Annotated in this window: 44 protein-coding genes, 6 tRNA genes, 2 rRNA genes and 2 pseudogenes (1 of these 54 cut by a window edge); 14 read left to right on the top strand and 40 right to left on the bottom strand. The window is 44.3% G+C overall.

Annotated features, from left to right (window positions below; translation table 11 throughout):
- Nucleotides 1-160: 160 nt before the first annotated feature.
- The 18 genes from EHV08_RS09070 to EHV08_RS08985 all read right to left on the bottom strand — a co-directional run bounded on the left by EHV08_RS09070 (nucleotide 161) and on the right by EHV08_RS08985 (nucleotide 16,241).
- Entirely contained in the window at nucleotides 161-481 is a 321-nt protein-coding gene (locus tag EHV08_RS09070; RefSeq protein WP_126678984.1) for a DUF3467 domain-containing protein, read from the bottom strand.
- Between the two features lie 58 nt (nucleotides 482-539).
- Nucleotides 540-1,628 (bottom strand): tryptophan--tRNA ligase, encoded by a 1,089-nt coding sequence (gene trpS / locus EHV08_RS09065; RefSeq protein WP_126678983.1) that lies wholly within the window; start codon nucleotides 1,626-1,628, stop codon nucleotides 540-542.
- Nucleotides 1,629-1,767: 139 nt separating this feature from the next.
- A complete protein-coding gene (rpoC, locus tag EHV08_RS09060) occupies nucleotides 1,768-6,096 on the bottom strand; it encodes a DNA-directed RNA polymerase subunit beta' (RefSeq protein WP_126678982.1) in 4,329 nt (1,442 codons plus the stop codon).
- A 44-nt stretch (nucleotides 6,097-6,140) separates the two neighbouring features.
- A complete protein-coding gene (gene rpoB / locus EHV08_RS09055; protein WP_126678981.1) occupies nucleotides 6,141-9,953 on the bottom strand; it encodes a DNA-directed RNA polymerase subunit beta in 3,813 nt (1,270 codons plus the stop codon).
- Nucleotides 9,954-10,118: 165 nt separating this feature from the next.
- A complete protein-coding gene (rplL, locus tag EHV08_RS09050) occupies nucleotides 10,119-10,496 on the bottom strand; it encodes a 50S ribosomal protein L7/L12 (protein ID WP_125234282.1) in 378 nt (125 codons plus the stop codon).
- 54 nt (nucleotides 10,497-10,550) lie between these two features.
- Nucleotides 10,551-11,066 carry a 50S ribosomal protein L10 gene (gene rplJ, locus EHV08_RS09045; protein WP_126678980.1) on the bottom strand — a complete coding sequence of 172 codons (516 nt, stop codon included), beginning with the start codon at nucleotides 11,064-11,066 and terminating at the stop codon, nucleotides 10,551-10,553.
- Between the two features lie 20 nt (nucleotides 11,067-11,086).
- Complete coding sequence (gene rplA / locus EHV08_RS09040) at nucleotides 11,087-11,779, bottom strand: 50S ribosomal protein L1 (protein ID WP_126678979.1); 693 nt, start codon at nucleotides 11,777-11,779, stop codon at nucleotides 11,087-11,089.
- A 27-nt stretch (nucleotides 11,780-11,806) separates the two neighbouring features.
- Nucleotides 11,807-12,244 carry a 50S ribosomal protein L11 gene (gene rplK, locus EHV08_RS09035; protein WP_126678978.1) on the bottom strand — a complete coding sequence of 146 codons (438 nt, stop codon included), beginning with the start codon at nucleotides 12,242-12,244 and terminating at the stop codon, nucleotides 11,807-11,809.
- A 62-nt stretch (nucleotides 12,245-12,306) separates the two neighbouring features.
- A complete protein-coding gene (nusG, locus tag EHV08_RS09030) occupies nucleotides 12,307-12,849 on the bottom strand; it encodes a transcription termination/antitermination protein NusG (protein ID WP_126678977.1) in 543 nt (180 codons plus the stop codon).
- A 14-nt stretch (nucleotides 12,850-12,863) separates the two neighbouring features.
- Nucleotides 12,864-13,055 (bottom strand): preprotein translocase subunit SecE, encoded by a 192-nt coding sequence (gene secE / locus EHV08_RS09025; protein WP_126678976.1) that lies wholly within the window; start codon nucleotides 13,053-13,055, stop codon nucleotides 12,864-12,866.
- 18 nt (nucleotides 13,056-13,073) lie between these two features.
- Nucleotides 13,074-13,146, bottom strand: a tRNA-Trp gene (locus EHV08_RS09020).
- Between the two features lie 88 nt (nucleotides 13,147-13,234).
- Nucleotides 13,235-14,419 (bottom strand): elongation factor Tu, encoded by a 1,185-nt coding sequence (tuf, locus tag EHV08_RS09015; RefSeq protein ID WP_126678975.1) that lies wholly within the window; start codon nucleotides 14,417-14,419, stop codon nucleotides 13,235-13,237.
- A 69-nt stretch (nucleotides 14,420-14,488) separates the two neighbouring features.
- A tRNA-Thr gene (locus tag EHV08_RS09010) sits at nucleotides 14,489-14,560 on the bottom strand.
- Between the two features lie 5 nt (nucleotides 14,561-14,565).
- Nucleotides 14,566-14,638 (bottom strand) — tRNA-Gly (locus EHV08_RS09005).
- Nucleotides 14,639-14,726: 88 nt separating this feature from the next.
- A tRNA-Tyr gene (locus EHV08_RS09000) sits at nucleotides 14,727-14,809 on the bottom strand.
- Nucleotides 14,810-14,848: 39 nt separating this feature from the next.
- Nucleotides 14,849-14,922: transfer RNA gene (locus EHV08_RS08995), tRNA-Thr, on the bottom strand.
- Nucleotides 14,923-15,022: 100 nt separating this feature from the next.
- Nucleotides 15,023-15,322 carry a ribosome hibernation-promoting factor, HPF/YfiA family gene (gene hpf / locus EHV08_RS08990; protein ID WP_126678974.1) on the bottom strand — a complete coding sequence of 100 codons (300 nt, stop codon included), beginning with the start codon at nucleotides 15,320-15,322 and terminating at the stop codon, nucleotides 15,023-15,025.
- 31 nt (nucleotides 15,323-15,353) lie between these two features.
- The gene (locus EHV08_RS08985; protein WP_126678973.1) at nucleotides 15,354-16,241 is read right to left on the bottom strand and encodes a tyrosine-type recombinase/integrase; all 888 of its coding nucleotides are present in this window, start codon (nucleotides 16,239-16,241) and stop codon (nucleotides 15,354-15,356) included.
- 541 nt (nucleotides 16,242-16,782) lie between these two features.
- Here EHV08_RS08985 and EHV08_RS08980 point away from each other — a divergent pair.
- Entirely contained in the window at nucleotides 16,783-17,307 is a 525-nt protein-coding gene (locus EHV08_RS08980) for a transposase (RefSeq protein ID WP_126677679.1), read from the top strand.
- Nucleotides 17,268-18,140, top strand: a complete 873-nt coding sequence (locus EHV08_RS08975) for an IS3 family transposase (protein ID WP_126678972.1) — start codon at nucleotides 17,268-17,270, stop codon at nucleotides 18,138-18,140. Before EHV08_RS08980 ends, EHV08_RS08975 begins: the two co-directional genes overlap by 40 nt.
- A 76-nt stretch (nucleotides 18,141-18,216) precedes the next feature.
- Here the strand turns inward: EHV08_RS08975 and EHV08_RS08970 are convergent, their stop codons facing one another.
- The 6 genes and pseudogenes from EHV08_RS08970 to EHV08_RS08940 form a co-directional block, all read right to left on the bottom strand.
- Nucleotides 18,217-19,176 carry an agmatine deiminase family protein gene (locus EHV08_RS08970; RefSeq protein ID WP_126678971.1) on the bottom strand — a complete coding sequence of 320 codons (960 nt, stop codon included), beginning with the start codon at nucleotides 19,174-19,176 and terminating at the stop codon, nucleotides 18,217-18,219.
- Nucleotides 19,177-19,392: 216 nt separating this feature from the next.
- A complete protein-coding gene (locus tag EHV08_RS08960) occupies nucleotides 19,393-20,319 on the bottom strand; it encodes an IS982 family transposase (RefSeq protein WP_126678969.1) in 927 nt (308 codons plus the stop codon).
- A 100-nt stretch (nucleotides 20,320-20,419) separates the two neighbouring features.
- A pseudogene (locus EHV08_RS08955) lies at nucleotides 20,420-21,610 on the bottom strand (IS5 family transposase); the annotation flags it as partial.
- A 318-nt stretch (nucleotides 21,611-21,928) separates the two neighbouring features.
- Nucleotides 21,929-22,120, bottom strand: a complete 192-nt coding sequence (gene rpsU, locus EHV08_RS08950; protein WP_125234289.1) for a 30S ribosomal protein S21 — start codon at nucleotides 22,118-22,120, stop codon at nucleotides 21,929-21,931.
- Nucleotides 22,121-22,536: 416 nt separating this feature from the next.
- Nucleotides 22,537-22,743 carry a hypothetical protein gene (locus EHV08_RS08945; RefSeq protein WP_126678968.1) on the bottom strand — a complete coding sequence of 69 codons (207 nt, stop codon included), beginning with the start codon at nucleotides 22,741-22,743 and terminating at the stop codon, nucleotides 22,537-22,539.
- Between the two features lie 149 nt (nucleotides 22,744-22,892).
- The gene (locus EHV08_RS08940) at nucleotides 22,893-24,722 is read right to left on the bottom strand and encodes an aminopeptidase P family protein (RefSeq protein ID WP_126678967.1); all 1,830 of its coding nucleotides are present in this window, start codon (nucleotides 24,720-24,722) and stop codon (nucleotides 22,893-22,895) included.
- 326 nt (nucleotides 24,723-25,048) lie between these two features.
- On the opposite strand from EHV08_RS08940, the gene EHV08_RS08935 reads away from it, so the two are divergent.
- The 3 genes and pseudogenes from EHV08_RS08935 (at nucleotide 25,049) to EHV08_RS08925 (ending at nucleotide 31,126) form a co-directional block, all read left to right on the top strand.
- Entirely contained in the window at nucleotides 25,049-26,836 is a 1,788-nt protein-coding gene (locus EHV08_RS08935; RefSeq protein ID WP_126678966.1) for a leucine-rich repeat domain-containing protein, read from the top strand.
- 77 nt (nucleotides 26,837-26,913) lie between these two features.
- Nucleotides 26,914-28,806 carry a leucine-rich repeat domain-containing protein gene (locus tag EHV08_RS08930; RefSeq protein WP_158676073.1) on the top strand — a complete coding sequence of 631 codons (1,893 nt, stop codon included), beginning with the start codon at nucleotides 26,914-26,916 and terminating at the stop codon, nucleotides 28,804-28,806.
- 634 nt (nucleotides 28,807-29,440) lie between these two features.
- Nucleotides 29,441-31,126 (top strand): annotated as a pseudogene (locus tag EHV08_RS08925) (SulP family inorganic anion transporter).
- Nucleotides 31,127-31,582: 456 nt separating this feature from the next.
- Here EHV08_RS08925 and EHV08_RS08920 read toward each other — a convergent pair.
- On the bottom strand, nucleotides 31,583-32,887 hold the full coding sequence (locus tag EHV08_RS08920) for a Fic family protein (RefSeq protein WP_126678964.1): 1,305 nt from the start codon (nucleotides 32,885-32,887) through the stop codon (nucleotides 31,583-31,585).
- 388 nt (nucleotides 32,888-33,275) lie between these two features.
- Here EHV08_RS08920 and EHV08_RS08915 point away from each other — a divergent pair, with 388 nt between their 5' ends.
- On the top strand, nucleotides 33,276-34,268 hold the full coding sequence (locus EHV08_RS08915; RefSeq protein WP_126678963.1) for a malate dehydrogenase: 993 nt from the start codon (nucleotides 33,276-33,278) through the stop codon (nucleotides 34,266-34,268).
- Nucleotides 34,269-34,403: 135 nt separating this feature from the next.
- Nucleotides 34,404-34,913, top strand: coding sequence for an RNA polymerase sigma-70 factor (locus EHV08_RS08910; RefSeq protein ID WP_126678962.1), 510 nt, complete (start codon nucleotides 34,404-34,406; stop codon nucleotides 34,911-34,913).
- Here EHV08_RS08910 and EHV08_RS08905 read toward each other — a convergent pair.
- Complete coding sequence (locus tag EHV08_RS08905) at nucleotides 34,901-35,314, bottom strand: hypothetical protein (RefSeq protein WP_126678961.1); 414 nt, start codon at nucleotides 35,312-35,314, stop codon at nucleotides 34,901-34,903. The two genes, EHV08_RS08910 and EHV08_RS08905, sit on opposite strands and share 13 nt — an antisense overlap.
- Before the next feature lie 194 nt (nucleotides 35,315-35,508).
- Between EHV08_RS08905 and EHV08_RS08900 the strand changes: the two genes are divergently transcribed.
- The 3 genes from EHV08_RS08900 to EHV08_RS08890 are packed head-to-tail and all read left to right on the top strand — an operon-like array spanning nucleotide 35,509 to nucleotide 39,907.
- Nucleotides 35,509-38,046, top strand: a complete 2,538-nt coding sequence (locus EHV08_RS08900; protein ID WP_126678960.1) for a TonB-dependent receptor plug domain-containing protein — start codon at nucleotides 35,509-35,511, stop codon at nucleotides 38,044-38,046.
- A 6-nt stretch (nucleotides 38,047-38,052) separates the two neighbouring features.
- The gene (locus EHV08_RS08895; RefSeq protein ID WP_126678959.1) at nucleotides 38,053-39,078 is read left to right on the top strand and encodes a DUF4249 domain-containing protein; all 1,026 of its coding nucleotides are present in this window, start codon (nucleotides 38,053-38,055) and stop codon (nucleotides 39,076-39,078) included.
- Nucleotides 39,071-39,907, top strand: coding sequence for a FecR family protein (locus EHV08_RS08890; RefSeq protein WP_126678958.1), 837 nt, complete (start codon nucleotides 39,071-39,073; stop codon nucleotides 39,905-39,907). Before EHV08_RS08895 ends, EHV08_RS08890 begins: the two co-directional genes overlap by 8 nt.
- A gap of 133 nt (nucleotides 39,908-40,040) precedes the next feature.
- Here the strand turns inward: EHV08_RS08890 and EHV08_RS08885 are convergent, their stop codons facing one another.
- The 3 genes from EHV08_RS08885 to greA form a co-directional block, all read right to left on the bottom strand.
- Nucleotides 40,041-41,453 (bottom strand): SO_0444 family Cu/Zn efflux transporter, encoded by a 1,413-nt coding sequence (locus EHV08_RS08885; RefSeq protein WP_126678957.1) that lies wholly within the window; start codon nucleotides 41,451-41,453, stop codon nucleotides 40,041-40,043.
- Nucleotides 41,454-41,685: 232 nt separating this feature from the next.
- Nucleotides 41,686-42,084 (bottom strand): HIT family protein, encoded by a 399-nt coding sequence (locus EHV08_RS08880; RefSeq protein ID WP_126678956.1) that lies wholly within the window; start codon nucleotides 42,082-42,084, stop codon nucleotides 41,686-41,688.
- A 72-nt stretch (nucleotides 42,085-42,156) separates the two neighbouring features.
- Nucleotides 42,157-42,621, bottom strand: coding sequence for a transcription elongation factor GreA (gene greA, locus EHV08_RS08875; protein WP_126678955.1), 465 nt, complete (start codon nucleotides 42,619-42,621; stop codon nucleotides 42,157-42,159).
- Nucleotides 42,622-42,964: 343 nt separating this feature from the next.
- Between greA and EHV08_RS08870 the strand changes: the two genes are divergently transcribed.
- Nucleotides 42,965-43,038 (top strand) — tRNA-Ala (locus EHV08_RS08870).
- A gap of 95 nt (nucleotides 43,039-43,133) precedes the next feature.
- On the opposite strand, the gene EHV08_RS08865 is transcribed toward EHV08_RS08870, so the two are convergent.
- Entirely contained in the window at nucleotides 43,134-43,859 is a 726-nt protein-coding gene (locus tag EHV08_RS08865; RefSeq protein ID WP_126678954.1) for a hypothetical protein, read from the bottom strand.
- A 486-nt stretch (nucleotides 43,860-44,345) separates the two neighbouring features.
- On the opposite strand from EHV08_RS08865, the gene EHV08_RS08860 reads away from it, so the two are divergent.
- Together EHV08_RS08860 and cbiB are read left to right on the top strand one after the other, a co-directional pair.
- On the top strand, nucleotides 44,346-45,350 hold the full coding sequence (locus EHV08_RS08860) for an aminotransferase class I/II-fold pyridoxal phosphate-dependent enzyme (protein ID WP_126678953.1): 1,005 nt from the start codon (nucleotides 44,346-44,348) through the stop codon (nucleotides 45,348-45,350).
- Nucleotides 45,335-46,276, top strand: a complete 942-nt coding sequence (cbiB, locus tag EHV08_RS08855; protein ID WP_126678952.1) for an adenosylcobinamide-phosphate synthase CbiB — start codon at nucleotides 45,335-45,337, stop codon at nucleotides 46,274-46,276. Before EHV08_RS08860 ends, cbiB begins: the two co-directional genes overlap by 16 nt.
- Nucleotides 46,277-46,587: 311 nt before the next feature.
- On the opposite strand, the gene EHV08_RS08850 is transcribed toward cbiB, so the two are convergent.
- From EHV08_RS08850 to EHV08_RS08830, 5 genes are all read right to left on the bottom strand, one after another.
- Nucleotides 46,588-47,160 (bottom strand): hypothetical protein, encoded by a 573-nt coding sequence (locus EHV08_RS08850; protein WP_126678951.1) that lies wholly within the window; start codon nucleotides 47,158-47,160, stop codon nucleotides 46,588-46,590.
- Nucleotides 47,141-49,228, bottom strand: coding sequence for a TonB-dependent receptor (locus EHV08_RS08845; protein ID WP_126678950.1), 2,088 nt, complete (start codon nucleotides 49,226-49,228; stop codon nucleotides 47,141-47,143). The genes EHV08_RS08850 and EHV08_RS08845 overlap by 20 nt, the downstream gene beginning before the upstream one ends.
- Nucleotides 49,229-49,340: 112 nt before the next feature.
- Nucleotides 49,341-50,165, bottom strand: a complete 825-nt coding sequence (locus EHV08_RS08840; RefSeq protein WP_158676072.1) for a LytR/AlgR family response regulator transcription factor — start codon at nucleotides 50,163-50,165, stop codon at nucleotides 49,341-49,343.
- A gap of 483 nt (nucleotides 50,166-50,648) precedes the next feature.
- On the bottom strand, nucleotides 50,649-51,344 hold the full coding sequence (locus EHV08_RS08835; RefSeq protein WP_126679474.1) for a response regulator transcription factor: 696 nt from the start codon (nucleotides 51,342-51,344) through the stop codon (nucleotides 50,649-50,651).
- Nucleotides 51,337-52,893, bottom strand: a complete 1,557-nt coding sequence (locus tag EHV08_RS08830; RefSeq protein ID WP_238988053.1) for a sensor histidine kinase — start codon at nucleotides 52,891-52,893, stop codon at nucleotides 51,337-51,339. Before EHV08_RS08830 ends, EHV08_RS08835 begins: the two co-directional genes overlap by 8 nt.
- A 153-nt stretch (nucleotides 52,894-53,046) precedes the next feature.
- Here EHV08_RS08830 and EHV08_RS08825 point away from each other — a divergent pair, with 153 nt between their 5' ends.
- Nucleotides 53,047-55,116 (top strand): outer membrane beta-barrel family protein, encoded by a 2,070-nt coding sequence (locus tag EHV08_RS08825; RefSeq protein WP_126678947.1) that lies wholly within the window; start codon nucleotides 53,047-53,049, stop codon nucleotides 55,114-55,116.
- 214 nt (nucleotides 55,117-55,330) lie between these two features.
- Here EHV08_RS08825 and EHV08_RS08820 read toward each other — a convergent pair whose 3' ends face one another.
- From EHV08_RS08820 to EHV08_RS08800, 5 genes are all read right to left on the bottom strand, one after another.
- Nucleotides 55,331-55,552, bottom strand: coding sequence for a DUF2795 domain-containing protein (locus EHV08_RS08820; RefSeq protein WP_125234900.1), 222 nt, complete (start codon nucleotides 55,550-55,552; stop codon nucleotides 55,331-55,333).
- Between the two features lie 192 nt (nucleotides 55,553-55,744).
- Nucleotides 55,745-56,299, bottom strand: coding sequence for a cob(I)yrinic acid a,c-diamide adenosyltransferase (locus EHV08_RS08815; RefSeq protein WP_126678946.1), 555 nt, complete (start codon nucleotides 56,297-56,299; stop codon nucleotides 55,745-55,747).
- A gap of 12 nt (nucleotides 56,300-56,311) precedes the next feature.
- Nucleotides 56,312-56,917, bottom strand: a complete 606-nt coding sequence (locus EHV08_RS08810; RefSeq protein ID WP_126678945.1) for a hypothetical protein — start codon at nucleotides 56,915-56,917, stop codon at nucleotides 56,312-56,314.
- 162 nt (nucleotides 56,918-57,079) lie between these two features.
- Nucleotides 57,080-57,192, bottom strand: a 5S ribosomal RNA gene (gene rrf, locus EHV08_RS08805).
- Nucleotides 57,193-57,419: 227 nt separating this feature from the next.
- Nucleotides 57,420-57,671: ribosomal RNA gene (locus EHV08_RS08800) — 23S ribosomal RNA — on the bottom strand (it continues 2,654 nt past the right edge of the window).

The raw sequence follows: 57,671 nt of genomic DNA, 5'->3' as shown, positions 1-57,671 counted from the left end.
GTCTAAGGACTGATTGGGGTTTAAGAGTGGCAAATCGCAGGCAAAAAATAAAGTCCCATTCGCAAGGATTCGCGTTAAAGAACTTGGTATGCGAATTGGTGCGAATGGGACATAAATTATTCGTAAATATGCCTTTAGGCATAATGGACATTTCGTAGATTCATGCCTCCGGCTTACCGTTACCGAATGGGGCGATGGTGCGCGGTTGTTGGTTGGGAATCTGTATTTTTCCGAACTGTGCTTCGTAGCGCATGACATTCTCCTGCAAAGCCTGTAGCAGACGTTTGGCATGCTCGGGGGCAAGAATCACTCGGCTCTTGATTTGTGCCTTGGGAACACCCGGAAGTATTCGGGCAAAGTCGAGCACGAAATCGCTACTCGAGTGTGTTATTATTGCGAAATTGGCATACTGTCCCTGTGCCACGTCCTGTGGCAGTTCCATTTGCAGACCGCCTTGCTGATTGTTGTTATTTTCTTCCATACTTATATTTTTTTATTATTCTTCAAGTATTAAACTTTCTATTATCAATTACCACGAATCAAGCATTAAGGTATTTTTCGGCTTGTGCTTTTATCAGTTCTGCATCATCGAAATAATTGATGCGCATAGCCTCACGAACCTCATGCAATGTCTTTGCCGCCACTTCGCGTGCCTCCTCTGAGCCTTTCTTCAATATGGCATACACCTCAGGAATGTCCTTTTCGAACTCACGGCGACGCAGACGTATCGGCTCAAGACGTTTGTTGAGCACATTGATAAGGAACTTCTTACACTTCATGTCGCCCAATCCGCCGCGGCAGTAATGCTCTTTAACCTCTTCAAGGTTCTTGTAGTCGGGCCAGAACTCTACGAAGTCTTCGTCTGTGGCAAAGGCATCGAGATAGGTCAACACGACGTTGCCCTCTACATGTCCCGGGTCTTCCACTCTCAAGTGCAAGGGGTCGGTATAAGCCATTTTCACTTTCTGCTCCACCTCTTTTGCCGTATCAGAAAGGTAGATACAGTTGCCGAGACTCTTTGACATCTTCGCACTACCATCAAGACCGGGCAGACGGAGGCACACCTTATTGGTTGGCAACATTATCTGCGGTTCAACGAGCACATCGCCATAGATGGTATTGAAACGCCTCACTATCTCACGACACTGTTCCAACATCGGCTCTTGGTCTTCTCCGGCCGGAACTGTGGTGGCCTTACAGAAAGCAATGTCGGCAGCCTGTGATATGGGATAGGTGAAGAAGCCCACCGGCACACCCTGTCCGAAGTTTCGCATTGCAAGTTCGGTCTTCACCGTAGGATTGCGCTGCAGGCGCGCCACCGACACGAGATTCATGAAATACATCGTGAGTTCGGAAAGTTCGGGAATCATGGACTGGATGAAGAGTGTCACTTTCGAGGGGTCGAGTCCCACACTGAGATAGTCGAGAGCCACCTCAATGATGTTCTGCCTCACCTTATCAGGATTGTCGGCATTGTCGGTCAGAGCCTGTATGTCGGCAATGAATACAAACATCTTGTCATAGTCTCCCTCGTTCTGCAACTCCACACGGCGGCGCAACGAACCAACGTAATGACCTAAATGCAGTCGTCCGGTGGGGCGGTCGCCCGTCAATATAATCTTTCCCATAATATTCCTTATCGTTTTATTCTGACTGCAAAGGTAACATTTTTTTCCGCACATGCAAAAAAAAACAGATGAATGGCAAAAAAATCCCGAAGCAGCATGATGCACTTCGGGATTTTCTTATCAATAAATACTTCTTTTATCAGTCTTCACTTTCTTTTACTGAGAAGTCGATAACATTCTTCTTGTTGGCCTGTATGCGTTCATAATCTTCACGCGAGCCAACCACGAGTTTGTCGAACTCGCGAAGTCCGGTACCGGCCGGTATCAGGTGACCGCAGATTACGTTCTCCTTCATTCCATCGAGAGAATCCACCTTTCCGCGGATTGCCGCCTCGTTGAGCACCTTTGTGGTCTCCTGGAACGATGCAGCAGACATGAAACTCTTGGTCTGCAATGCTGCACGTGTAATACCTTGGAGAATCTGAGTAGATGTTGCAGGCACGGCATCGCGAACCTGAACCAAACGCAAGTCGCGGCGTTTCAGACTGGAGTTCTCGTCGCGCAACTTGCGTGCCGATATTATCTGTCCTCTCTGCAACGTCTCGCTGTCGCCCGGATCTTCTACATATTTCTTACCCCAGATGCGGTCGTTCTCGTCAATGAAGTCAAGTTTATCAACCACTTCCTGCTCAAGGAACGTCGTATCGCCCGGCTCGTTTATCTGTACCTTACGCATCATCTGGCGCACGATAATCTCAAAGTGCTTGTCATTGATTTTCACACCTTGCAGACGATAAACGTCCTGTACTTCGTTTACGATGTATTCCTGAACAGCGGTAGGACCCTTTATGGCAAGGATGTCGTTAGGAGTAATCACACCATCGGAAAGTGGTGTACCGGCACGAACGGCATCGTGCTCCTGAACCAATATCTGCTTTGAAAGCGAAACAAGATACTTGCTCTGCTCTCCGGTCTTTGAAGTGACGATGATTTCGCGATTACCGCGCTTTACCTTACCCATTGTCACCTCACCATCGATTTCGGAAACGACGGCAGGATTGCTCGGATTGCGTGCCTCGAAGAGTTCGGTAACACGCGGCAGACCTCCGGTGATGTCACCACCCATATTCACCGTGCGTGGAATCTTAACGAGAGTGGTACCGGTTTTGACAACCTGTCCATCCTCAACGATAACGTGTCCTCCCACAGGGAAACTGTAAGTGCCGACAACCACGCCCTCAGAATTGAGGACATCGCAAGTAGGAACGTGTGTATGGTCTTTCGACTCGATGATGATTTTCTCGGTGAGACCTGTTGTTTCGTCGGTCTCAGCCTTATATGTTGTTCCCTCTACAACGTTTTGGAAACGCAGTGTACCTGCATATTCGGTAACGATGACAGCATTGAACGGGTCCCATTTAGCAACCAGTTCGCCTTTCTTGACTTCCGCCTTATTTGCGAAATAGAGTGAAGAACCGTAAGGTACAGGGACTGTAGAGAGTACGATGCCGGTATTTACATCAACGAAACGAGCCTCTGCCAGTCGGCTGACAACCATTTGACAGTTCACTTCACCGTGTTCGCCTTGTTCTACAAAAGGCACGGCACGTATTTCCTCGAACTCTATGCGGCTATCGCTCTTTGCCACGATAGTTGCATTGGCTGCTGCGCTACCGGCCACACCACCGGCGTGGAACGTACGGAGCGTAAGCTGAGTACCCGGTTCTCCAATAGCTTGTGCCGCAATTACACCGACTGCTTCACCCTTATGAACCATGCGCTGGGTGGCAAGGTTGCGTCCGTAACACTTCATGCAGACACCTTTCTTGCTCTCGCAAGTGAGCACCGAGCGGATTTCAACCATTTCGATAGGCGAATCTTCAATGGCACGCGCTACTTTCTCGTTGATTTCCTCGCCGGCAGACACGAGCAGTTCGCCGGTAGAAGGATGTGTGATATCATGCACCGACACACGTCCGAGAATGCGTTCATAGAGAGTAGAGATTACTTCCTCGCCATTCTTCAGTGCCGTACACTCAAGACCGCGCAATGTTCCGCAATCCTCCTCGTTGATTATCACATCATGGCTGACATCGACAAGACGCCTTGTAAGGTAACCGGCATCGGCCGTCTTCATGGCGGTGTCGGCAAGACCCTTACGGGCACCGTGGGTAGAGATAAAGTACTCAAGCACCGACATTCCCTCCTTGAAGTTAGAGAGAATCGGGTTTTCAATCGTACCACGTCCCTCAGCACCTGCTTTCTGCGGTTTTGCCATAAGACCACGCATACCGGCAAGTTGTTTGATCTGATCCTTAGAACCACGAGCACCGGAGTCAAGCATCATATAAACGGCATTGAATCCCTGGTCGGCCTCGGTCATCTGCTTGAGAAGGATGTCACCGAGACGGTTGTTAACGTGTGTCCATGTGTCGATAACCTGATTGTAACGCTCGTTGTCGGTGATGAATCCCATGTTGTAGTTGCCCTTAATGGCCTGCACCTCATCGTTACCTTTCTGCACCAACTCTTCCTTTTCCTTAGGAATGATGATGTCGTCAAGGTTGAACGAAAGTCCTGCAAGATATGCCATGCGGTATCCAAGGTTCTTTATTCCGTCAAGGAATTCGCACGCCTCTGCAAAACCTACCTTGTTGATAACATCGGCAATAATGTCGCGAAGAGATTTCTTTGATATAATCTGATTTACGAACCCGACTTCTTCCGGGATTATTCCATTTACTATTACACGGCCAACAGAGGTTTCCACCATGCGATCTACGAGATTGCCTTTCTCGTCAATGTCTTTGACAACTACCTTTACTTGTGAGTGGAGGTCGCACTTGCCTTCATTGAAAGCAATAATTGCCTCTTCCGGGCCGTAGAACGTAAGTCCTTCTCCTTTTGCTCCCGGACGTATCTTGGTGATGTAATAAAGTCCGAGCACCATATCCTGTGACGGCACGGTGATAGGAGCACCATTGGCAGGATTGAGAATGTTGTGACTCTGTAGCATCAACAACTGTGCCTCAAGTATCGCCTCGTTGCTAAGCGGGAGGTGAACAGCCATCTGGTCTCCGTCGAAGTCGGCATTGAACGCCGTACATGCCAATGGGTGCAACTGTATTGCCTTACCTTCGATAAGTTTGGGCTGGAAAGCCTGAATACCGAGACGGTGAAGTGTAGGAGCACGGTTGAGCAATACCGGATGACCTTTCATCACATTCTCAAGGATGTCCCAGATTACCGGTTCGCGGCGATCCACAATTTTCTTTGCAGACTTCACGGTCTTTACGATACCGCGCTCGATGAGTTTGCGTATGATAAATGGTTTGTAAAGTTCGGCCGCCATGAGTTTCGGCAAACCGCACTCGCCCATCTTCAGTTCTGGACCTACAACGATAACCGAACGAGCGGAATAGTCAACACGCTTACCGAGAAGATTCTGGCGGAAACGTCCTTGCTTCCCTTTTAGCGAGTCAGAGAGAGATTTCAACGGTCTGTTGCTCTCGCTCTTCACTGACGAAGACTTGCGTGAGTTATCGAACAAAGAATCTACAGCCTCCTGCAACATACGTTTCTCGTTGCGTAGAATAACCTCAGGAGCCTTAATCTCCATAAGTCTCTTCAAACGGTTGTTACGTATGATTACACGGCGATAGAGGTCATTGAGGTCGGATGTCGCGAAACGACCGCCATCAAGTGGTACGAGCGGACGGAGTTCCGGAGGAGTAACCGGCACAATCTTCAATATCATCCATTCCGGCTTGTTTATATCCTTGCTCTGTCGGAATGCCTCTACAACCTGCAGGCGTTTGAGAGCCTCAGTCTTACGCTGTTGTGAAGAGTCTGTATTGGCAAGGTTGCGCAGTTCGAATGACAGAGAATCGAGTTCGAGCCCTTGCAACAAATCATAGATTGCCTCTGCGCCCATCTTGGCAACGAACTTGTTGGGATCGCTATTTTCAAGATACTCATTGTCGCTTGGGAGACTATCCATTATTGCGATGTACTCGTCTTCTGAAAGGAGGTCGAATTTATGTGAACCGTTCACCTCTACATCTTCCGCATTTTTACGTCCTTCCATGATACCGGGCTGTATCACTATGTACTTCTCGTAGTAAATTACTGCATCGAGTTTCTTTGTGGGGATACCGAGCAGATAGCCTATTTTATTTGGAAGACTGCGGAAATACCAGATGTGGGCAACAGGAACTACGAGTTCGATGTGTCCGGTACGCTCGCGGCGCACTTTCTTCTCCGTTACCTCAACACCGCATCGGTCGCAGACGATTCCTTTATAGCGAATGCGCTTATACTTTCCGCAGGCACACTCATAGTCCTTGGTAGGACCGAATATGCGCTCACAGAAAAGTCCGTCACGTTCGGGTTTATATGTACGATAGTTTATTGTCTCTGGCTTGGTAACCTCGCCAAAACTGCTTTCGAGGATTTCCTCCGGCGAAGCAAGACCGATGGTAATCTTCGTGAAATTATTCTTTATCTTTGAATCCTTCTTGAATGCCATATTTCAATTCTTAATTCTTAAGTTCTTGATACCTAAATTGAATTTTAGTCGAGTGTTACGCTGAGACCAAGACCGCGCAGTTCGTGGAGCAACACGTTGAGCGACTCCGGAATACCCGGAGTTGGCATTGCCTCGCCCTTAACGATTGCCTCGTAGGCTTTCGAGCGTCCTACGACATCGTCAGACTTGATTGTCAGGATTTCCTGAAGCACATGGCTGGCACCGAATGCCTCGAGTGCCCAAACCTCCATCTCTCCGAAACGCTGTCCACCGAACTGTGCTTTACCACCGAGCGGCTGCTGCGTGATGAGAGAGTACGGACCAATAGAACGTGCGTGCATCTTGTCTTCAACCATGTGGCCAAGTTTAAGGAAGTAGGTGATACCTACGGTTGCCGGCTGGTCGAACTGTTCGCCTGTCTCACCATCATAGAGGTGGGTTGAACAGAGACGCGGCAGACCGGCCTTATCAGTCCACTCTTGAAGGTCTTCAAGTTTTGCACCATCGAAAATCGGTGTGGCGAACTTAATTCCAAGACGCTTACCGGCAGCACCGAGGATAGCCTCGAAAATCTGGCCGAGGTTCATACGAGAAGGCACACCAAGCGGGTTGAGCACCAAATCTACGGGACGACCGTCCTCAAGGAACGGCATGTCTTCCTGACGAACGACCTTGGAAACGATACCCTTATTACCATGACGACCGGCAAGTTTGTCTCCGACACCAATCTTACGTTTCTTTGCAACGTATATCTTGGCCATCTGTAGAATGCCTGAAGGCAGTTCGTCTCCGATAGAAATTGCAAACTTGCGACGCTTGTTTTCTGCATCAAGAAGTTTGTATTTCTTGATATAATTCATTATCAGAGTCTGAATGAGATGGTTCTTATGATCATCGTCTGTCCAATTATTGCTCTGTATTCCGTCATATTCAAGATTTTTCAGAACGGCAATAGAGAACTTGCTGCCCTTGGTTATAATCTCGGCTCCGGTATAGTCTGTCACGCCCTGAGATACTTTGTCCTCGGTAAGAGACATCAGTTTGTCAACGAGGATGTCTTTCAGGTCGTCTATCTTTGCTTCATATTCTTCATCTATCTTAGCAAGGATAATCTTATCCTGTTGCTTCGACTGACGTGTCTTTATGGCACGCGAGAATAGTTTCTTGTCTATTATGACACCGCTGAGCGACGGATTTGCCTTCAACGAAGAGTCTTTTACATCGCCGGCCTTATCGCCGAAGATGGCACGAAGCAGTTTTTCCTCCGGTGATGGGTCACTCTCTCCCTTAGGAGAAATCTTACCAATAAGTATGTCACCGGGTTCAACGCGTGCACCGACACGGATAATACCGTTCTCATCGAGGTCTTTAGTTGCCTCTTCGCTGACGTTAGGAATGTCTGAAGTAAACTCTTCCATACCGCGCTTTGTCTCACGAACATCAAGTGTGTATTCATCTACGTGTACTGATGTCAGCACATCGTCGCGAACCACTCGTTCATTAAGTACGATAGCATCTTCATAATTGTATCCCTTCCAAGGCATATAAGCCACAAGGAGGTTACGTCCAAGAGCCAGTTCACCGTCTTCGGTGGCATATCCTTCTGTAAGGATGTCGCCCTTTTTAATACGCTGCCCCTTTTCACAAATAGGGCGAAGGTCAATTGTCATATTCTGGTTGGTGCGACGGAACTTAGGAATGCGGTATTCCTTAAGTGCCGGCTCAAAACTAACGAACTCCTCATCCTCGGTACGGTCGTACAATATACGTATAGTCGTGGCATCAACATATTCTATCAAACCGTCGCCCTCGGCAGTAATCATGGTACGCGAATCCTCGCACACCTGCTTCTCGATTCCGGTTCCTACAATAGGGGCTTCATTATGAAGAAGTGGAACGGCCTGACGCATCATGTTAGAACCCATCAACGCACGGTGAGCATCATCGTGCTCAAGGAACGGAATCAGTCCGGCAGCGATAGATGCTATCTGTTGTGGCGCAACGTCCATGAGATCAACCTCTTCCGGATCGGCTACGGGGAAGTCGGCATCCTGACGACACTTCACGAAAGTACGGATAAACGTACCATCGTCATTAAGCGGTGCGTTACCCTGACCGATGATATAGTCTTCTTCCTCCTCTGCGGTGAGATAGACCACATCCTCGTTCTTTAGGTCAACCACTCCGTTCTTCACTTTGCGATATGGTGTCTCGATGAAACCGAGTTCGTTAATCTTTGCATATACGCATAGAGACGAAATAAGACCGATATTCGGACCTTCGGGCGACTCAATCGGACAGAGACGGCCATAGTGAGTATAGTGAACGTCACGAACCTCGAATCCGGCACGCTCACGACTAAGACCACCGGGACCAAGAGCAGAGAGACGACGCTTGTGCGTAACCTCAGCAAGTGGGTTGGTTTGGTCCATGAACTGAGAGAGCGGATTGGTTCCGAAGAACGAGTTGATGACGCTCGATATTGTCTTGGCATTGATAAGGTCTGTAGGCTGGAAAACCTCATTGTCGCGAACATTCATACGCTCGCGGATTGTGCGGCTCATACGTGCCAGACCTATTGAGAACTGATTAGACAACTGCTCACCTACCGTGCGAACGCGTCGGTTGGAAAGGTGGTCAATATCATCCACCGTAGCATTTGAGTTAACCAGTTGTATGAGATATTTTATAATCTCTATAATGTCTTCCTTAGTTAGGATACGAACATTCATATCGGTATCCAAACCAAGTTTTTTGTTTATTCTGTAACGACCCACGTCGCCAAGATCGTATCTCTTATCAGAGAAGAAAAGGTTAAGAATCACCTCACGTGCACTTGTATCATCTGCAGGTTCGGCATTTCTCAACTGACGATAGATGTAGAATATTGCTTCTTTCTCCGAGTTGGTTATATCCTTGGCCAACGTGTTGAAAATAATCGCATACTTTGATGCAGCCTCTTCGCTCTTATGCAAAAGGATTGTAGAGGCACCGCTGTCAAGAATTTCATCAACATTTTCCTTAGTGATTTCTGTTTCACGTTCCATCATAACATCGTTACGCTCAATGGAAACAACCTCACCGGTATCTTCGTCAACGAAATCCTCGTTCCAACTCTTCAGTACACGGGCTGCAAGTTTGCGGCCTATGGCTTCCTTCATATTCTTCTTGTTCACCTTCACCTCCTCGGCAAGACCGAATATCTCAAGAATATCCTTGTCGGTCTCGTAGCCGATGGCACGCAACAATGTTGTCACCGGCAATTTCTTCTTACGGTCGATGTAGGCGTACATCACATTGTTGATGTCTGTTGCAAACTCTATCCAAGAGCCCTTGAAAGGAATGATACGCGCACTGTAGAGCGCAGTACCGTTGGCATGAATACCCTGACCGAAGAACACACCCGGCGAACGGTGCAACTGTGACACCACAACACGCTCGGCACCATTGATTACAAAAGTGCCGTTACTTGTCATGTAAGGTATGTTGCCAAGGTAAACATCTTGAACAAACGTTGGAAAATCCTCATGTTCAGGGTCGGTGCAATAAAGTTTCATCTTGGCCTTCAGTGGCACACTGTAAGTCAACCCGCGTTCCAAGCATTCGTCGATGCTATAACGTGGAGGGTCGATGAAGTAGTCAAGGAACTCAAGCACGAAGTTGTTACGAGTGTCGGCAATAGGAAAATTCTCAGCGAATACCTTGTAAAGACCGTCATTCTTGCGTTCCTCCGGTGGTGTGTCCAACTGTAAGAAGTCTTTGAAAGACTTTAATTGCACATCGAGAAAATCCGGATATGGCATCGGATTCTTCACGCTTGCAAAGTTTACTCTGTTATCAACAATTTTTGAAGCCATGTATTTATAAAATAAATAATGTATTAATGATTTTCGGGAAATCTCCGAGCGCTCGGAGTTTCCGAGGTCTCTGAGTCTTGACGATTAACGCCAAAAGACAAGAAAAGGTTAAGACCCCCCTACTTAGGAGATCTTAACCGATATTTTTTAGAATGTAATTCTGAATTACTTCAGTTCTACCTTGGCACCAGCCTCTTCGATAGCCTTCTTCAGGTTCTCAGCCTCGTCCTTTGAAAGACCTTCCTTCAGAGTAGAAGGAGCACCGTCAACGAGATCCTTAGCCTCTTTCAGACCAAGACCACAAGCCTCTTTCACTGCCTTTACAACCTGTAGTTTAGCACCGCCAACCTCTGCGAGAACTACATCGAAAGATGACTTCTCCTCAGCTGCGTCAGCTGCACCAGCAGCAGGACCAGCAGCTACAGCAACGGCTGCAGCAGCAGGCTCAATTCCGTACTCGTCCTTCAGGACTGTTGCCAACTCGCTTACTTCTTTTACTGTAAGGTTTACCAACTCTTCAGCAATAGCTTTAATATCTGCCATTTTTATTCTAAATTTTAATTGTTTTTTTAATGAAAATGTTATAATATGGGTCGCTTATTTATTACGCTCAGCGATAGCGTCAAGCAGTCCGTGAATCTTGCCACCGGCATTGAGTCCGGAGATAACGTTCTTGATTGGAGACTGCAGCAATGCCACAACATCTGCAATAAGTTCGCTCTTGCTCTTGATAGAAGAGAGTTCCTCAAGCTTGTCGGCACCAACGAAGATGCCTTCCTCGGCATAAGCACCTTTCAGTGCAGGGATGCCGGCTTTCGAATACTCTTTCAGCAATTTGGCAGGAGTGTTTGCTACATTAGTAAACATCACTGCGGTATTGCCTTTCAACGTGCTGTATAAAGGTTCAAAATCAATTTCCGAAGCCTCGAAAGCCTTGTGTAGAAGGGTATTCTTCACAACGACCATCTTGATTTCATTCTTGAAACACTTGCGACGCAGGTTGCTTGTATCCTCAGCATTCAGACCGGAAACATCTACCAGATAGAAATGCGGGTATTTTTTCAACTGCTCACCAAGCGTTACGATTATGGTATCTTTTACTTCCTTTTTCATCGTTTTCCGTACTTTAAGTGTTATTCAACTGTCTTTGGATCAACCTTGACACCTGCACTCATAGTGCTTGATAGGAAGATACTCTTGATATATGTACCTTTGGCAGCAGCAGGCTTCAACTTGATAACGGTATTGATAAACTCCTTCGCATTTCCGTAGATTTGCTCCGATGTCATTGTAACCTTACCGATTGACGTGTGGATAATACCAGCCTTGTCAACCTTAAAGTCTATCTTACCTTGCTTGATTTCTTTCACTGCCTTAGCAACATCCATAGTTACAGTGCCACTCTTCGGGTTTGGCATCAAGCCACGAGGACCGAGAACACGTCCCAATGGTCCTACCTTTCCCATGCATGAGGGCATTGTGATGATAACATCAACATCTGTCCAGCCACCCTTGATCTTTTCAATATACTCGTCAAGACCAACATAGTCAGCACCTGCCTCTTTGGCCGCAGCCTCAACGTCAGGTGTACAGAGGCAGAGCACGCGAGTGACCTTTCCGGTTCCGTTAGGCAGCGAAACAACGCCACGAACCATCTGGTTAGCCTTGCGCGGGTCAACACCCAAGCGTACATCGATGTCCACGGAAGCCTCAAACTTGGTAGTAGTAATATCCTTTACCAATTGAGCGGCCTCCATCAAAGAGTATGCTTTCCCTGCTTCAACCTTATCGGCAACTGCTTTCTGATTTTTTGTCAGTTTACTCATTTTCTTTAAAATTGAAGTTATTAAAAATTATCCAGGGAAGTCCCCTTTTACAGCGATACCCATACTGCGAGCTGTGCCGGCAACAAGTTTCATTGCAGACTCCACTGTGAAGCAGTTGAGGTCAGCCATCTTGTCTTCTGCGATTGCTCTTACCTGATCCCAAGTCACCGAAGCGACCTTTTTGCGGTTTGGCTCAGCAGAACCACCCTTAACCTTTGCTGCCTCCATGAGCTGAACGGCTGCCGGCGGGGTTTTGATGATGAAACTGAATGACTTGTCGGTATAGTATGTGATAACAACAGGAAGAATTTTTCCTGCCTTATCCTGGGTTCTGGCGTTGAACTCTTTGCAGAATCCCATAATATTGATACCCTTCGAACCGAGAGCCGGTCCTACGGGAGGTGAAGGATTCGCAGCGCCACCTTTAATCTGTAATTTGATTAATCCAGCAACTTCTTTAGCCATTTCTTTTGTTAATTAAAAAGTGATTTTACATAAAAAGAATACTTTTGCCCGTAACAGCATCATTATTCTTTTTCGACTTGCATAAAACCGAGTTCCAGAGGAGTATTCCTACCGAAAATCTTGACCATAACCTTCAACTTGTGTTTCTCGGCATCCACCTCTTCAATGTTACCACTGAAACCACTGAAAGGACCGTCCGTAACTTTTACCGCATCACCAACCAAATAAGGAACGATTACCTCTTCCTTAATTTCGGTATCGTCTGCGATGCCAAGCATACGGTTCACTTCAGACTCGCGTACAGGCGACGGATTATCCAATCCTCCAAGGAATCCCAAAACATTAGGTATGAAGCGCAGAGTATGAGCAACGTCTCCTTTCAATTCTGCCTCTACAAGCACATAGCCGGGGAGAGCAATTTTCTCCTTGACAACACGCTTTGTACCACGCAGAGCAGCATGCTTCTCCATCGGTATGACTACCTGAGAAACATACCTTGAAAGCAAATCGTTGTGTTTCAATTCAGCCTCGATGTATTCTTTCACCTTAGCCTCCTTGCCACTCACAGCACGAAGCACATACCATTTCTTTTCTGTCTGAGCCATTTTCCTTTAAAAGATTAAGCAGGATAAACCATACTCATTACCCATTTAAACAACGAGTCCATACCAAATACCACCAACGCAATGACAAGGGAAGCAGATAATACAATCATTGCGGTGTGTGTTAATTCGGCACGTGTCGGCCAAGTAGTCTTATGCGCAAGTTCGTCGTAACAAACCTTGCAATAATTTGCTATCTTATGAAACATATTATTCTTCTTTCTTTGCACGGGAAGGAGGACTCGAACCCACGACCCTCGGTTTTGGAGACCGATGCTCTACCAACTGAGCTATTCCCGTAAGTAAGGCTCCGCCCGCTAAGAGCGGAACCTTTTTATGTGTTCCCAATGTCTCCGCATTCGCAAAAGACACTATAGGATATTTCAGATTAGTCCTCGAACACTTCTGTAATCTGACCTGAACCAACCGTACGACCACCTTCGCGGATAGCGAAACGCAGACCCTGGTTCAGAGCAACAGCGTAGATAAGTTCAACAGTGATCTCTACGTTGTCACCGGGCATTACCATCTCAACGCCTGCCGGCAGAGTGATTTCACCTGTACAGTCCATTGTGCGGAGGTAGAACTGTGGACGATACTTGTTACCGAACGGAGTATGACGACCACCCTCTTCCTTCTTCAATACGTAGATTGAAGCCTTGAACTTCTTGAACGGTTTAATCTGTCCCGGATGGCAAAGTACCATACCGCGCTTGATTTCGTTCTTGTCGATACCACGGAGGAGCAGACCAACGTTATCACCAGCCTGACCTTCGTCAAGAAGTTTGCGGAACATTTCAACACCAGTTACAACAGAATTCTTATCTTCACCAAGACCGAGCAACTCAACAGCGTCACCTACGTGGATAACACCAGTCTCGATACGTCCGGTAGCAACAGTACCACGTCCTGTGATTGAGAACACGTCCTCAACAGGCATAAGGAATGGTTTTTCTGTAGCACGTGGAGGCTCCTGAATCCAAGTATCGCAAACGTTCATCAGTTCGAGAACTTTCTCTTCCCATTTTGCAACACCGTTCAGTGCACCAAGAGCTGAACCGCGGATGATTGGGGTATCATCTTCAAACTCATACTGAGCGAGGATTTCTTGAACCTCCATTTCAACGAGTTCGAGCATTTCCTCGTCCTCAACCATGTCGCACTTGTTCAGGAATACAACCAAACGAGGAACGTTTACCTGACGAGCAAGCAGAACGTGCTCACGAGTCTGAGGCATAGGACCGTCAGTTGCGGCAACAACGAGGATAGCACCGTCCATCTGAGCAGCACCGGTAACCATGTTCTTCACATAGTCGGCGTGACCCGGACAGTCAACGTGTGCGTAGTGACGATTTGCAGTTTCGTACTCAACGTGAGAGGTATTGATTGTGATACCACGCTCCTTTTCTTCAGGGGCATTGTCAATCTGATCGAAAGACTTAACCTCAGAAAGACCGGCCTTAGCCAGTACAGTAGTGATTGCGGCGGTCAAAGTAGTCTTACCATGGTCAACGTGACCGATAGTACCGATGTTTACGTGCGGTTTGGTGCGCACAAATTGTTCTTTAGCCATAGCTTTACTTTTTATTTAATTAATGAATAATCGCGTTTTTTCTGCTTCACACGGTTAATAAAACAGTAGAGCTGTAACTGAGAGTTGAACTCAGGACCTCTTCCTTACCAAGGAAGTGCTCTACCACTGAGCTATTACAGCATTTGAGCGGAAAACGGGGCTCAAACCCGCGACCCCCAGCTTGGAAGGCTAGTGCTCTATCAACTGAGCTATTTCCGCAATAACGGCATTTCATCGCAGCCTCGTCAAAGAACAAAAGAACATCTGTACTCGGCTTAAACAAAACTCCGCAAAAAATCCACTGATGTGGGTGGTGATGGATTCGAACCACCGAAGTCGAAAGACAACAGATTTACAGTCTGCCCCATTTGGCCGCTCTGGAAACCACCCTTATGTTTTTTCACACATCCTCTGCCATGCTCTTCGGAGAGCCTCTTGTCGGATTCGAACCAACGACCCCGAGATTACAAATCACGTGCTCTGGCCAACTGAGCTAAAGAGGCAAATCCTTGCAGCCGTTAAGCCTTTGATAAAGGACCTGTTCTAAAACGGCTGCAAAGATACGACGTTTTTTTTAATCACCAAAACTTTTTCCCACTTTTTTTATCTCTTGCGTAGTTTTTCTTTGAATTTTGTAAGTTGAACCTTCATAGAATCGACACACAAATCTATGCTTTCTTCGAATGTATCACAAGTTTTCTCCACAAAGAGTTGCTGCCCGGGAACGATTGCCGTAATGCTTGCCTGCTTGTTCATTGCGGTGGCCGGTTTAACAACTTTCAGTTGTACTTCAACGACTTGCACATCTTCGAAAGCCTTCTCCAATTTTAAGACCTTCTTCTCTACGAACGCCTGTAACTGTTCCGTGGCGTCGAAATGGATTGACTGAATCTTAATCTCCATAGTTACCTCCTGTTTTAATAGGGTTAAGTTGTTATGCCCTTGGATGGGCGTTGGTATAAACTTTTTTTAGTTGCTCGAAAGTGGCATGTGTATATATCTCCGTAGTGGCTACACTTTCATGCCCGAGCAGTTTCTGAACACTTTCAAGCCCGGCGTCGTTATTCAGCATTGCCGTGGCAAAGGAATGGCGGAGCACATGGGGCGAACGCCTTTTCATCGTAGTGACAAGTCCAAGCCCGCGGTTAACGATACGCCACACCTGACTATACCTCATGCGCTTCCCTTTATCATCAACAAACAGAGCCTCGCACTGTCTCGACAATTCCGCATCGCGCTTGGCCATGTAGGCTAACAGTTCTTCGCGCAATTCCAATCCGAAAGGCACGATGCGTTGCTTATCTCTCTTTCCCGTCACCTTTATCCGGTTATTCACGAAATCAACGTCTGAGTCGTCAAGTCCCATGAGTTCCGATGCTCTCACGCCAGTCGCATAGAACACTAATATAATAGTACGCGCACGAATGTCTTCCATGCTATCTCTCCACTCCACATCATCAAGCAGGCGATTCATTTCCTTTTCTTTCACGAAATAAGGCAATGGTTTATTTTTCTTCGGCCCTTCTATGCTGTACGCCGGATCATTATCCATAAGTCCGCGTTTCAGTCCGAACCTATAGAACGCTTTCACTCCTGTCAGATAACCACAAACGGTGCGTGCCGTACAACCCGCCTCCATTTCATGCTCTATCCAGTCGCTTATTATGTCGCGATCAACATTTTCCCAAGCCACCCCTTCGCATTCTTCGTCAAGAAACTTACGAAACAATCCCAGCGAGCACGCATATTTCACAACCGTGCGCTCTGACGCGTTCTTCTCATAGCGCAAATAGTCGAAAAAACTCTCGGTGTTCATGTTCATTTTTATAATGCCTGTTTTTCGTCAGCGAATATACATATTTTTTCTGAAACAACAAAACTTAACGCTTGTTTTTTCTACAAAATCATCATATCACCTTATTTTTTCATATCTTTATCAGTTTTTGCCATTGCGACAGGCTATATCTGCAACTTCCAAAAATAAGCAACAAACCAATTACAAACCAACAGTTGATTATTCAAAAAATCACATTTAACCCAAATCGGCTCATTAGTTTTTATTCGATTGTTGAGCAGATGGGCTGACGTTTCATCGAAGGCGTGGAGGGCAATGTCGAGATGTAATGGCTGCGCAGATGTCGGCAAACGTACTAAAACAGCAGGGAAGCACTGCTTCAATAGCAAATCTAAGCAAATGCCTTCTAATGGTCGATTGGCGTTTACGAACAGTTCAAATGCAATTTACGACTATTAGTGTTAATCCTATTGTGGCACAAACGACCGAAACACACATATACAGAAAAGGAGGGTGTGCAAAGTGAAGTGCCCCCCAGAAGTTAGACATAATACTTCTGGGGTTCATTATGTATAGACATCACAGTTTAGAAGAAAAGAAAGAAATCATCCGCTTGCACGAGTCAGGATCAAGCATGTGTGAGTTGATGAAATGTTTTCATGTCCGTGACCATTATCTTTATATTCTGTTTGGCAGATATGAGAAATATGGTATGGATGGTCTGGAAAAATTCAAGGAAAGAAAGGTCACAAACGAATTAAAGCGATCCGTAATAGAAGAATATGAAAAAGATTGCTTACCTTTGTGGCGGATTTGCGTAGAGTATGACGTTAGTTTTGCCAGTGTATGCCGTTGGGTTCGTCAGTACAAGCACGGCGGTTATGAGGAATTGCTTCGTCATGGCTATCGCGGACGACCAAGTAAAGATATGGGACGCCCAAAGAAGAAAGAGCCAGAGACAGAATTAGAGAAGCTTCAGACCCGTGTACGCCGGCTTGAGGCCGAGAATGCCCTGCTAAAAAAAGCAAAGGCCTTAATGGAAGAAGAGGAGTCCTGGCAGCGAGGTTCTGGACACAGGCCATCCAGACATTAAGGCCGCAGTATGGTCTCGAGTTACTGTTGGAGATCAAGGGGATGGCTCGCTCTACATTCTATTACCATCTGAAAGCCCTTGGGAGGGCAGACAGATATGAGGTGGAGAAGAAGCGTATATGTGAAATATTCCATGAGAGTAAAGGCCGTTACGGCTATCGCCGTGTCACCATGCAGCTCCATAACGAAGGCATTGCCATCAATCACAAGACGGTGGAAAGGCTGATGAAGGAACAGGGCCTGAAGTGCCTGATGCGCAAGAAGCGATACCGCTCATACAAGGGCACGATAGGCAAGATTGCCCCTAATGTCCTTAATAGAGACTTTAAGGCAGACAGGCCTTACCAGAAACTTGTCACGGACGTATCCCGGATTGCCATAGGAGACAAGAAAAGTTTCCTCTCGCCTGTACCGGATTTGTTCAACGGTGAGGTGCTGGGCTATGACATATCCGACAGGGCTGATCTCTCACAGATAAACAACATGCCGGATGAGGTCTTTACAATTACAGACAAGCTGCCAGAGGACCGGGGGACGATACTTCACTCTGACCAGGGATGGCAGTACCGGCACAAAAGTTATCAGGATGCCTTGCAGAAACATGGAATCAAGCAAAGCATGTCACGCAAGGGCAACTGTCTGGACAACTCCGTCATGGAGAACTTCTTCGGACTAATGAAGTCAGAACTGCTCTATGCGAACAATTATAAGTCCATGGAGCTTTTCAAGAAGGACTTGAAGGATTATATTGAATGGTATAACAATAAAAGGATAAAAATGAAGTTGAAAGGAATGAGCCCGGTGCAATACCGAGCTCAATACCTTAGGGAATAAATAACGTGTTTAACGTCCAACTTCTTGGGGGCACTTCATTTTGACACACCCTCATATTCTTATTTTGAGTATATTATTATTCTGCGCTGAACAAAGTCCATGTCAAACAATTCAGACCACCGCCACTATTAGTGTTCACATCGGGATTTTCTAGAATTTGAGTCATATCACAATCTATAAGCTCTACTTCATAAGAAGCTCCAAAGGCTTGCTGAATTTGTTGCACAGCTGCTTTGTCGAGTTCATCCCAATCTAATTTTGGAACGATAATATGTTTACCAACTTGTAGAAAATTAATGTATCCCCAACTTTTCGATTTCAAGAGGCTCCACATCTTGGTACCTTTGATTCCTTCAATATCTCCAAAGTGCAGACGTTCAATATCAAAGTATTCTTTCAGTGGCTCACTCAGACGTTCTTCATCGTCCAAATCACAATAATTTGTAATCAGAACTTTTCCTTCAGTGATATATCTAACCATTCCATCGGCATGTCCAATCGGGTTTTCATCTTTTCCTTCCCATTCGATTAGAATAAGACGAATCTGATTATCAAAGAATTGGTCCCACCAGTCTGTAAGCTCCTCTTTGGATAGATTGTTCTCATTCAAAACTTTGCTACACATGATGATTGTTGGCTTACCAAACTTGTCGATAGCTTTGATTACATTGCCTCCATCAAGAACAAGAGGGATTGTAACAACATCAAAATTAAACTTGTCAGCCTTGCGAGTATGTACTTTGTGTAGCAACCAGTTTGTGATACAAGCTTTCTGGTCGCTAAGATAATCCGGGCTATAGGTGTAGTTCAGAAAGAGATCTCTCGTCAGCTGCACTGGCATATAATCTCTTGACCAGATGTCACGAGTGTTATACAGATCATAGTGCTTCAAGGTCTTAACAGACTCTTTCAATGCAGCATACATCTTTTCTCTTAACTGAGAATCCAAACCGCTGCTCTCTGCTGGGAGAAGACTGGAATAACAAACCGTATTGGTCATGTTATCCGTTACGAAGTTATCTTTTGATATTATCATACTCTTAGCTTTTTGACAATTCGATATTTAGTCGTTCCTTAAAAAGTTCTACTCCTTTACTCATTTCCTTTTGCAAAAGCATATTCCTGTGAAAAGTTGCTTCCTTTCAACTTTTCACAGATTATTTTTATAAGACACAAAAGAACTCTCATTGCTCTTTTGAAGTTGTATGCCGCCGCTGCCAACATTATATTTATACGCGAGTTCGGGATAAGTTTAGCATGAAAAGAGTTCCAACTGCCTTGATTTTTCCACATATACAGGCAGTGCCTCCGGCTTATTCTCAAAAAAACAATATGCAGTAAGGGCAGAACATAAGTTCATGATAAAGTTATGTATGGAACGGTGTCGTGAATGTACAAGGTTCGCTTTATTCTTTAGAAGTTCATTAATGCATTCGATGATATATCTTTTTCTTAGCATAATCTTGTCCCATATAGGCATAAGTTTATTCTTCATTCTTGCTTTAAGTCCATGAACGAGTTGAATACCTTGACTGAACAGATTCTCGAAGAGTTCCTGCTTGATATATCCCCTGTCGGCGAAGACCTTCCCATACAAAACCTTTGCAAATACCGTCCACACTCTACTATCCCTGTCATCTACGTTTGCTCCTGTAAGACAGAATGTTATAACTTCACCGGAATCATTGCAAAGCAGATGCAGTTTGAATCCATGACACCAACCCATGGTACCCTTTCCACTCTTGGCGAACCCTGCAAAGACCTTGTTAAAGTACCGTCTTACATTGTGACATACAGGAATCATCGTACTGTCAACGAACGTTATACCTGTACATTTGCCGAAGGCATAGAGTTTCATGAACAACATCATCTTAAAGAACACACGGGGCATGAGTTCCACAAAACGATTATAGGAGACGGCTGCAGGGAATTCATGCTTGAACCGGCCACAGATACAGTTCCGGTAATACTCCTTGAAATTACGATATGTACCGAAATGATAGCATACAAGGATGGTCATAATTTCACTTTCAGAAAGCCTTCCCTTACGATTCCTAAAACGTTTTCCATTGCTATTATAGGAAGGTAAACATAGGTTTTTACTCAGTTCAACATTCAAATTCTTGTCAAACTCATCAATAATACAGAAAATTTCTGTAACTTTGTCCTTGGTAATCATCGCTTAGTTGTTTTGTAAGTTATTGATTTACAGCTATAAAGTTGCAAAAAACTAACGAGATTACCAACTTTTATAGAGACTTTCTTAACCCGAACTCGCGTATATTTATAGCATCTCCTTTCACACCTTTGTAAAAGTTGCGAGATAATCTGTAATCACTTTTAAGATGTCCTATGGTAGGTTCTATTCCTGCGCGCTTGCAAAACAGTTTGTGTTTCTTTTTCTTTTGATAATAACCATCTTTGTGTTTTGGGGACTCCGGTATGAGTATCTTTGTTGTTCCGACTTGCTTTATTCCTCTATATCCTCTGTCACATGCCAAGTTATCAATGCACCTGCCTGTCATCCTTTCCATTTGTTGTAAGGTGGGTTCTACCGTATGCCCGTCATATTCATTCCTGAAAGAAACCGCTGCAAGAATAATTCCCGAGAAGGAGCGGATAAAGGAGGCTTTGTTGCCAAACTCATATTTCTTGTGTTACTTGCCCTTGCTGATGCATTGTACTTCCGGTTCGTGAAGCGAGTATATCTTATCAGGACTGTTACGTTTTTGAGAAAGAATTTTATAGAAGAGTTCAAACATCTTTTCATAACCTCTCTTATCGGGAAGATTGCGGTCAGGTTCTCTGACCAAACGACCGGCTATCGTGCGCAAACTTCGGTCTGCCTTGACTGCCTTCTTGTGATTCTTGGGGTGATTGCGAAAACGCCGGTCAAGGGAAATCTTTTTCAGAGTTCTTCGGTAACTCTGACGTAAAGGAAGTTTCTTTTCACGAACGATTTTGAGAACCCGTTTGATTATCTTTTTATGCAACTTCGCATCCGTGGGATAAGTGATATTCTTATCCTGTACAGTAGAATCAATAAAAGCCGTGACAAAATGATCCTCATCATCGTTATCCGTATTGACACGGATGCTCTCCGAAAGGATTATTTCAATTCCTTGCTCGCCTATACGGTTTCGAAAATGAACCAAATCGGAAGCTTCACAAGGTTCCTTGGGAAGAAATTCCAATTGACCGCAGAAATACTGATAATAAGCATTCTCACTCCACTGTAAAACAACACTTTCGTCGGAAATATTACGCACGTGTTTCAAGATTAAAAGACCGCACATCAAACGAATGGGATGGGCAGGGCGACCATTGGTTCTACAATATAAAGGAGAAAACGAATCTTCAAATCTACGCCAATTGATTTTATTGGCAAGCTTGTAAAGAGGATGATTATGATTGAGCATATCCTCTAAGGAAGAGAATAATGATAGTTGATTGGAGGTTCTTTTTAACATGAAATTCTGCAAGTTTTATACTGTAAAGGTACAAAAAATTGCAGAAATATACAAATAAATAAGAGGATAATTGACTATAAATCAATAAAATAAACCTTTTTTAAGGAACGACTATATAACGTGTTTAACGTCCAACTTCTTGGGGGCACTTCATTTTGACACACCTTCTTACGAACAGTTCACATGCAATTTACAACTATTAGCGTTAATCCTATTCGAAACAAACAACTGAAACACATATATACAGAAAAGGGAGCGTGTTCATACACGCTCCTGCTTTCTTTTTATCCGTCGGCCTATAAAAGCCCCCAAGAAAAATTAATCCTCTGCGGCACGGAGTTTCTGCACGTAGATTGCATGCTCCATCTTTAGGCGCTTCAAAACAGAAGGTTTGTCGTACTGCTGACGTGCACGAAGTTCTTTAATAACTCCGGTCTTCTCAAACTTTCTCTTGAATTTCTTCAATGCTCTCTCGATGTTCTCGCCATCTTTTACTGGAACGATGATCATGTCTTTGCTTAAAAATTATATGTTAAACTTCTTGTTATTATTCAAGCCTTTAACGTGTTGCCACGAATTTCGGGTGCAAAAGTACTACTTTTTTTCGGAACGCGCAAATTTTCCAAGTTAAAAGTTAATACACCATGATCAAATTCCATATTTTAAGGATTCACCCTTACGTTAAGACTCTGATTTGAAGTTTTCTTTTTTATCTCACAAAGCAATCCCTCTTTCATCTATTTGCAGAAAGAACAATCTCAATTTCAAAATTTAATTTGAATATCAAAGCACTCAATTAGTAAACGGCATATCTATATTATCAATGTGTACATCTTCACAAGCAATATATCCCCTATCCAAATCTCTCAAATCAGAAATATGTTGAATCAGATAATTCTTTACATCAGGTCGTTCATCTGATGTTTTTAAATTGTTTGCAATTGTTTTACGACAAACTCAGACCTGTTGAAGCCAGCCTCAGCAATCCAAGGATTTCCCATAAGAAGGTTATCTTGAGCTTCTTCAGCATTATTACCATACGTACAACCAAGCACTTGGCAGTTCTCTACCTCAATATTCTCATTGGGTGCGATAGTGTAGCCTTCTGCTGTGTAAATGATGTATTCGTTCATATTTTTGTCTTTTATCTGTTCAACACCCGCTTGATGTTAAGGTTGCACCATGAATAACAGCATTGCACCGCCTTTCACAAACGACTCTATATATGTAGCATCATTCCATTTATCAAATACACCTTTTCCTGTATAAAAGAACTTCAGCCTTATGCTTTCTTTCGTTCCAACGGCTTCGTTGCCTCCCGCAGCCACGCTACATCTTCCCCATCAAGATGTGGAGAAAGGCGGTGGAAAACCATTTTATGATAATTATCCAACCACTGTATCTCGTCTTCGGTTAGCATTTCGACATCAATCGGAGCAGTGTCTATCGGACATAAGGTGAGGGTTTCAAACTGCAGGAAGTCGCCAAAGGCTGTGGTCTTGTAGGGCATGGCAATCATCAGGTTCTCGATGCGCACACCGAAACGTCCCTCAAGGTATATTCCCGGCTCGTTGGTAACGGTCATTCCGGCATGGAATTTGGCCGGACGATACTCCATTCTTATCTGCTGCGGTCCTTCATGCACACAGAGATAAGAGCCTACGCCATGCCCCGTACCATGCAGGAAGTTCATTCCTTCCGCCCACATGTCTTTTCTCGCCAAGGCATCAAGTTGCGTACCGCTCGCCCCATCGGGGAAACATAACATCGCCAACTGTATATGACCTTTCAGTACAAGGGTATATACATGACGCTGTTCTTCGGTAACGGGACCCAGCGCAATGGTGCGTGTGATGTCTGTTGTCCCGTCCTGATACTGCGCTCCGCTGTCGAGTAGTAGCAATCCTTCGGCCTTCAAGGCTGCATCGGTTTCTTCTGTTGCCTCATAATGCACTATCGCGCCATGCTCTTCATAGCCTGCAATGGTATCGAACGACATGCCGCGGAAGAGCGGTTGTTCTGCACGCAACGCTGTCAGACGGGCATCAACACTCATCTCCGTTTGTCCACCCGCCTCAACAGCCGGCTTCAGCCACCGCAGGAATTTCACCATAGCCACTCCATCGCGTATCTGCGACTGGCGGAATCCCTCTATCTCTGCTTCATTCTTTACAGCCTTCAAATAAGGAATCGGAGACGGACGGCACACAATCTCGCGCTCCACCTTATTATATAATGTATGATTAACCTCCTCCGGCGAAATCAAGATGTTATACTCGAAATAATCTTTCAACCCCTGCCCCACCTTATCATAATCGGCAACAGACACTCCCTCATTGCGCAGATAGTCCGCCACTGCGGGCGTTACCTTCCGCTTATCCACAAACAGCGTGGCTTTCTTGGAGTCTATTAACAGATAGGAAACGAACACCGGGTTACAATGGACATCGCTACCACGCAGGTTCAACGTCCATGCTATATCATCAAGCGTCGCCACCAGCATACCATCGGCATGTTCCTTGCGCAGCGCATTGCGTATCTCTGCAATCTTGTCACGAGCCGATTTCCCTGCGTACTGCATGGGCTGAATCTCTATCGGGGCAGTCGGCAGCGGTGGGCGGTCGGTCCATATCGTGCGTAGCGGATCTATATTGGTGCGCAACGTAAGTCCTCCCTCGCTACGCAGTTCTGCCACAAGTTGCTCCACAGCGGCAGCGGTCATTACGGAGCCGTCAATTCCGACTTCGGTTGAGCGATGAGCGATGAGCGTTGAGCGTTGAGCGTTGAGCGCGGAGAGTTGGGTTCCTATCCATTCCGGGATTGTCGGTGTGCCGGCAATGCGTTCTTTCATCAGCACAAATTCCGTGTCCTTCAGTTGTTCTGCGGCAGCAATGAAATATCGGCTGTCCGTCCATAATGCCGCCGAGGTCATTGTCACAACAGCCGTACCTGCCGAGCCGTTGAATCCTGATATCCATTCGCGCCCTTTCCAATGGTCTGCCACATATTCACTGTTGTGTGGGTCGGTGCTCGGAAAAATGAAAGCCCCAAGTCCCTCACGCCGCATCAGTTCGCGCAGCGCACCTATCTTCTCGCTTATTGTCTGTTTCATGATATAAAGTCGTTAGTATTACATCTGCAAATTTACTAAATAATTCGATGAATGGAAACAATTTGCTAAAAATCGTCTAATAATATCCGAACTTTCAACAACTTAAAAAAAATGATTATATAAAAAACATTAAAAACAGTATGTATTAGATAATTATCAAAAAATGTTTAGTATTTTTGTACATGAAAAATCAAAACGTATAAATTATTAACCTAAAAGAGATATGAATGCCAGGAACAGCCGGTTCATGACAATAAAAAAGAAAAACGCAGACGATTCCAAGAGAATAATAATTAATAACTTTTGTGAAAAACTATTAAAACACCATGATTGATTCAAAATTTCAGCGAGTAATACTAATCGCTGTGTTGTTAGCAATGACTTTCTCGGTAAAAGCACAGACCACACCACAGGCTTTGTTCAAGTTCGCTAACAAAGCAGGTTACGAGTTCCAAATCCTTCTTTTCGGAACAGAGAAGGGAGAGGCAACAGTAGATTGGGGCACCGGAGAGGTGCAGACCATACAACTCGACGACGAGAAGGGAACTGTGCTGAAAGGTAATACTCTAAGCCAAGAACTGACGATAAAAGGTAAAATCGCGTCTATTGATTGTTCGGGAAACGAACTTCTCGAAGTCAATGTCACCGCGCTGCCGGAACTGAACACTTTCTTCTCGAGAAAAAACTACATTGAAGAGTACGACTTCACAAACAACACCAAACTGCACACTCTGTGCATAGAAAACACAGACCTCATAAAAATTGACTTGTCTAAGAACAACAAACTAAAGCAGGTGATGCTTGCGAACAACTCGATAGCAGAACTTACAATGCCTGAGGACGCCGGCGAAATAGAACTGTTGGACTGCAGTGGAAACTTCAAACTACAAGCCCTTGACTTCTCCACCTGCGTGAACATTGTGCAGATGAACCTCTTACAGACTTCGGTCACCAAACTTCCGCTTTCAAAACTCACAAAGATGAAAGCATTCTCGGCCGGTCTCGCACGCCCTATCACACTAATCGAACTGCCGAAGGATAATAGTCTGGAGCAACTCTACATGCCTGCAGCGGGACTGACATCTATCGACCTCTCCAACTGCGGTAAACTTACCGAACTTGCTCTCTCTAACAACTACTCACTCGCGAATATAGATTGTACGCACCTCACCGAACTAAAAGCACTCGACTGCATCGGAACGGCTATCGAGGGTATAGACCTCAGCAAATGTACGAAACTGGAAAGCCTGAAATGCAACAACTGCGCCATAAAGTCGCTTGACTTCACCAACAACCCGAACCTAAAGGTTCTCGACTGCTTCATAAACCAAATAGAGCAACTACTCCTCGAAAACACCAAACTGGAAAACCTCGACTGTTCCGGCAACGAAAACCTTAACACACTCACACTGCCGGCAACATTGAAAGACCTCGACTGTAGTTCATGCAAACTCAAAGAGATTAACATAAAGACACCGGAGATAATGGAGTCGCTCGTTTGTGGCAACAACAACATCAGTACACTCGATGTGAGCGGTATGTCGGCACTCGCATCACTGACATGCAACGAGAACAACATTCAGGAACTTGACACCAAGAACCTTCCAAGCCTGCTGAACATCAACGTCATGGGCAACCCACTCACCGCACTCGACCTTACCGGTTCGCCAAACATCAGTTACGTGAAACTCAACAACACCGCACTCAACGCATCTGCACTAAACAACCTATACCGCTCATTGCGAAGAATACCACAGGAATCATTGGAAACCGGCGTGTATTACCTGCTGAACGACGTGCCGGAGGCCGGCATAAGCGCAACTTCCATAGCAACAGAAAAGGGCTGGACTGTATCAACCTTAGGGTCAGGAACAGATGCTGTAGAGAACATCGTGGATAAGAATGCCTCGTTCACAGTGACCGCCAACGGAAACGGCCGGATTGTAACAGGACTCCCAAGCAACGCACGTAGCATCAGTATGTACGACACCGCGGGCAGACTCGTTGGTTGCTTCAACATCGACTCTCACTCTGCTGCAATCCCGGCATCGGTACAGCACGGCATGTATGTAATCTATGCAAACGGAATGTCGCGCACGGTGATTCTGAAATAACAACCGGAATATCAATAAATACAAATGCCTAAAATATATAACAAAATATCTTTATGAAGAAAAAACTATTTTATTGCATGGCAGTCATACTGTGTTGTCTGACAAGTATGACAGCAAAAGCGCAAGATGGCGAAGAACTGATCAATACCGTCATCAACGTAACCACACCGGGAACACTCGAAGAAATCGCTCCGGTAGAACTATGGGAAGACAAGGTCGGCTCGCTGAAAATAACCGGAAGTATAAATGGTTACGACCTACGTTTCGTAAGAAGATTCTGCGGCTCAGACGAATACGGAGGTTTCTACAGAACAAATCTAAAGACGATAGACCTCTCAGAGGCTGTCATAGTCCCGGGCGGTTCATACTACATACACATCGAGGACAAAGGCACTCCGCGCGACTATAACGTCCTGGAAGATGCGCCCAACCTGCTTCCAGACAAACTTTTCTACAACTGCTTCACAATAGAGAAGATAATATTGCCCAACAACATACGCGAAATAGGTATCGGCTGTTTCTTTACCTGCACATCGCTGAAAGAGGTCGTGATGCCTGACGATATAACACGAATCAACAGTACGGCATTCGGTGTCTGCGTAGCACTCGAAAGCATCACCCTGCCTTCAAAACTCGAACACCTCGGAGGATATGCATTTACTCATTGCAGAGCAATCGACAATATTACCATTCCGGAAGGAGTGAAACAGTTGCACATGCGTCTATTCGAGCAGACCAACAAACTGCGCACCCTGCACCTGCCTTCACACGTTACCGAAATAGACCCGGAATGTTTCTATAGTGCAGTGGCACTCGAAAAGATTACCATACCTGAAGGCGTGGAACTAATACCCGAACGGTGCTTCGAATTCTGCAGCGAACTAAAGGAGGTGACAATGCCCACAACACTGCAGAGCATTGCCGACTTGGCTTTCAAAGACAACAGCAAACTTAGCAAGGTGCGTTTCAACAACTCTTTGAGAAGCATCGGAATGCACGCATTCTCGGATTGCGAGATGATAGACACTCTCAATTTCCCCAATTCGCTTGAAGAAATAGGCAATGAGGCTTTCAGAAACTGCAAAGGCATCAAAGCCATAAACTTCGGAACAGGATTAAAGAGAATCGGCGAACTGGCTTTCTTCCACAACCACGGTGTTGAGAAACTATCTTTCCCGGACGACATTGTTACAATCGACTATGGAGCATTCGCAGAGTGCAGCGGGCTCAAGGAGATAATACTGGGCAAAGCGCAACCGGAATTGGTACAAAATCCGTTCCTCGGCTGCCTCGCATTGGAGAAGGTAACCGTAAGCGACGAGAACAACAAGTATGCCGCAGAAGACGGTGTGCTCTACAGCAAGGACTTCACCAAACTCTACTGCTATCCTAACGCACGCACCAATACCAAACTTGTCACCAACGACGCACTCGTAAAAGTTCAAGACCTTGCATTCTGGTTCTGCGCCAATCTGAAAGAAATAGAATTCTCTCCAAACTTCACCACAATGGGAATGCGCCCATTCTGGGGCTGTGAGAACATCAGCAGAATCACCGTAAAGACAGCAACTCCTGCCGTTACCGATTTCGGCGACAGCCCATTCGAGGGTGAAGGTGCTCCATTATGGACCGGCAAATGCCAACTCCTTGTTCCGGCAGGCAGCAAGCCCAACTATCAGGCATCATTGGAATGGAAGACATTCCAAATCAACGAGACAAGTGGCGTACAGAATATTACGACCGACAGCGGTGTAAAAGTGAGCGTTGAGAACGGTATATGCACCATTGAGAACATACCGGCAGGATACAACATCGCACAACTCATCGACATGAGCGGTCGCAGAGTGGGTCGCACCATTATCTCCGGAAGCACCACAGCGACACTCAATGCCAATGGCATTTCGCACGGGATCCACATCCTCGTACTGCAAGGCGCAGCCGGAACACATAGCATAAAGGTGCAACTATAAAGTTCTGACAAATAATACAAACAAATAATTCACGTCCCATTCACGACAATAGCGTTTCCATTATATCAAGAACGCCGGCAACTGTGAGTGGGACGTGAATTATTTTATTTTATCAACATTCATTTACAAGGATATTTTATACTCGAGTTCGTGATAGGAGCCCTCATAAAAAAAAGTTCTAACTGTCTCGTTTTTTACATGTACCGGCAATTCCTGCGGTTTAATCTTAATAGAAACAGTATGTAGTAAGTGCCCATAAATAGCAATAGTGTCCAAAATAATTTTGTGAAAACGCATACAAAGTTGAAGGTGTGTCAAAATGCAAATATCTTTTTGAGAATCTTACAGTTTGAAATAATTCAATATGAAAAGGCCATTTCAAGACTCGTTTTCGAGTAAAGAAATGGTCTTTTCTTTGCTTTTATTAGAACCCTACTAACAGTTTGAAAATTGTCAGGTAATTAATTTGTATTTTGACGCACTCTCATGGTTTCGTGAGTTTTACAAAAAATATTTAGGACACTATTGGTAAGAACTTACTTTTATTTACGACCGGACAACTATTACTTTGCCATGTGGTATTTTTTTGCTAACTTTGCAGTTGTAATATCATATCAAAATAAGTTTAAGAGAAATGAAGCTATTTGGATACACTCCGGTATTTTGGACATCTTTGCGAGAATATAGTAAAGAGAATTTGAGTGCTGATGCGATGGCAGGCATAATTGTTGGTATTGTTGCATTGCCTTTGGCTATCGCTTTTGCCATTGCATCGGGCGTTTCTCCTGAGAAAGGTATTATAACAGCAGTAATTGCGGGATTCATTATTTCTGTTTTTGGTGGCAGTAAAGTACAAATCGGTGGTCCTACCGGTGCTTTCATCGTTATAGTTTATGGCATTATTCAAGACTATGGTTTCGATGGACTTATGGTAGCCACCATTATGGCAGGTATGTTTCTTGTTTTACTTGGTTTTCTGAAGTTGGGAACCATCATAAAATACATTCCTTATCCTATTGTAGTAGGCTTTACGGCAGGTATTGCCCTTACCATTTTTACTACTCAAGTGAAAGATTTATTCGGTTTGACGGTAACCAATATGCCTTCTGACTTCTTGGGCAAATGGGCAACATACGGTCAATCGCTAACTTCTATCAACTGGTGAAGCACTGCGGTTGGACTTTTAAGCATTGTTATTATTATGAACACGAAGCGTTTTTCAAAGAAAATTCCGGGTTCGTTGGTAGCAATTGTTGTAATGACTTTGGCTGCTTGGATATTGCAGCAATATTGTGGGGTAAACTCCATAGAAACCATTGGCGACCGCTTTACTATTAGTAATAAATTGCCCGAACTGTCTTTGCCAACCATCAACTTTGAAATTATGAAAGGACTGGTCGCTCCTGCGCTTACGATTGCCTTGCTTGGAGCAATCGAATCGTTACTCTCAGCCACTGTTGCCGATGGTGTAACGGGCGAACGGCACGATTCTAATTCAGAACTGATAGGACAAGGACTTGCCAATATGCTTGTACCATTGTTTGGCGGAATACCTGCTACGGGTGCTATTGCACGTACAATGACCAATATAAACAATGGCGGCAAATCGCCTCTTGCAGGTGTTGTTCATGCCATTGTGCTCTTGCTCATTTTCTTGTTTATGATGCCTTTGGCGCAGTATATACCAATGTCGTGTTTGGCGGGTGTGTTGGTTGGAGTGGCTTATAATATGAGTGGTTGGAGAACTTTTGCAGCTTTGCTTAAAACACCTAAGTCGGATATTATTATTTTGCTTGTTACCTTCTTACTTACTGTGGTTTTCGACCTTACGGTTGCTATCCAAGTAGGTTTGCTTATCGCTTGTTTGCTGCTGATGCGTCGTGTGGCGGAAATAACCGATGTACGTCTTATCACCGATAAGATTAATTTGAACGATGATACTGATGTACTGTTAGATAAGAAATATCTCACCATTCCCGATGGCGTAGAAGTGTACGAAATCTATGGTCCTTATTTCTTTGGACTTGGCAATCGTTTCGAGGAACTTATGTCCACTATGGGCGATAAGTCGAAAGTCCGCATTATTCGTATGCGTAAAGTTCCGTTCATTGATTCTACGGGACTTCATAACCTTGCTGTAATGTGCGAACAATCGCGCAAACAAGGAATACCAATTGTACTATCAGGCGTCCTCCCGAATGTAAAAAACGTATTGTTGAAAGCCAAATTCGATGAACTATTGGGTGGCGAGAATATCTGTAGCCATATTAATTTAGCACTGGAGCGTGCTAAACAAATCGTATTGGCTTCAGCAAAATAATATTTGCCTTTATACTATTAGTTAAACCTAAAACAGCCATTAACTCCCGAACAGATTTTGTTTTATTGTTGAGCAGATTATGGTCAGCAATACAATTTGGGCGAATTTGCCGACCAAATTCGCCCAAATTGGTACGCGAGTGTATATCATACTTTAACCCCCAATCGGTTCATCAGAACGCATTTACTAACATTCGCCATTGATGTAGTGCTTCCCTGTTGTTTAGATAAGTTTCTGTTGCTTAAACCCAAATCGGACATTAGACCGCATTTGCTTAGATTTACCATTACCGATACGCTTCCCTACCGCTTTAGTCCGCTTGCCTACATCTGCGCAGCCATTACATCTCGACGTAGCCCGCTACGCCTTCGATGAAACGCCGGCACATCTGCCTGTGCAATCGAACAAAATCAGTTGGGTTCTAAAGACCGATTTGGATTAAAACCAAAGCGGTCATTAGCGTCCTTGACAAATTTGAGTTGAAACTATATACGAGCAGTATTTACCGAGCAGATTAGACAAAGGCAAATCTCCTTTCCTGTATCGGTCAGCATCAAGCCTTAGAATTCTTTCGCATATAGGTTTCTTGCCCCTAAACAAAGCATGGAGATATGGAGTGCCATTTTCTTCAGTTATGCTTACCTCGGTGAAAAATTGCGTCAAATCCTCTGCATCATATACGATGGAGTAACTTGGTCGCTTTGCTCCCGGTATGTCCTCTATAAGGACATTCTTTTCAACCAAGTCTTGTATGTCACGTATAGCCGTATCTTTCGAACACTTTGCCAACGTTGCCCATGCCTTTGACGTTATCTTTGCCTCATAGCCGTCAAGAAACAGATTGAGCATTTGGGTCTGTCGTTCTGTCATTGGCACAGACGATGCCTTCTGCCAGAAAAAACTCTTGTTCAGGATATTACTGACGATGGTATCTGCTTCGTCAAGTGCCTCTACCAATTTCTGCATGTACCACACTAACCACTCTGTAATGTCACCATCGCCACGCTGCATACGTTCAAGAATGTCGTAATAGCGATTCTTGTCCTTGTTAATCTGTGATGAAACATTGTAGAAACGGAAATCACTCTTCTCTCCACGAGCCAGTAGCATGTCTGAAAGGATGCGGGCTAATCGTCCATTGCCATCCTCAAAGGGATGAATGCTCACAAACCAAAAATGAGCGATGGCAGAACGGATGACACTACTTACAGACTCTTCTCCATCAAACCATACCAGGAACCTTTCCATCTCCTCTTCTACGCGGTCAGGAGAAGGAGCAATATAGTGAATTTTCTCGCGTCCGAACATTCCACTTACTATATGCTCCTCGTTTGTTCGGTAGTGACCAATCTCTATCCGGCGACCTTCGCTATAACCGGATGTAAAGAAAGCGGCTTGCCAAGCGCAAAGTTTCTCTTTATTGAGAGGCATATCATAATGTTGAACCGCTTCGAGCATTACATTGATAACAGAATCAACATAGTGAGAAGGGGCGGTGAATTTCACGTTCTCTATCCCAAGTCGTCTGGCAAGTGAAGAACGAACCTGATCAACGTTCAACCGGATGCTTTCAATCTCCGAAGAATACACTATATCATAAGTCAGGTTCTCTGCCATAGCAAGCAGTTTGCTGTCAAAATCCAAAGAACTCAGCCTGCCATAAAGCAAACCCTGTTTACGAAACACTTTCTCCTGAAGGAGTGACACCTGCGAAGCGTCCCAACGGAAGTTTGTCCAATTGTCTCTTTCGTGGATATACATAACACTTTCTTATTTTTGTGCAACGAAATAGTACCTATATCGTCGCAATTTCTGCGACAAAACTACTAAAATAATTCCAAATCGCCAAAAAATTTTGTAAAATAACGCAGATTATGCGGCGTTTTTACTGAAAATCGTCCGATACCAACTTGTAATTGGTAATTATTGATACGCGAGTTCATCGTTATATATAAGGAGTGAGACAAATGCTTATCAATTTCCATGTCGGATATGCATTTATCTGTGAGGAACAACGCTATATGCCCCTGATGCCGCATCTTTTAGAAAATATAACACTTTTATTCCAAGGGAATAGGTTTTGTTACACTTTTTTTTTCTAACTTTGCAGGCAGAGTATCATTATTTATAATAATAAAAACAAACAGTTATGGCATTTTTAACAAACGAGAAACTCACAATCGTCGGCGCAGCCGGAATGATTGGTTCAAACATGGTTCAGACAGCATTGATGATGGGTCTGACAAACGACATCTGCCTTTATGACGTGTTCTCACCGGAAGGTGTGGCAGAGGAGATGCGCCAAAGTGGCTTCGGCAACGTGAAAATCACTGCTACCACAGACGTGGAAGAGGCTTTCAAGAACGCTAAATATATCATCTCTTCGGGTGGTGCGCCACGCAAGGCAGGCATGACACGCGAGGATTTGCTGGCCGGCAACTGCAAGATAGCAGAGGAATTGGGAAAGAACATAAAGAAATACTGCCCCGATGTGAAGCATGTGGTTATCATCTTCAACCCGGCTGACCTCACCGGTCTTGTAACTCTGCTCTACTCAGGACTGAAACCGGGTCAGGTAACAACACTCGCAGGTCTTGACACAACACGCCTCCAGAGCGCATTGGCAAAGAAATTCAACGTTATGCAAGACGAAATCACCGGTTGTGCAACATACGGCGGACACGGTGAGCAGATGGCAGTATTCGGCAGTCACGTAAAAGTGGCAGGTCGCAAACTGACCGACATCATCGGTACTGACGAGTTCCCGGTAGCAGAATGGGAGCAGATGAAGACCGACGTGACCAAGGGTGGTGCCAAGATTATCGAACTCCGCGGTCGCAGTTCTTTCCAAAGCCCGTCATATCTCTCTGTTGAGATGATACGCGCAGCCATGGGTGGCGAGACATTCCGTTTCCCTGTAGGTACTTATGTAAAGACTGAGAAGTATGACCACATCATGATGGCAATGCAGACCAGCATGACAAGCGAAGGCGCTAAGTTTGAAGTTCCACAGGGAACACCTGAAGAGAACGCAAAACTCGACGCAAGTTACGAGCACCTCTGCAAAATGCGCGACGAACTTGTAACGCTCAACATCGTTCCTCCGGTGAGCGAGTGGAACAAGATCAACCCGAACTTGTAATATTGAAAATACAATAATAAATAAAGAGTCGGGAACCAAGAAAATCATAAACGGTTTTCTTGATTCCCGGCTTTTGAATAATGATTGCAGCATATTTATATATGTAGGCGCATAATACGGAACGCAATGTAAGTCATGGAAACCAATACCGACCTTCTTTTCCGCTACCATTACAGGCCGCTCTGCCTCTATGCGCTACACTATCTGCAAGACATTGATGCCGCAGAGGACATCGTGCAAGAGTCTTTCCTCCGCCTTATAGAGAGAATAAGAAAAGGGGCAGAGATAGAGAACACCAAAGCATATCTCTATTCTGCCACCCGTAATCGTTGTATAGACTATCTTCGCAACGCCGGCAACAAGTGCGAAGACATAAAACCCCACGACATCGACGGCGAAATATCTGACGAAGAGGCTGCCGACCGTTCACTTAACGAAGCGGAACTTTGGACTGCCATCGATGCCCTTCCGGCACGTCAGCGCGAGGTGTTGCTGATGAGCAAGCGCGACGGTATGCGCTATCGGGAGATTGCCGACGAACTGGATATCTCAATCAAAACCGTCGAGCATCTTATAAGCCGTGCCCTGCGTACGTTGAGAGGCAAGGCCGGCAAATTCATTTATTTATTGTCCTACTTGTCCTGATTTGAATTTCCACGGTTTAGTTTGAACGTTTCCGTCCTGTTGCCTTCGGTCTTACTCATAACGAGAGTGTTGCCGAGAACCGTTGACTCCATTTCGTATGTGCCGTTCACATCGGTGTAATAGCCGTGCATCAAGGAGAATTTGGTTCCGTTGATGGCAAAATCAAACTCACAGGTCTTGTCATTCAGCACGTACGTACCGTGATTGTCGCTGTCGAAATTCATTGTGACAGGTTTCACTTCATCTACTACGCCGTCCTTCATCTTTGTGAACGAACCGCTCCACTCTGTGTTTTTCAGCGTCTTTCCGGTAATAAGCGTTTCTACATCGTCACCGCAAGAGGTAACCGTAAACATCATGGCCATTGCCATGAGAAGATAAGTAAACTTCTTTTTCATCATAATTATTATTTTAAAAATACATTCTTATAACGGTTATTTCATACATTACCCCATATTCTCGGTGTTAAAAAAACAAAAGAATGATGACATAGCAGGCTTTTGTAAAGGAAAATAGGGACTTTAATTTTTATTAACAACAGTGATATGGGGGATATGAATGTATAATCACGTCATGGCAAAAAAGAGAAAAAAGAATGAAAAACATCATGCTCTTCCTCGCGCTGTCAATACTGCCTGCCATCTGTCTGGCACAGAACAAGACCACTATCCGGGAGGAAATGGAACGGCTCAAGCACGAAAAGCAAGTGAGTTTCGTTTATGAAAGCAGCCTTCCGATTGACGTGGAATACAGCGGTTTGCCACTCGTGGGCAATCTGAAACAGCGGTTGAGAATGCTTTTCCACAACTCCGGAATAACGTTCCGGCAGAAAGGCGACTATGTGATGCTGTTCCAAGAAAATGCAAAAAGGCGCGAAAAGAAACGCGTGAAGAAGCAGATGAAGGCTCAACGAGAGCAGAAGCATGAAGAAATGGAGGCAGAGATTTTCCGCTCCGACAGTCTTGATGAGGTTGTGGTGCGCGGCGATATGCATTCGCGAGTTCTCTCCACGCAGACCGGTAAACGCACACTGTCGTCTGCCGAACTGAACACAGAGTTCTCTGTGCTGTCATCGCCCGACCTTCTGAAGACGCTGCAACGCACTTCGGGAGTGCAAGAGGGAGTGGAACTGACATCGGGCATGCACGTACACGGCGGGAACAATGACGAGAACTTGTTCCTCATTGACAGGACTCCGGTCTATGGAAACAGTCACGCCATCGGTCTGTTCTCTGCTTTCAACACCGACGTGATAAGGCAAACCGATTTTTATAAGAGTGGTTTCCCTGCACGCTTTGGTGGCAGACTGTCGTCGGTGACAGATGTGCATACCATCGATGGAGACAGTATTAGAGGACACGGACTGCTGAATATAGGACTGATAGACGGCAGACTGATGTTTCAAGGGCCTATCAAACTGCGACGAGAACGCCAACAGATTGAGCGCGGAGAGAGACAGGGATACAGTACGACCTACGTGCTCGGAGTGCGCCGAACATGGATGGACTTCGTGACCGTACCGGCAATTTATATACATAACAAGAACAACAAGGATAACAAAATGGACTTCAGATATTTCTTGCATGACATAAACGCTAAACTAACACACCGTTTGTCGGCACGCAGCAGCATTTATCTGAGCCTGTACTCAAGCAAAGACTACCTGAAAATAAAGAAAGATATGGAAGATGAAAATAATACCGATAACGAAAATTTGAAAATCTCATACGGCAACATAAACATCGCAGCAGGCTGGAAAGGCATGTTGGGCAAGACGCTTACGGCCGACTTCTGCGCACTGTTTTCACGCTATCGTTCGCACTACGAATACAATACGTTATATCAAAAGAAAGGCTCTTCGGATGCTTATTCAAGCGTAACAAAACGCCTATACAACTCGTCGGTAAACGATTTCGGCACACGAGCCGAACTGCATTGGCGGCCATCGATGCGCCATGATATTCACTTCGGAGGCGATATTATGCAACATGTGTTCCGACCACAGACACGACAGCAGTATGACAGTTATGGTACGAACATCACACCTACCGACACTTCAAACATCAGTGTTGCCGGAACACAATATGCCACAGAAGCAAACGTTTACGTGGAAGATGAGATGCACATCGGCGAACGCTGGAATCTGAACATCGGAATGCGAGCCGGACTGTTCAGAACACTCACGGCCAATGGTTCGGAAAAGACGTTCCGGAACATTGACCCGCGCGTGGCACTGAAATATCAGGCATCACATTCCACATCGTTAAAGTTTTCATTGTCGGAGATGACACAGAATATACACTGCATAAGCAACTCATATCTATCACTGCCCACCGACTACTGGGTGCCCACGACACCACGACTGCGACCCATGCGTTCGATACAATTGGCAGCAGGAGCATACGTTCAGTTGAGCAAAAAATGGTTCGTATCGCTCGAAGCATATTGGAAAGAGTCGCGTCACGCACTGATGTCATCGTCGAGATGGTATGTGCAGACACCGGCAGACAACTGGGATAGTTATATGAGCGACGGACGGGGCAGGTTCTACGGCATAGAGGCAGACGCTTCTTATCATTCCTCACGCCTCACGGTGGATGCCTCATACACGCTCTCATGGAACCGGCGTAACTTCCCGGACCTATACAATGGTTGGTTCTACGACAAGTTCGACAGTCGGCATAAGTTCAATATCACCGCCCGACTGAAGCTGGGACGCAAGGCAGAAATGTACATGGCATGGATATGCCGAACGGGGCATCGCGCCACATATTCCACCCAACTGGCAGAAGGGCCGACACTACCTGACGTGGCAAGCGGTTACATTGGAAAGGACACAGAGGGCAAACCGAGCACCAATGTAGGTTCAGAGTACATGGGATATTACTGGACATACGAAAGGCCAAACAACATAATACTACCCACTTATCACCGTATGGACGTGGGATTTAACCTACACCATATCACCCGACGCGGTCGTGAGCGCATATTCAACATAAGCATATATAACGCGTATAACCGTCTGAACTCAATGTTCCTGCGTACAGTCAGCGAAAAGGACAACACCACGAAGATAAAAGCGAGAGGGTTTATACCAATCATTCCATCAATAAGTTACACTTTGAAATTTTGAAATAACATGAAGAAATACATTATAATATTAATGGCAACGGCATTATTCGTTTCATGCCAAATGGACAGAGACATAGAGATAGGAAAACTCATCGGTCCGCCAAAGGCTGTGATAAACTGCTTCCCGACGGCAAACGGATATACGGAGGTGTTCGTTTCGGAGAGCAAATCTTCAACCGGCAATAAGCCGGGGGATTTCAAAAGGCCGAATGTGACAGCACTAAACTATAATCTGAACGGCACACAGCAGGGTGTGAGAAGACTCGAAAGCAAGCGCGTATTCTATGCTACCAATGCACAACAGAAGAGTGGTGACAGGGTGAGGGTTGATGTTCAGGCAGACGGTTTGCCACACGCATGGGGAGAAACTATTATCCCTGAGGCCGTGCCAATAAAGGACTTGACCTCTGATGTGAAAGGAAGCGGGATATACAAGAAGCAACATCTGGCACTGATATTCAAAGACCCGGCCGGAGAAAGCAACCGCTATGCCGTACAGGTGGTGGAGAAATTGATTGTAGGAAAACGTTATAAATATGACGAGAACGATAATTTGATAAAGGTTGAATGTCGTGACACCTTGGAGTTCCTTTCCACGGTGGACACACAATACGAGCCTCTGCTGTCAGGAGTAAACTTCGCCAACCTGATGTTTAACGAGGAAGGAAGCAAGTTCTTGAACAATTTTTACTTCTTCACCGATGAAGGTATCGCAGGGAAAGAATACGCCATGAACCTCTGTCTCCAACCAACCGAGACTGATTATTACATCAAGGACTCGGAAGATGTTTATCACAAAATGACAATAGACGAAGAAGATATAATACGACACTCTTACACTGCAACCCTGTTCAGCATCACACCGGAGTTCTATCGCTTCATGAAGTCTCTCAATGACACCTACAACAACGAGTTGGGAGAAGCCGGTCTATCAGTTCTGATGCCTGTATATAGCAACGTGAACGGAGGATTGGGCATAGTTGCGGGATATAATATTTCACAAAAAGAAATCATCATTAAAAGCCATGAATAAGAATACTGAAGACAAGAACCTCGCGTTCGTCACCAAGTTCTACCGCAGTAGGAGACTTGATTGCAATGAAGCGATGAAACGGGTGATGATGAACGGTGAACGGTTAGCGTTGAGCGAAAGAGATGAAACGAAGTGGAGAAAGAACGTTAAACGCTCTACACTAATAAGGATTGCAGCCTCAATCCTACTGCTGATAAGCATAGGAATATCGATATATCTTGCCAATAAGGATGACACAGTGGTAATTTCCGCAGCCGACACGGCACGCATAGTGACAATGCCCGACAACTCGCGCATCGCCTTGCGACCACACTCCGAACTGAGTTACGAGAGCAGTGACCCACGCACATTGCGACTAAAGGGTGATGCTTACTTTGAAGTGGCACGTGATGAGAAGCATCCGTTCACCGTGAACAACGGCGTATCGACAGTCAGAGTGCTCGGAACGCGCTTCCAGATAACACAGAACGGACGAGCCACTACTGTCTATGTTTCACAAGGGAGGGTGTCTTTCTCGGCAAACGCAACAAGAGATTCCATAATACTGTCACGCAATCAGAAAGCGGAAATACGCACCGGCAACGCGTCACCACTCCTCATTCCTACCGGTTCGCCTAACCAAACGGCATGGGCAACAGGCACACTCGTGTTCAAAAATGCAGGAATTGATGAGGTGGTGGCCGACCTTTCATTATGCTTTAACAAAAAATTCGTAGCCCCGAAAACATCGAAACGTCTCACCGCAGAGTTCAAAACAGACAACTTACAGGAAATTCTGAACATCATAAAAGAGACCATCGGAGCGGAGATTCATTGCGAAGAGCAGTGAAGTTTTTTGGTTGAGGGTTGAGGGTTGAGCGTTGAGCGATGAGTGAAATCAAGGGGACTATGAACGGTGAAGTGGAAAGAACGTTTCTTCACATTCGCTCAACCCTCAACCCTCAACGCTCAACAAAACACCCTCAACCCTCAACGCTCAACCTTGTCCTATACCCATTAGCAGTAACCAGACGTACCACTTCATCGTGGTCGTGTTTTCCTGTCACGTATGCAAGCCCTTTAACGAGATCAACCTCAACACTTTCCACGCCCGCGATACCAGCGATTATCTTCTCCACATTTGCCTTACAATGGTTACAAGACATCTCTTTGACCTCATAGGCTGTTACCACCGCACTTTGGTCTTTGCAACAATTCGCCTGTATCTCGTTGCCGTTCTCTTTCTCATGATTATGAGACAAACCGCGCGAACGGAACATACGAGCACCAAAAGCATTCACAAGCAGTACAAGGAATATCGCTATCCATACCCAATCCATAACGTCAATGCAATCGGAACAATGGACACCGGCACCTATCATACTGCTCACGCTGAACCAATCCTGTGGCAAGAGGTAATCTATTCCAAGTCCGAAGAGCATCGCACCAATTACAATCGATGCTATATAAAGCCACAACGTGCGACGACCGAACACCTTACCTATGACGAGCATCGAGGCACTGTTTACCGCCGGTCCGGCCATAAGCAACACCAAAGCGGCACCCGGAGTGAGTCCTTTTGCCATCAGCGACACCGCGATAGGAATACTTCCCGTAGCACAGACATACATTGGTATTGCCACAGCCAGAACGATTAGCATGTTAAGGAGTTTATATTCGTGCAGTGCGGCAAGCCATTCATTCGGCACGGCAACGGTGATGAGCGCGGCAATGAGTAAGCCTATAACCAGCCATTTGCCCACATCCTGTAGCATTTCGACAAAGGCGTAACGCATCGAACTGCTGAATTTCTGCCAAAATCCACTCTCCTCATGTTCTTCATGGCTACAACCGCAGCCACATTCGTGCTGGTGATGGTCGTCGTGGCTGTGACTTTCTTCACATCCGCAAGCATCGTCTCCACATTCGCAGTGGTCGTGCTCGCCGCTCTTTGCCGATGCTGCCGACAATGCTTCATCCTCACGCGCAAAACGATTTACCATCCAACCACCGAGCATCGCTGTGACAAGAGCCGCAATGGGGCGCACGATGGCAAAGAAAGGACCAAGAAGCGACCATGTGGCTGCAATGGAATCAACACCGGTCTGTGGCGTTGCGATGAGAAAACTCGTACATGCGCCATGTGAGGCTCCCTCTCGTCGCAGTCCAACACTGGTGGGAATGACCCCACACGAACACAATGGCAGCGGAATACCGAGTGCCGCTGCCTTAACCACACTTTTCATATTGCGTGGCGCAAGGTGTTTCTTATAGATGTTTTTGGGCACGAATGCGCGGAGCAAACCGGCAAAGAAAAATCCCAATAGCAGGTATGGTGCCATTTCTGCGAGCATCAATACCAGTGCATCCCAATAATTTTCAATAAATGTAAGCATATTTACGTTCCCTTTCTATTTCTCCTCGAAGGAGACGATTATAACGCCAAGGCGTTTTGTTAGACATGTTTATTCTTATCGTTTGCAAAGGTACGAACAAAATTCTGCAACTTGGTTGCAAACTTTCTTCCAACGCTCTCGTGTGACAGACGAATAGTTCGCGGCACAAACAAGAAAGAGGGGTATTGCCATTTCCGGCAAACCCCTCTTTCTTGTTATATATTAATATGATTTAGAGTTTACTGAACTCTTTCCGTATCTTGTCAGCAATCTCGCGGAACTCTTCTTCAGTGAGCGACAGTTTCTCCTTGCGGAAATCAACGTCGGCCTCGCTCTGCATCGGAATGAGATGGATATGGGCGTGAGGAACCTCAAGTCCCAACACCACCTGCGCCACTTTCCGACATGGGAAAGCCGCTTTCAGAGCCACCGCAACACGTTTTGCAAACACCTGTAACTCGGCAATATCATCATCGGCAAGGTCGAAAATATAGTCAACTTCCTTGCGTGGTATCACCAACGTGTGCCCCTTTGCCAGCGGACTGATGTCGAGGAAAGCATAGAATTTCTCGCTTTCGGCACACTTATACGACGGTATTTCGCCCGCTGCAATCTTACTGAATATTGACATTGTTGAAACTTAATGTTAGAAGTTAAACATAAAAGAATTCCTCACTATTCCGCTACCATTCTCACCGGTGGCTCAAATGGAAATGTTATCTATGCGGAGTTTTATCTTTCCACTCGGTATGGCCACCTCCACTTCGTCGCCCACCTTATGGTTGAGCAGTCCCTGTGCTATCGGTGTGGTAATCGAAATCTTGCCCTCACGCAGGTTTGCCTCGCTCTCACTGACAATGGTATAGGTCATCTTTGCGTTGTTGGCCATATTTGTCATTTCCACTTTCGACATTATCTGCACAGCATCGGTACTCAGTCTTGAAGTGTCAACTATCTTTGCCTCTGCCAGTTGGCGTTTCATTTGGTTAATCTTACTTTCGAGTTTCGCCTGCACCTCCTTTGCAGCGTCATACTCAGAGTTCTCGCTGAGGTCGCCCTTGTCGCGTGCCTCGGCAATAGCAGCAGAAGCCTTTGGTCTTTCCACGGCTTCAAGCCTCTGTAATTCGGCAACGAGGTTATCGTAGCCTTCTTGTGACATATATGCCATAATTTCTTTATTAATATTATTAATTTTATTCTTATTCCACGTTTACTTATATCCCGATTTTGCTTGCAGCCAAGCCTTTTCGGGAAATGCAAAAAAAGTATTCCGGCATGCTCATCACTACACCGGAACGCATATTACTATCATTTAATGGCGTTTCCCCGCAAACAGCACTGCGATTAATGCAGCAAACTCCTTGCTTGCCGTCAGCGCATGTTTTGCCATTTTGTATTTTTCGCCACAAAGATAGTACTTTATTTCATAACAAACAATTTTTTTTCCTTTTTTTAATCTTTTACTTGTGCGTATCAATGAAAATGCGTATATTTGCAACCGCAATATTCATGGGGCATTAGCTCATCAGGCTAGAGCGTTTGACTGGCAGTCAAAAGGTGGCAGGTTCGAGTCCTGTATGCTCCACAATGTTTTTTTTAAACACAAAAAATCAAGAGGATGAGCACACCAAGCCCATCCTCTTATTTTATTCAATCGCGCGCGGAAAATCTTTCTTTATATTAGAAGATGCGTCCTGAAACACGAACCGTAAGCATAGGATATACAGTGATCTTAGATATAAACTTCAACAGACCTCCTCCATCAGCATCACTGCTTTTTATCTTCATGTATTTCCCGTTTCGTTTTTCATACACACCCGGCGAGCCCCAGAACTGGAGTCCAAAGTCTGTTGTCACACCGACACGACCGCGTGGCACCGAACGTCCGAAACCAACGCCTAAATAAGGTTTGAATGCTGCCACCTTTATTGCACCCTGTGCGATACCATCATCTCCCGGAGCGATAATATAATCAGCAATCTCTATTCCTTCCCCGGGATTCAAACCATAGATAGGTTGGAGATTTTTTACCGTAATTATACTCGAAGTACCAATATAAGCACCCATAGTAGCATGGAAAGAACTAATTGGAAAAGGATAAACGTCTATTAGCACTTTGGCATTACTAATTCCTAATTTTGCTTCAATTTCTGTTTCATAACTATTTCCCTTTTTTGTATAATTAACATCGGTTTTATAGGTAATATTCGGTAAGAACGAATAACCCGCTCTCACTTGAACATAGTCCGTGACCGGTGCGGCAACATCGAAATCAAGACCTTGAGTACCCGTCGTGACACCAAACGAGAGATGATCAAAAATACCAAATTCATTAACCATGTCTTGTGCATAAACACCATTCACACAAATAATTAATGTGAAAACAGTAAAAAATAACTTTTTCATTTCAAATTGAATATAATTAGATTTAAATAATATCGTGATAACAAATAGGCTGAAACAAATATAGTAAAGTTTCTAACTTACTTCCGGTTTTTGCTTTTCTAATTTTTGTTTTCTGTACAAAGTTAATACTTTCTTTTGAAATATAAACATTTTTGTCCATTTGTTATTTATATTTAACAATAACTATCAAAAAACATACATATAAAAGGTAAATCATTATATGGCATAAGCTCATACGGGAGTTTGTGATAACATATAAGTTTCATGCATATCGGTGATTTGTTGCAAAACAAATTGGGCGAAATTGGTGAGTAAATTGGGCGAAATTGGTCGGCAATTTCGCCCAATTTAGTTTGCATTTCGGCATGAAACGCAGAGCGACTAACGAGCATTGGGCAGGCAGAAGATTTTCAGTAACGAAAAACAAAATGCCGGTTTTAAAATGGAAATGTTTCGCGATTGGGAAAAAAGCAGTACTTTTGTGGCATGATAAGAGGACATGGCGACGATAGTTTCGCATACGGCGGAACGATAAAGCACGACTTCAGTTCAAACGTGATAACGGCTCTGCAACCGCAGGGGCTGCTCAATCATTTGCAACAGTGCATCTCACTGATAGACCACTATCCGCAACCTGCAGCAGAACAACTTGCACAGGACATAGCCGGAAAACTGGGAATAGGCAGCGAGGAGGTGTTGCCCACCAACGGCGCGACAGAGGCGATATATCTCGCTGCTGCCGCATACAGTGGTGCGACATCGGCCATCGTGGAGCCTACCTTCAGCGAATATGCAGACGCATGCCACATCAATGGGCATAAACTGCAACGAATAGCCACGATAGAAGAATGCTGCGGTGCTGCTTCAATGCTTTGGCTGTGCAATCCGAACAACCCCACGGGACGGCTTACCGAAAAAGAGTCGTTGCTTGATTTTGCCCGCTCTCACAGAAACATACTGATTGTCATAGACCAGTCGTATGAACATTCCACGACAGGCGAGACGGTATCGGCGGCAGAAGCCGTTGAAGCCGGTAATATAATACTGATTCACTCGATGACAAAGCGGTTTGCAATACCGGGATTGAGACTGGGTTTCGTCACTGCGGCACGACATATAATAAGCATGCTGGAGGGTAAGAAACAGCCGTGGTCGGTGAATGCGCTTGCCGTGGAGGCCGGTGTGTGGTTGTGCAGAAACGCCGGTACGCTCGACATCAGGCCATACATAGAGGAATGCAGGTGGTTGCAAAACGAGATAAACAGCATCAAGAGTATCGAGGCTTTGGCTTCCGACACCACGTTTTTCCTCGTAAGGCTCGACAGACCGTGTTCCACTGAACTGAAAGAACGACTTGCAGAGGAAGGGGTTCTGGTGCGCAATGCCAACAATTTCCATTCGCTCGATGAGCATTATTTGCGCATCGCGGCACAGGAACATGAGTCGAACGTACAACTCGTAAAAGCACTTAGGAAATGTATTCATCAATAACGTTAATCGTAGGTTGGTTGGCCGACAAACTGTTAGGCGACCCGACATGGTTGCCCCACCCCATTGTGCTTTTCGGAAAGACGATTGCTGCGGGAGAACGGTGGCTAAACAAGGACGGGCATCGCCGTGTCAAGGGAGGCGTTCTGACCTTAACGCTCATAGTGCTCACATTTTGCATCACGGCAGGAATTATCCACCTGTTGGGACTTTTGTCATTCGCACGACCGCTGTCTGTGATGATTTTCTCAGCGATACTCATTTTCTACTGCCTTGCCGGAACGACACTGAGCAAGGAGGTGAGAATGGTTTTCGATGCCGCCGACCGTTCTCTCGACGATGGACGACGACAGGTGGGGCGAATAGTGGGACGCGACACTTCAGAACTGAGCGATCAGGAAGTGCGCAAAGCCGCCCTTGAAACACTTGCCGAGAACCTCAGCGATGGTGTGATTGCCCCACTGTTCTGGCTTCTCCTGCTTGGAGTGCCGGGAATGATGACATACAAGATGATCAACACACTCGACTCAATGATTGGCTATCGCACGGAGCGGTATCGGCTGTTCGGCACCGTGGCGGCACGCATCGACGACGTGGCAAACTATATTCCTGCGCGACTCACGGCGATGCTCATGATTATCGTTGCCGGCAAACCGCGCCTGTGGCGTTTCGTGTGTCGCTATGGTTCGCAGCATGCCAGTCCCAACAGCGGTTGGCCGGAGGCCGCCTTGGCCGGCATATTGCACTGCCGCTTCGGAGGCACCCACACATATTTCGGCGAAACCATTGAGAAACCGTACATCGGAGAAAACGAACGCACCATAACATCTGCCGACATGCGCCGCGCCATTGCCGTGAATCTGCGTGCCGAAATTTCAATGGTGGTGACAGTTGCTATCGCAATGATGGTTGTGCGGTGGATATTATAACGCAGATTAAAGTTATAAGAAAAGGCGTATTGGAGTAACCCATGTTTTGAAAAGTTCACAATGCCATGAAATGCAGAGCAGATAAGTTAATCTCATTTCAGAATTTTAAACCCCAATAGGTCAGTAGAGTCTTTGACTGATTATGTTCGATTGCCAGGCACATGTTCTGCCGTTTCATCGAATGCGTAGCGGGCTATGGCGAGTTGTAACGGCTGCGCAGATGTCGGCAAGCGGACTAAAGCAGTAAGGAAGCATACAGAAAGAGCAAATCTAAGCAAATGCGTTCTAACGACCGATTGGGGTTTAATATGTCATCTTTCCGTTTGCTGTTTCATCCCATCAAAGAATTTCTTTTGCAGTCTCTTAGCCAATTGGTTGTTAGGATTTAACTTTAGGGCTTTCTCGAAGTTCTGCATCACATCAATGTAATAACGCTGTCCGTTCCGGGCAGGATTCTGTACGATACGCACCATGTAGAGGAAGCCGGAAAGGGTACAAATGTCTGAAAGACTTTCGTTGCTCCGGCCGACTATCATCTGCTTCATATTTGTAATGGTCTGTTCCGTTTCTGCCAGAAGATTCTCTGTCTGTGGGGCGTGGGGATTCATCACTGAGAAATTGAGACTTTGCAAGGCAATCTGATACTTAGGCTGAATGCTGTCAGGAAACATTGCATCAATGCGTTTCATTTCTGCAATACAGTTGAGAAAATCCTCCGGAGTAGCATTCTGGAGTTTTGATAACGATTGGTCAATAAGAGCCTGCATGGAAAGGTTATGGGCTCGCGCATCTGTTGGTATGGGTTGCTGAGCATGGATACTTACTGATGCCACCATAAGAAGTGCGATAACCAATAAACGGTAGTTAAAAATTGGAAATGTCATATGCTTTGTTATTTTTAAGTGAAACAAAAATACCGATAAATAGGAAACGGTCGCGAGAGGCTGTAACAGGAGTTCCGACAGCATCATAACGAAAGATGTTGGTGCGACCGAAGATGTTATTCAGCGAAGAATAGATGATAACCTTGGGACTTAACAAATAGGTAAGATTCACGTCCACACTGTTGTAATGTGGCGTGGTGCCAATAGGAAAACGTCGTCCGCTTGCGTATGATTCTGCCAGTCCGATGATTGCTTTACCAATAGCGTATTTGGCTGTTAAGCGCAGATTGTGACGTGAAGCAAAGTCGGGTGTCCGCATCTCAGTAAAGTCAAGATATAGACGTTCGGAGCAGTTGAATGAATAGGAAAGTGTGGTCGTAAGATTCTTGACGAACGAATGGTCTTCTACGAAGAGATCCACACCTCGACTTGTGCCATATCCATGAGGTTCATAAAGTCCTTTTTCCAACAACGGCAAATGGCGGTATTTTTTCCAATAAGGTTCAAGGCGGAGGAGAGTAGATTTTGCTTTGTATTGCATTGAGATGATTATGTGGTCGGCTGTGCTTTGAGCAAATGTGCTTCTACTTTGTGCCAAATAGTCATCGGTTGCACTCTGACTATAGCGACCTGCCACCAAAGAGAACTGCAAATGCTTACCGGGAATATAACTCAGCGTTGCTCGCGGCATCAGCAACCAGTCGGATTTCATTAACTCGCTTCTTACGGATAGATTGAAGAATACTCGTGGAATGATGCGCCATTGGGCATCGACGTGGGCAGCGAGTATATTATAATCGAGTTGATAATGGTAGGCATCGAATTTCATCGTACTGTTACGGATATAGTCTTCAACACCTGCCGACAGTTTCAATACGTCGGAACACACCTTGTGGAGTTCGGCTTTTAGGTGAACTTCGTTTCTGAAATTGTGATAATGATCATCTCCGGTTCTCCGCGCATCATCAATATCGGTAAACACAGAAGAATTGGCAATTCCTGTAAAAAAAGTATAGCCATGACCCATCATCGCTCTATGTGTGATGTTTGCATAGATGTTATGCTCTTTGAGGGAGAGGCTACGGCCAGGCGAGTTTTGTTCGGGAATGTGGTTACGATTGTCAAGATGCAGTCCTACAGATGTTAAGTCATAGCCGACATACGATTTCAACACACTTGAAATGTTGAATTCCTTTTTATATTGTGCCTCGCCTGACAACTTACGATAAGGACGCGTAAAATCATGCCGTTGGGTGAACAACCGGTCATACAGTCCCATGCTGGTCAGTGCGGCATTGAACGACAGACTGCTATTATTATATGCCTTAGTGCCACCTACATTCCAGTCAACTAAAGATGCGCTCACCCCGAATTTGTCACTTGTAGCCGCATCTGTGGTTTCCATAGGGAGCACGGCCGAAAGTGCCTGCCCATATTCACCGCTATAACCACCCAACGAAAAATTAATGCCTTTGAACAGGAACGGCGAGAAGCGTCCACGAACGGCAGAGTTCTTCGTATTGGTACTGTAAGGCACGAGGACGTGCATTCCATTGACGAACGTTTGACACTCATCACTTTCGCCACCACGCACATAGAGTTTTCCGTTCTCGCCAACCATCTGTGTACCAGGTAGTGTTTGCAATGCCGCTACGATGTCACCACACGAATTTCCTGCCATCACCACATCAAGGGCATCCATCGTCTTAAAGTTCTCTCTCTTGCCGAAACAGAAGGAACTGGCCGTTACGACTACTTCATTGATAGTGATAGTCTGCTCGTTCATTCGTATAGTGAGATTGTGGAATAGATTGATGTTGGCAGTCTGCATATAGTCCTCATAGCCAATAAAAGTGGCTTTTAGAGTTGCTTCACCCGTTTGCGAGGTTGTAAACGAGAATCGTCCAAGGGAGTCGGTGAGACATCCGTCAATTGTACCTATTATAAATATGTTGGCACCAGCGAGCGGTTCGCGCCCATCGGTAACAATGCCCGAAATGGTGGTCTGTGCTGTCAAGTCACAGACTACTAATAGGAATAAAACGATATGTGCAATTCGATGTTTCATGCCGTAAAGATATGGCAAGAAACAGAAACCTCCAAATATCAATGACAGACAGTTAAAAGTAATGCCGGGAAACTAAATAAAATGGCGAATGACTATGTTTGCGTACGAATGACTAAGCAATAAAAGATCTTAGTCGAGCCACATACGAGCGAGATACGGGTATGCTATTCGTGCATGTTCCGAGTGTCAGTTGATAGCCATTGGAGTTACCTCGCGCAGAAGTGATATTGTTCACATTAACTACAAACGAGCGGTGGCATTGAAAGATATTCTCGTAAGCTTTCATTTCCTCAATCACGGCAGTAAGTGTTGTGTGAATCTCTATGCTTGTCGGTTTGCCCTCTTTCAGATAGCAGACAGAAATATTGTTCTTTCGCGCCTCAATATAAAGCAGATTATTGATGGGGATGCAGAGGTCGTTTCCTCGGACATTAGTATTGCGTATGGTTATAACTATGTCCTTCTGTTCCTCAGTAGTATTAATCTGTAGAGCCTCAATCCTGTCTTTCAGGCTCTGGTTATACTCTATACCGATAGACATAACGGTCATGATGACCCCAATAATCACTGTCCAATATAAGAACAGAAGGAAGATCTTAAAGGTGATAGGATAATGAAAAATAAAAGAGAACAGAAGGAAGTTGCAGACGGCAATGAAAAGTATCAGTCCGAGTACGGTACACCCATAATGCCAAATGCGCCAAGTTTTTATTCGTTGGGGTAAATGTCCTAATATTACCCATCCGTACAGAGCATAGCAAGAAGATGTAACAAGCCCGAATAATGCAGCAACCAAACATTTATTTCCATTATACATGTTGAATCCAAAAGGCTGCAACAAATAGAGTATAGCCCAGACGAGAATACCATAGACAATGCTGTCTCTCAACCTGTGCTTCCTTTGCCTAAACGGATATTTTCGTGTAAGAAATGGCATAACTCTATACTTTTGTGAGTGCAAAGGTACAAATATTTTTTTGAAAGCCCGTACTCTCCTCCGTATCATTTCGCTTAAATTCTCGTTTGTCGAAAATCGAAATTGGGATCATAATTCCCTCATCATCCATCATGACATGCAAACTCGTACTATTTAAACATAAAATTTAAGAGACAGAAAACATCATTCTTTAAAAACTCCCAAACTGACGTATGAGTAGTGCTTAACAAACCACAACGATTAGTTTCAATAAAGGCATTTTAAACTCATAATATATGTTTCGATAAGCATACTATTATACCGCAGAAACTTCTCTGGAGTCACCTCCTTCGTGCCAAAAGCGTGTAAATGCCGACATTTATTCGACATTTATTCGTATCAAAAACGTGTAAAATATAACAAAACTTAATCTCAATATATTGGTGTAACTAAAATATTTCTAAGATAAAAAATATAAGTGTGATATGCCGGCATTTCGATTCTTTATATAATCAACTTATACCCTATAGCCCTGATATTTATAATCTTAATGTTTTCATCTTGAGATAGTTTATGCCTTAGTTTTGTTATAAACACCTGCAGACTTCTTGAATTGAAGAAACTGTCATCGCCCCAGAGTTCAAGAAGGATGTCTGTTGTTTTCACAACATTATTTCGTTCTTCTATGAGCATTCTTAATATTTCTGTCTCTCGATGAGAAAGAGTTTTTATCTTATTATCGATAGTAAGTTCTTGTTTTACAACATTAAGCGTATATTTTCCAAACTTGTATTCCTCTACCATTTCACGACATGATGCTTTGCTGTATTGAGCAGCTCTGCCAACCAATGCACGTATACGAACAATCAATTCCTGCATGCCAAATGGCTTTTTAAGATAATCGTCGGCACCAATTTCAAATCCCTCAACGACATCATTGATCGCAGACCGCGCCGTGAGGAAAAGTACCGGGACTTGTTTGTCGGTCTTACGAATCCTGCGAATCATCTCAAAACCATCAATCTTTGGCATCATAACATCGGTTACAACTATGTCAGGTTTTTCTTTCCAGAATGACAACAGCCCCTCTTCCCCATTCTCCGCGATGCGTATGGTAAAGTTCTGCACTTCCAGCGTGTCTTTGATAATCATCGCAAGAGTGGATTCATCTTCTACCAAAAGAACTTTTATCTTATCCATGAAATATGAGTTTAAAAGTTGTTCCATTACCCGATTCGCTCTCTACGGCCACTTCTCCGTTAAGTTTTCCTATCATACTTTTCACATAATACAGACCTAACCCATAGCCTTTAACCTCGTGGATATTACCATGCGGCACACGGTAGAACTTGTCAAAGATGCGTTTTATTTTGTCCGAGGCAATGCCAATGCCATTGTCTGCAATGATTATTTCAATATCATCATTATGCTGTCTTGCCACTATCTTTATCTCCGGCTTCCCTCTTGAATATTTAACGGCATTGTCCAATATGTTTGTGATAATATTGGAGAGATGTGCTCTATCCGTATTTAGCATAAGAGTTTCATCAATATCAGTATATATCGTTACAGGTTTATTTGTCTTTAGTTTCTGCTCGTCAACTAATGTGGCAACGATGGAATTCAAGTGGCATTCCTCGATATTTATTTTCATTGTATTTCTTCTTTCCATGCTCATGGATAAGATTTGCTCAACCAAATCACTCAGTCTTCTTAGTTGTTTCTGGCCTATCCTTAAATACTTTTTTGCTTTTTCTTTATCTTCCGTTACATCGAAGTTGAGCAATGCGTCATTGACGGAATACGCAACAGCAATGGGTGTTTTCAGTTCATGCGTCATATTGTTAGTGAAATCGCTTTTCATCTCATCCAATGTCTTTTGTTTCTGTATTGTATGTAAGAGATACCAAAAGACAAAGGCAAGTATCAGTATTATTATAAATGACGTAGCGAGTATTCCTCTCATCTGCTTTACTACCAACAAGGTGGTATTCGACAAGATTAACCGATATGTGGTCCTTGTAACCAAATTGGTTTGATAGTTATATACAACAGTATCGCCTGCAATCTCATTGCCAATAACCTTTAGTGTATCGGTAAACGGTTTTGAACCTCGACCTGTGCCATTGAAAAGATATAGTAATTGGTGTGGCGTATTGATACCAATACTGTCAAGATGGGCTGTAAGTGCTTTATCAAAATACTGCAAGTCGGGAGTGGAAATCGCATCAACACCTGAATGGATGCTACGCTGAATAACAACACCAAGTTCCAATAAACTTTCCCAATTTGCCAGCATATTTACTGCATCATTTCCTTGTGATGACTCATCACTTGAATCAGCCATTAGTTTTCCGGTATCCTTTTTCTTATCATAACTGAGGGTCAAAGCCTTCTTCTTCATGACTTCGGTTCTAAGATGATTCTGTTCCCTCGCCTGCAACGAGTCTTTGTAATGAATTCTTGTACGGCTAACAGTTGCAAGTCCTCCGTCTTTATTTATTTCCTTTCCATTATAAGTACTTGTTATTCCACTTGCAACTTGAATATGTCCATGCGCACCATTATCGTTTTCACGAAGCAACTTTACCCTTTGCATGATTTCTTTATAGTCACTCACGCGGATTGCCTCTCTGATGTCATTATCCATTTGCGCCTTTTCTTGTCGGTAGAGACCTACGAGCCAATAGGTCTGATAGGCAAAGATACCCATCAGTGCAGAAATGACGAGTAGTGCTATATGTTTCATTTTCAACTTCATGCTACAAAGATAGTTTTTTCGTATGAACTCGCAAAATATGATAAGACTAAATAACACTATTATTAAGACTGTATAAGCGAAACTTTTTTGAGTAACTTTATAAAGCAACTAATTTTGCACGAAATATTTTAATTTATACTTATGAAGCATTATTTTTTAATAATTTTATCTGTTTTGGTGGTTAGTATCAAGGCTCAAAATAAGGATAGTCTGCGAATGGACAGTGTACTTCATAATCTTCCTGAAGTGTATGTAAAAGGTGAACGTCCCATAGCCAAGGTTAATGGGAGCACAATCAGTTATGATTTACCACGTCTGATAGAGAATAAAGGACTTGACAACATCTATGATGCAGTGAAGCAGTTGCCCGGAGTTGTGGAAATGGACGAAAGACTGTGTTTGGGTGGAACAGGTACAACAACTATAATTTTAGACGGGAAGGTGACCACAATGAGTACTGAGGAAATGACTTCACTGCTGAAAAGGCTACCTGCAAATCAGATAGAGAAAGCAGAGATAATGTATAACGCGCCCGCCAAGATGCAGATAAGGGGAGCATTGATAAATATTGTATTGAAACATAAGACGGAAAACGGACATCCGTTACAAGGAGAAATTAACCTTGCATGGAATCAAGAACATTCGGCCAGATTCGGAGAACGCATGAACTTACTTTATAACCGTGGTAACCTTTCAATGGATTTCATGTATCTTCACTCATATGGGAAAAATTACAGCAGAACGGAAGAATTTAGTCATCATAGACTTGATGATGGGAGTGTGCATGACATCGCCACAAAAGAAATAAGCAATAAGAATTTTTATGGACATGATTACCGTATAGGAATGGATTATCTCTTTTCAGACAAACATCGTCTGAGTATTGTATATAACGGAGAATATGGCAAGAATAATGCGAATCAGTTTATACTTGGTAATATTCTCGGTAGTATGAATATAAGGTATGAAACATGGTTGCATAATCTCAGATTGGACTACCAGACAGATTTCGGACTAAAGACCGGGGCGGAAATGACGTATTATCATCATCCGGAAAAACAAAGTTTGAATAGCAAGTTGCCCACAGGGACACTAAATTATCATGTAGAGAACAAACAAAGGGTGAACCGCTGGAAGTTTTTTCTGTCACAGGAGCACACCTTATGGAATAATTGGGGAATTAATTACGGTGCAATATATACTTCGAGCATTAATCACAGCAAACAGGGATATACTTCATTGAACACTACAACGGGATATAATCCCGCCTCTTCATATACGCGACAGAAAGAGGATGTAATGAATATATACTTGGGATTTGACAAAAATTTCAGTAAAAAACTTATTATGGGTGCTTCCATTGCAACAGAATATTACCACAGTTCAAATTGGAGCAGGTGGAATGTTTACCCGACACTCAATATTACTTATCTGCCAAAGAAGGGACATGTGTTTCAGTTAGGGATAAGTAGCGATCGTAACTATCCAAATTATTGGACAATGACAAATTTTGTGACTTACACTAATGGTGGCTACAACGAAATTACAGGGAATCCTAAACTGCGCCCAATGAAAGATTACAGGCTTCAGTTGGTTTATGTACTGAATAGTAAATATCAGTTTGTGGCATGGTTAAATCATGCCGATGATTATTTCACGCAATCGCCATATCAACGGCATGACCATTTGACTATCAGTTATCAATATAGAAATTTTGACTTCCGTCAGCAAATTGGTACACAGGCGGTATTGCCATTTAAGGCCGGCAATTGGTTGGACACAAGACTGACACTCATCGGAGTGTGGCAAAGAGAAAAAGCAAGCAGTTTCCATGATATATCTTTTGACCGTAACATTATTTTTGGTATGGCAGGTATCAATAGTACTATTACTTTGTCTGACAGACCTGATATAGCAATTTCTTTAGACGGAATGATTCGCTCTAAAGGTATTCAAACGATATATGATTTGCCCACATCAGGTAACATTGATGTCCGTGCACGTTGGCAGTTCATGAAGAAGAAAGCAGTTCTCAAATTTTATTGCAATGATATTTTCGCGACTTCCAAAATAAATCCGCGCATAGACTTTATGGGACAAAATCTAAGAATGGGTTTTTCTTGTTACCGTGAATTTGGTTTGTCGTTCACTTATAAGTTCGGTGGATATAAAGAAAAGAAATACAATGATGTAGATAAGGCAAGATTCTGATAATAATATTGTGAGAAAAACAAAATGAACCCCGAAAGTATTTTATATAACTTACGGGGCTCACTTTATTTTTTACGTAAGATCTAATTGCTGTTAAGTAGGTGTCGAAAATGGTTTCACAAACATTATATTGTTGTTGTCTGCTTTGATGGGCAGATTGATTGTAAACTCCTACTTATCAAGTAGATTAATCTTTCTCAATCTTTTTAATTGCTTAATACTCGTCCTCGTTGAAGAGAAAGTCCTCTTTCGTGGGATAATCAGGCCAAATGTCATCAATACTTTCGTAAACATCGCCTTCGTCTTCAATTTCCTGAAGATTCTCAAGCACTTCAAGAGGCGCGCCAGAGCGAATTGCGTAATCTATCAACTCGTCTTTAGTTGCCGGCCAGGGTGCATCTTCGAGTTTTGAAGCAAGTTCCAGTGTCCAATACATAAACCTTAAAGTTTTTACAAATTATTATTCTATGTTTTCGATGCGCAAAAGTAATAGAAATCAAAGATAAAACAAAATAAATCATAGATAATTTTCGTAATATATCCGATTATCTCATTATTTGACGCAGAAAACTATGAAACATGCTCTTCCAAGTGTTCTTTCTTACTCAGAAGGTCATGTTTATCCCTGTTATTTCTTCCAGACTTTATCTCTTACACCTTCCACGAAGTTGAGTTTTCGCGCAAGAACGAAGAGATAATCGGAAAGACGATTAATGTAGTGGGTCACTTCTTTATCAAGTTCGGTTGTCTCACCGAGAAAGAATATTCTGCGCTCTGCCCTGCGACATACGGTGCGACATACATGAGCAAGAGCTGCCTCATGTCCGCCACCCGGCAAAATGAATGATGTTTGGGGTGGAATGCTGGCATTAATCTCATCTATTTGCTTCTCCAAAAGTATTGTTTCTTCTTCAGACATCGTGTATGATGGGGCAAGCGGAGTCTTGGTCTTGTCGGTAGCGAGATATGAACATACCGTGAAAAGATTACGCTGTGTGCGGATTATAAGGTCTTTGTCTTCACCGTCTTTCATCCAAGACGCAAGCATTCCGAGATTAGCACTGAGTTCATCTACTGTTCCGTATGCCTCAATACGTGGATTGGTTTTGCTCACTTTCACACCTCCTACCAGACTTGTGGTGCCATTATCTCCGGTCTTTGTATAAACTCTTGTTATAGCCATTGTATAAAATATTTAAAAGTTAACTATATAGTTTTCTTTATAACGCTTTTTGTTGAAAAATATTATACCGCAATAATACAAATCAAACGTCGTGGGGTATCGCTTTGATGTTACGATTTCCTTCCAGAACCTCTTTGTTTCTGCATTTCTATTGATGCCTTCCACAATAAAAACCGACTGCATATCTGTCTTGAGAAGTGCTTTCGCAAACATCGTTTTATAGTCAGCTTCCAAAGATAGACGGAATAACGGTATGGTTTTATATTTAGACAATATGCAGTCCATATCATTCGGGGTGGAATGTAATGGGATATTGTAAACTGCTGTATTGCTGCATCCTGTATTCACATGGTCGGAAAATATATCACAACTCTCTGAGTAATCAACTGCAAAAGGGGATTGCAAATAGTTTGATATGCGGAAATATAGTCTGCATAGTTTCCTTTCTTTCCGACACGTGTTCCCCCATCTGATTTTAAAATCATCATACGAATAGTAAGGATAATGCTCATTAATAACATAGCGAATGAACCTGTAAGCCCAAGGCGACTGCACACCGAATCCTCGACTGTGCCTACTACGGCGTAGCCATACAAGTGCTCTCCTTATACTATGCATCTCTCACGACAATTATTCCTTTGGCAAACTTACAACTTTTTTTGTAAATATCAATGGGTTTTTAAGATATTTTCTTCTCTATCTCCTCAAAATCTTACTTCTGCGCCAAAACAGCAAAGTGTCCCTCCGACCATCTACGGTCAAAGGGACACTTCAAAATAAAGAGGGCGGCGACCTACTCTCCCGCATTGCATTGCAGTACCATCGGCGCAGGCGGGCTTAACTTCTCTGTTCGGAATGGGAAGAGGTGGAACCCCGCAGCAATAGCCGCCTAAACATTTCGTTGCGAACACGAACCTTGAAATCTGTCTGATGAAACATCAATATTTCATCAATTCTTATTTACAAAGCCGCGACGTATAACGACAAATGGGCACAAGCAAGACTAAATGATAGTTATTATCACAATTTTTGACTGTTTGTGAGAATAATAAATATATTAATTATATATATAATAACATATAAATATTAATCACACACCTGAAAATAAAACTCTAATACGAAACGAAAGTCTCGGGCAATTAGTAAGGCTCGGCTTTGGCGTCACCGCCTTTACACCTGCCTCCTATCAACGTCATCGTCTATGACGACCCTCAGGGAGTCCTAATCTCGCGGACGGCTTCGCACTTAGATGCTTTCAGCGCTTATCCGTTCCAGACGCGGATACCCGGCGGTGCGGCTGGCGCCACAACCGGCAGACCGGAGGTCTGTCCAGCACGGTCCTCTCGTACTAGTGCCAGATCCACTCAAGACT

It is taken from the genome of Prevotella koreensis (genome assembly GCF_003977605.1).
GTDB lineage: Bacteria > Bacteroidota > Bacteroidia > Bacteroidales > Bacteroidaceae > Prevotella > Prevotella koreensis.
This window is presented reverse-complemented; position numbering and strand designations above follow the sequence as displayed.

Coding starts and splice junctions, on each gene's coding strand:
- EHV08_RS09070 (WP_126678984.1), bottom strand. CDS start 481: ATGGAAGAAAATAACAACAATCAGCAAGGCGGTCTGCAAATGGAACTG.
- trpS (WP_126678983.1), bottom strand. CDS start 1,628: ATGGGAAAGATTATATTGACGGGCGACCGCCCCACCGGACGACTGCAT.
- rpoC (WP_126678982.1), bottom strand. CDS start 6,096: ATGGCATTCAAGAAGGATTCAAAGATAAAGAATAATTTCACGAAGATT.
- rpoB (WP_126678981.1), bottom strand. CDS start 9,953: ATGGCTTCAAAAATTGTTGATAACAGAGTAAACTTTGCAAGCGTGAAG.
- rplL (WP_125234282.1), bottom strand. CDS start 10,496: ATGGCAGATATTAAAGCTATTGCTGAAGAGTTGGTAAACCTTACAGTA.
- rplJ (WP_126678980.1), bottom strand. CDS start 11,066: ATGAAAAAGGAAGTAAAAGATACCATAATCGTAACGCTTGGTGAGCAG.
- rplA (WP_126678979.1), bottom strand. CDS start 11,779: ATGAGTAAACTGACAAAAAATCAGAAAGCAGTTGCCGATAAGGTTGAA.
- rplK (WP_126678978.1), bottom strand. CDS start 12,244: ATGGCTAAAGAAGTTGCTGGATTAATCAAATTACAGATTAAAGGTGGC.
- nusG (WP_126678977.1), bottom strand. CDS start 12,849: ATGGCTCAGACAGAAAAGAAATGGTATGTGCTTCGTGCTGTGAGTGGC.
- secE (WP_126678976.1), bottom strand. CDS start 13,055: ATGTTTCATAAGATAGCAAATTATTGCAAGGTTTGTTACGACGAACTT.
- tuf (WP_126678975.1), bottom strand. CDS start 14,419: ATGGCTAAAGAACAATTTGTGCGCACCAAACCGCACGTAAACATCGGT.
- hpf (WP_126678974.1), bottom strand. CDS start 15,322: ATGGAGATTAAGATTCAGTCAATCCATTTCGACGCCACGGAACAGTTA.
- EHV08_RS08985 (WP_126678973.1), bottom strand. CDS start 16,241: ATGAACATGAACACCGAGAGTTTTTTCGACTATTTGCGCTATGAGAAG.
- EHV08_RS08980 (WP_126677679.1), top strand. CDS start 16,783: ATGTATAGACATCACAGTTTAGAAGAAAAGAAAGAAATCATCCGCTTG.
- EHV08_RS08970 (WP_126678971.1), bottom strand. CDS start 19,176: ATGATAATATCAAAAGATAACTTCGTAACGGATAACATGACCAATACG.
- EHV08_RS08960 (WP_126678969.1), bottom strand. CDS start 20,319: ATGATTACCAAGGACAAAGTTACAGAAATTTTCTGTATTATTGATGAG.
- rpsU (WP_125234289.1), bottom strand. CDS start 22,120: ATGATCATCGTTCCAGTAAAAGATGGCGAGAACATCGAGAGAGCATTG.
- EHV08_RS08945 (WP_126678968.1), bottom strand. CDS start 22,743: ATGAACGAATACATCATTTACACAGCAGAAGGCTACACTATCGCACCC.
- EHV08_RS08940 (WP_126678967.1), bottom strand. CDS start 24,722: ATGAAACAGACAATAAGCGAGAAGATAGGTGCGCTGCGCGAACTGATG.
- EHV08_RS08935 (WP_126678966.1), top strand. CDS start 25,049: ATGATTGATTCAAAATTTCAGCGAGTAATACTAATCGCTGTGTTGTTA.
- EHV08_RS08930 (WP_158676073.1), top strand. CDS start 26,914: ATGGCAGTCATACTGTGTTGTCTGACAAGTATGACAGCAAAAGCGCAA.
- EHV08_RS08920 (WP_126678964.1), bottom strand. CDS start 32,887: ATGTATATCCACGAAAGAGACAATTGGACAAACTTCCGTTGGGACGCT.
- EHV08_RS08915 (WP_126678963.1), top strand. CDS start 33,276: ATGGCATTTTTAACAAACGAGAAACTCACAATCGTCGGCGCAGCCGGA.
- EHV08_RS08910 (WP_126678962.1), top strand. CDS start 34,404: ATGGAAACCAATACCGACCTTCTTTTCCGCTACCATTACAGGCCGCTC.
- EHV08_RS08905 (WP_126678961.1), bottom strand. CDS start 35,314: ATGATGAAAAAGAAGTTTACTTATCTTCTCATGGCAATGGCCATGATG.
- EHV08_RS08900 (WP_126678960.1), top strand. CDS start 35,509: ATGAAAAACATCATGCTCTTCCTCGCGCTGTCAATACTGCCTGCCATC.
- EHV08_RS08895 (WP_126678959.1), top strand. CDS start 38,053: ATGAAGAAATACATTATAATATTAATGGCAACGGCATTATTCGTTTCA.
- EHV08_RS08890 (WP_126678958.1), top strand. CDS start 39,071: ATGAATAAGAATACTGAAGACAAGAACCTCGCGTTCGTCACCAAGTTC.
- EHV08_RS08885 (WP_126678957.1), bottom strand. CDS start 41,453: ATGCTTACATTTATTGAAAATTATTGGGATGCACTGGTATTGATGCTC.
- EHV08_RS08880 (WP_126678956.1), bottom strand. CDS start 42,084: ATGTCAATATTCAGTAAGATTGCAGCGGGCGAAATACCGTCGTATAAG.
- greA (WP_126678955.1), bottom strand. CDS start 42,621: ATGGCATATATGTCACAAGAAGGCTACGATAACCTCGTTGCCGAATTA.
- EHV08_RS08865 (WP_126678954.1), bottom strand. CDS start 43,859: ATGAAAAAGTTATTTTTTACTGTTTTCACATTAATTATTTGTGTGAAT.
- EHV08_RS08860 (WP_126678953.1), top strand. CDS start 44,346: ATGATAAGAGGACATGGCGACGATAGTTTCGCATACGGCGGAACGATA.
- cbiB (WP_126678952.1), top strand. CDS start 45,335: ATGTATTCATCAATAACGTTAATCGTAGGTTGGTTGGCCGACAAACTG.
- EHV08_RS08850 (WP_126678951.1), bottom strand. CDS start 47,160: ATGACATTTCCAATTTTTAACTACCGTTTATTGGTTATCGCACTTCTT.
- EHV08_RS08845 (WP_126678950.1), bottom strand. CDS start 49,228: ATGAAACATCGAATTGCACATATCGTTTTATTCCTATTAGTAGTCTGT.
- EHV08_RS08840 (WP_158676072.1), bottom strand. CDS start 50,165: ATGCCATTTCTTACACGAAAATATCCGTTTAGGCAAAGGAAGCACAGG.
- EHV08_RS08835 (WP_126679474.1), bottom strand. CDS start 51,344: ATGGATAAGATAAAAGTTCTTTTGGTAGAAGATGAATCCACTCTTGCG.
- EHV08_RS08830 (WP_238988053.1), bottom strand. CDS start 52,893: ATGAAACATATAGCACTACTCGTCATTTCTGCACTGATGGGTATCTTT.
- EHV08_RS08825 (WP_126678947.1), top strand. CDS start 53,047: ATGAAGCATTATTTTTTAATAATTTTATCTGTTTTGGTGGTTAGTATC.
- EHV08_RS08820 (WP_125234900.1), bottom strand. CDS start 55,552: ATGTATTGGACACTGGAACTTGCTTCAAAACTCGAAGATGCACCCTGG.
- EHV08_RS08815 (WP_126678946.1), bottom strand. CDS start 56,299: ATGGCTATAACAAGAGTTTATACAAAGACCGGAGATAATGGCACCACA.
- EHV08_RS08810 (WP_126678945.1), bottom strand. CDS start 56,917: ATGCATAGTATAAGGAGAGCACTTGTATGGCTACGCCGTAGTAGGCAC.